At 61.6% G+C, this 57621-nt stretch carries 45 protein-coding genes; 16 read left to right on the top strand and 29 right to left on the bottom strand.

The features are described from left to right. From GJ668_RS11875 to GJ668_RS11855, 5 genes are all read left to right on the top strand, one after another. Window positions 1–531, top strand: a 531-nt coding sequence (locus GJ668_RS11875) for a transposase (protein WP_155450362.1), incomplete at its 5' end; no start/stop codon positions are given. Window positions 532–582: 51 nt separating this feature from the next. Beyond that, entirely contained in the window at window positions 583–1203 is a 621-nt protein-coding gene (locus GJ668_RS11870; RefSeq protein WP_343032211.1) for a cation:proton antiporter domain-containing protein, read from the top strand. A gap of 323 nt (window positions 1204–1526) precedes the next feature. After that, entirely contained in the window at window positions 1527–2123 is a 597-nt protein-coding gene (locus tag GJ668_RS11865) for a MarC family protein (RefSeq protein WP_155450361.1), read from the top strand. 166 nt (window positions 2124–2289) lie between these two features. After that, window positions 2290–3024, top strand: coding sequence for a carbonic anhydrase family protein (locus GJ668_RS11860; RefSeq protein ID WP_343032210.1), 735 nt, complete (start codon window positions 2290–2292; stop codon window positions 3022–3024). A 91-nt stretch (window positions 3025–3115) separates the two neighbouring features. Continuing rightward, a complete protein-coding gene (locus GJ668_RS11855; protein WP_246194818.1) occupies window positions 3116–3970 on the top strand; it encodes a hypothetical protein in 855 nt (284 codons plus the stop codon). Between the two features lie 114 nt (window positions 3971–4084). On the opposite strand, the gene GJ668_RS11850 is transcribed toward GJ668_RS11855, so the two are convergent. The 3 genes from GJ668_RS11850 to GJ668_RS11840 are packed head-to-tail and all read right to left on the bottom strand — an operon-like array spanning window position 4085 to window position 6455. Then, the gene (locus GJ668_RS11850) at window positions 4085–5320 is read right to left on the bottom strand and encodes a vWA domain-containing protein (protein WP_155450360.1); all 1236 of its coding nucleotides are present in this window, start codon (window positions 5318–5320) and stop codon (window positions 4085–4087) included. Between the two features lie 41 nt (window positions 5321–5361). After that, complete coding sequence (locus tag GJ668_RS11845; protein ID WP_155450359.1) at window positions 5362–5913, bottom strand: hypothetical protein; 552 nt, start codon at window positions 5911–5913, stop codon at window positions 5362–5364. Then, on the bottom strand, window positions 5910–6455 hold the full coding sequence (locus GJ668_RS11840; RefSeq protein ID WP_155450358.1) for a PspA/IM30 family protein: 546 nt from the start codon (window positions 6453–6455) through the stop codon (window positions 5910–5912). The genes GJ668_RS11845 and GJ668_RS11840 overlap by 4 nt, the downstream gene beginning before the upstream one ends. A 151-nt stretch (window positions 6456–6606) precedes the next feature. Between GJ668_RS11840 and GJ668_RS11835 the strand changes: the two genes are divergently transcribed. From GJ668_RS11835 to GJ668_RS11825, 3 genes are all read left to right on the top strand, one after another. After that, window positions 6607–7308, top strand: coding sequence for a response regulator transcription factor (locus GJ668_RS11835; protein WP_155450357.1), 702 nt, complete (start codon window positions 6607–6609; stop codon window positions 7306–7308). A 1-nt stretch (window position 7309) separates the two neighbouring features. Next, on the top strand, window positions 7310–9265 hold the full coding sequence (locus GJ668_RS11830; protein ID WP_155450356.1) for a sensor histidine kinase: 1956 nt from the start codon (window positions 7310–7312) through the stop codon (window positions 9263–9265). 531 nt (window positions 9266–9796) lie between these two features. After that, window positions 9797–10246: a hypothetical protein gene (locus GJ668_RS11825; RefSeq protein WP_155450355.1), complete on the top strand. Its 450-nt coding sequence runs from the start codon at window positions 9797–9799 to the stop codon at window positions 10244–10246. On the opposite strand, the gene GJ668_RS11820 is transcribed toward GJ668_RS11825, so the two are convergent. From GJ668_RS11820 to GJ668_RS11805, 4 genes are all read right to left on the bottom strand, one after another. Further along, window positions 10189–12564 carry a nitric oxide reductase activation protein NorD gene (locus tag GJ668_RS11820; RefSeq protein ID WP_155450354.1) on the bottom strand — a complete coding sequence of 792 codons (2376 nt, stop codon included), beginning with the start codon at window positions 12562–12564 and terminating at the stop codon, window positions 10189–10191. The two genes, GJ668_RS11825 and GJ668_RS11820, sit on opposite strands and share 58 nt — an antisense overlap. A 57-nt stretch (window positions 12565–12621) precedes the next feature. Next, complete coding sequence (locus GJ668_RS11815) at window positions 12622–13428, bottom strand: CbbQ/NirQ/NorQ/GpvN family protein (RefSeq protein ID WP_155450353.1); 807 nt, start codon at window positions 13426–13428, stop codon at window positions 12622–12624. Window positions 13429–13603: 175 nt separating this feature from the next. Continuing rightward, window positions 13604–13960 (bottom strand): ribulose bisphosphate carboxylase small subunit, encoded by a 357-nt coding sequence (locus GJ668_RS11810; protein ID WP_155450352.1) that lies wholly within the window; start codon window positions 13958–13960, stop codon window positions 13604–13606. A gap of 105 nt (window positions 13961–14065) precedes the next feature. Then, window positions 14066–15484, bottom strand: coding sequence for a form I ribulose bisphosphate carboxylase large subunit (locus GJ668_RS11805; RefSeq protein ID WP_155450351.1), 1419 nt, complete (start codon window positions 15482–15484; stop codon window positions 14066–14068). Window positions 15485–15708: 224 nt separating this feature from the next. Here GJ668_RS11805 and GJ668_RS11800 point away from each other — a divergent pair, with 224 nt between their 5' ends. Beyond that, on the top strand, window positions 15709–16632 hold the full coding sequence (locus GJ668_RS11800) for a LysR family transcriptional regulator (RefSeq protein ID WP_155450350.1): 924 nt from the start codon (window positions 15709–15711) through the stop codon (window positions 16630–16632). A gap of 115 nt (window positions 16633–16747) precedes the next feature. Beyond that, window positions 16748–17233 carry a peptidylprolyl isomerase gene (locus tag GJ668_RS11795; RefSeq protein ID WP_155450349.1) on the top strand — a complete coding sequence of 162 codons (486 nt, stop codon included), beginning with the start codon at window positions 16748–16750 and terminating at the stop codon, window positions 17231–17233. Between the two features lie 172 nt (window positions 17234–17405). Here the strand turns inward: GJ668_RS11795 and mgtE are convergent, their stop codons facing one another. From mgtE to clpB, 5 genes are all read right to left on the bottom strand, one after another. Next, the gene (mgtE, locus tag GJ668_RS11790) at window positions 17406–18848 is read right to left on the bottom strand and encodes a magnesium transporter (protein WP_155450348.1); all 1443 of its coding nucleotides are present in this window, start codon (window positions 18846–18848) and stop codon (window positions 17406–17408) included. Between the two features lie 63 nt (window positions 18849–18911). Beyond that, window positions 18912–19778 (bottom strand): general secretion pathway protein GspB, encoded by an 867-nt coding sequence (locus tag GJ668_RS11785; protein WP_155450347.1) that lies wholly within the window; start codon window positions 19776–19778, stop codon window positions 18912–18914. Further along, complete coding sequence (locus GJ668_RS11780) at window positions 19775–21640, bottom strand: AAA family ATPase (RefSeq protein ID WP_186343066.1); 1866 nt, start codon at window positions 21638–21640, stop codon at window positions 19775–19777. The genes GJ668_RS11785 and GJ668_RS11780 overlap by 4 nt, the downstream gene beginning before the upstream one ends. Before the next feature lie 179 nt (window positions 21641–21819). Next, entirely contained in the window at window positions 21820–22251 is a 432-nt protein-coding gene (locus tag GJ668_RS11775; RefSeq protein ID WP_155450346.1) for a DUF29 domain-containing protein, read from the bottom strand. Window positions 22252–22267: 16 nt separating this feature from the next. Beyond that, window positions 22268–24865, bottom strand: a complete 2598-nt coding sequence (gene clpB / locus GJ668_RS11770; RefSeq protein ID WP_186343065.1) for an ATP-dependent chaperone ClpB — start codon at window positions 24863–24865, stop codon at window positions 22268–22270. Between the two features lie 94 nt (window positions 24866–24959). On the opposite strand from clpB, the gene GJ668_RS11765 reads away from it, so the two are divergent. Then, on the top strand, window positions 24960–25880 hold the full coding sequence (locus tag GJ668_RS11765; protein ID WP_186343064.1) for a LysR substrate-binding domain-containing protein: 921 nt from the start codon (window positions 24960–24962) through the stop codon (window positions 25878–25880). A 52-nt stretch (window positions 25881–25932) separates the two neighbouring features. Here the strand turns inward: GJ668_RS11765 and GJ668_RS11760 are convergent, their stop codons facing one another. From GJ668_RS11760 to GJ668_RS11750, 3 genes are all read right to left on the bottom strand, one after another. Then, complete coding sequence (locus GJ668_RS11760; RefSeq protein WP_155450345.1) at window positions 25933–26265, bottom strand: type II toxin-antitoxin system PemK/MazF family toxin; 333 nt, start codon at window positions 26263–26265, stop codon at window positions 25933–25935. Next, window positions 26265–26522 (bottom strand): AbrB/MazE/SpoVT family DNA-binding domain-containing protein, encoded by a 258-nt coding sequence (locus GJ668_RS11755; RefSeq protein WP_155450344.1) that lies wholly within the window; start codon window positions 26520–26522, stop codon window positions 26265–26267. The genes GJ668_RS11760 and GJ668_RS11755 overlap by 1 nt, the downstream gene beginning before the upstream one ends. Before the next feature lie 103 nt (window positions 26523–26625). Continuing rightward, window positions 26626–30477, bottom strand: coding sequence for a DUF3683 domain-containing protein (locus GJ668_RS11750; protein ID WP_155450343.1), 3852 nt, complete (start codon window positions 30475–30477; stop codon window positions 26626–26628). Between the two features lie 248 nt (window positions 30478–30725). On the opposite strand from GJ668_RS11750, the gene mnmL reads away from it, so the two are divergent. The 3 genes from mnmL to ubiV are packed head-to-tail and all read left to right on the top strand — an operon-like array spanning window position 30726 to window position 33672. Continuing rightward, entirely contained in the window at window positions 30726–31697 is a 972-nt protein-coding gene (mnmL, locus tag GJ668_RS11745) for a tRNA modification radical SAM protein MnmL/YtqA (protein ID WP_155450342.1), read from the top strand. A 21-nt stretch (window positions 31698–31718) separates the two neighbouring features. Then, window positions 31719–32714: a ubiquinone anaerobic biosynthesis protein UbiU gene (gene ubiU, locus GJ668_RS11740; protein ID WP_155450341.1), complete on the top strand. Its 996-nt coding sequence runs from the start codon at window positions 31719–31721 to the stop codon at window positions 32712–32714. 28 nt (window positions 32715–32742) lie between these two features. Then, window positions 32743–33672 (top strand): ubiquinone anaerobic biosynthesis protein UbiV, encoded by a 930-nt coding sequence (gene ubiV, locus GJ668_RS11735; RefSeq protein ID WP_155450340.1) that lies wholly within the window; start codon window positions 32743–32745, stop codon window positions 33670–33672. A 12-nt stretch (window positions 33673–33684) separates the two neighbouring features. Here ubiV and GJ668_RS11730 read toward each other — a convergent pair whose 3' ends face one another. The 13 genes from GJ668_RS11730 to GJ668_RS11670 all read right to left on the bottom strand — a co-directional run bounded on the left by GJ668_RS11730 (window position 33685) and on the right by GJ668_RS11670 (window position 51962). Next, a complete protein-coding gene (locus GJ668_RS11730; RefSeq protein ID WP_155450339.1) occupies window positions 33685–35571 on the bottom strand; it encodes an XrtA/PEP-CTERM system amidotransferase in 1887 nt (628 codons plus the stop codon). A gap of 23 nt (window positions 35572–35594) precedes the next feature. Then, window positions 35595–36770 carry a TIGR03088 family PEP-CTERM/XrtA system glycosyltransferase gene (locus GJ668_RS11725; RefSeq protein WP_155450338.1) on the bottom strand — a complete coding sequence of 392 codons (1176 nt, stop codon included), beginning with the start codon at window positions 36768–36770 and terminating at the stop codon, window positions 35595–35597. Further along, window positions 36763–38289: an exosortase A gene (gene xrtA / locus GJ668_RS11720; protein WP_155450337.1), complete on the bottom strand. Its 1527-nt coding sequence runs from the start codon at window positions 38287–38289 to the stop codon at window positions 36763–36765. The genes GJ668_RS11725 and xrtA overlap by 8 nt, the downstream gene beginning before the upstream one ends. A gap of 28 nt (window positions 38290–38317) precedes the next feature. Further along, a complete protein-coding gene (locus tag GJ668_RS11715; RefSeq protein WP_155450336.1) occupies window positions 38318–39523 on the bottom strand; it encodes a TIGR03087 family PEP-CTERM/XrtA system glycosyltransferase in 1206 nt (401 codons plus the stop codon). Between the two features lie 12 nt (window positions 39524–39535). Continuing rightward, a complete protein-coding gene (locus tag GJ668_RS11710) occupies window positions 39536–40582 on the bottom strand; it encodes a FemAB family XrtA/PEP-CTERM system-associated protein (RefSeq protein ID WP_155450335.1) in 1047 nt (348 codons plus the stop codon). Beyond that, on the bottom strand, window positions 40579–41427 hold the full coding sequence (locus GJ668_RS11705) for an XrtA system polysaccharide deacetylase (protein WP_186343063.1): 849 nt from the start codon (window positions 41425–41427) through the stop codon (window positions 40579–40581). The genes GJ668_RS11710 and GJ668_RS11705 overlap by 4 nt, the downstream gene beginning before the upstream one ends. Window positions 41428–41460: 33 nt before the next feature. Then, window positions 41461–42918, bottom strand: a complete 1458-nt coding sequence (locus GJ668_RS11700; RefSeq protein ID WP_155450334.1) for a TIGR03016 family PEP-CTERM system-associated outer membrane protein — start codon at window positions 42916–42918, stop codon at window positions 41461–41463. 17 nt (window positions 42919–42935) lie between these two features. Beyond that, on the bottom strand, window positions 42936–43943 hold the full coding sequence (locus tag GJ668_RS11695; protein WP_246194816.1) for an XrtA-associated tyrosine autokinase: 1008 nt from the start codon (window positions 43941–43943) through the stop codon (window positions 42936–42938). Window positions 43944–43980: 37 nt separating this feature from the next. Then, window positions 43981–45522 carry an XrtA system polysaccharide chain length determinant gene (locus GJ668_RS11690; protein ID WP_155450333.1) on the bottom strand — a complete coding sequence of 514 codons (1542 nt, stop codon included), beginning with the start codon at window positions 45520–45522 and terminating at the stop codon, window positions 43981–43983. Between the two features lie 75 nt (window positions 45523–45597). Further along, on the bottom strand, window positions 45598–46182 hold the full coding sequence (locus GJ668_RS11685; protein WP_155450364.1) for an XrtA/PEP-CTERM system exopolysaccharide export protein: 585 nt from the start codon (window positions 46180–46182) through the stop codon (window positions 45598–45600). 99 nt (window positions 46183–46281) lie between these two features. Continuing rightward, window positions 46282–47637 carry a PEP-CTERM-box response regulator transcription factor gene (gene prsR / locus GJ668_RS11680; RefSeq protein ID WP_155450332.1) on the bottom strand — a complete coding sequence of 452 codons (1356 nt, stop codon included), beginning with the start codon at window positions 47635–47637 and terminating at the stop codon, window positions 46282–46284. 27 nt (window positions 47638–47664) lie between these two features. Then, a complete protein-coding gene (gene prsK / locus GJ668_RS11675; protein ID WP_186343061.1) occupies window positions 47665–49761 on the bottom strand; it encodes an XrtA/PEP-CTERM system histidine kinase PrsK in 2097 nt (698 codons plus the stop codon). Between the two features lie 23 nt (window positions 49762–49784). Next, window positions 49785–51962 (bottom strand): AAA family ATPase, encoded by a 2178-nt coding sequence (locus tag GJ668_RS11670; RefSeq protein WP_186343060.1) that lies wholly within the window; start codon window positions 51960–51962, stop codon window positions 49785–49787. A 361-nt stretch (window positions 51963–52323) separates the two neighbouring features. On the opposite strand from GJ668_RS11670, the gene GJ668_RS11665 reads away from it, so the two are divergent. Next, on the top strand, window positions 52324–52515 hold the full coding sequence (locus GJ668_RS11665; RefSeq protein WP_155450330.1) for a hypothetical protein: 192 nt from the start codon (window positions 52324–52326) through the stop codon (window positions 52513–52515). Between the two features lie 68 nt (window positions 52516–52583). On the opposite strand, the gene prsT is transcribed toward GJ668_RS11665, so the two are convergent. Next, on the bottom strand, window positions 52584–56318 hold the full coding sequence (gene prsT / locus GJ668_RS11660; protein WP_155450329.1) for an XrtA/PEP-CTERM system TPR-repeat protein PrsT: 3735 nt from the start codon (window positions 56316–56318) through the stop codon (window positions 52584–52586). A gap of 208 nt (window positions 56319–56526) precedes the next feature. Here prsT and GJ668_RS11655 point away from each other — a divergent pair, with 208 nt between their 5' ends. Beyond that, entirely contained in the window at window positions 56527–57444 is a 918-nt protein-coding gene (locus tag GJ668_RS11655; protein WP_155450328.1) for a patatin-like phospholipase family protein, read from the top strand. Window positions 57445–57621 lie beyond the last annotated feature (177 nt).

Genomic DNA, 57621 nt, shown 5'->3' with positions numbered 1-57621 from the left:
GAGTTCGAGTACGAACGCCACGGCACCCAGGCACTGATCGCCAACTTCGAGGTCGCCACCGGGCGCGTCATCACCCCCTCCATCGGCGACACCCGCACCGAAGCCGATTTTGTGGCACACATCGAGCGCACCCTGGACACCGATCCGCTGGGCGAGTGGATCTTCATCGTTGATCAACTCAACACCCACCAATCGGCCAGTCTGGTCGAATGCATCGCCCAACGCTGTGGGATCGACAGCGACCTTGGTGGCAAGGGAAAAACGGGGATCCTCCAGAGCATGGCCTCCCGCGCCGCCTTTCTCCAGGATCCCGCCCATCGCATCCGCTTTGTTTATACTCCCAAGCACTGTTCCTGGCTCAATCAGGTCGAGATCTGGTTCGGTATCCTCACCCGTCGGTTGCTCAAGCGCGCGCGCTTCGCCTCCACTGATGAACTCAAGCAACGCCTCCTTGAGTTCATCGATTTCTTCAACCAGACCCTCGCCAAGCCGTTTCGCTGGACCTATATCGGCAAGCCGCTGATGGCATGAAATTGTCCAGTCAACTTAAGGTGCGCGGTACTAGGGTATTTCGCCGAGGCGATCGGCATTGGCGTTGCTGTGGGGGTCGGGGCCACCCTGGCCGCGACCTGGCTTTTGCGTCTTTGCACCCGTCGCGGTTGGATCAGCGAGACCTGGCGGCAACTCCCCGTGGTGGCGCTCGCCTTGTCCTGCTTTGCCCTGGCCCAGTTGCTTGGCGGCAGCGGCTTCATCGCAGCCTTCTCCGGCGGCCTTTTGTTCGGCGCCTTGGCGCAGCAGGAGAAGCATACATTTCTGCTCCCCGCCGAGGGCAGCGGCGACACCCTGGCCCTGGTCACCTGGGTGCTCTTCGGTGCCGGATTGGTGGGCCAAACGCTGGGCTACTTCAATTGGTCCGTGCTGCTCTACGCAGTGCTCAGCCTGACCCTAATCCGCATGCTTCCGGTCTACCTGTCCCTGTGGGGGCTGCCATTGCAGCCCAGAACCAAGCTTTTTATCGGCTGGTTTGGGCCGCGCGGTCTGGCCAGCATCGTGTTCGGTATCATGGTATTCAGCGCCGACTTACCCGGTGGAGGCATCCTGACCGGGACCCTAGTCTGCACCATCCTGCTGAGTATCCTGCTGCACGGCCTGAGTGCCAATCCGCTGGTTAAGGCGCTGACTCGAGCCTCGCGACCTTCTTGATCTCACGCAAGCACGCCACGTCGCTCGCGACCCTGCGCAAATACGCCGAAATCCTTAGCTTGCAGGATCGATATCCGACTAGCGCCGCGGTAACTGGGCCGGTGCACGCTCCAGGGGATATATCACCTGTGGATAGTTGCGCGTATGATCCCGGCGGCCTTCTTCATCGAGATTGTCTATGCAGTGCCACCAGACGCAAAATCCGTCTGGTAAGCAGGACATTCCCTGGCATTAGGGAGACGACATAGCCGGAATTTTCCGACTACGATAGGGCATCCACCGCGCTTGCATGACCAATTACTCAGCTTAAGAGGAGAACGCCTTTGGAACAGCAACTCCAGGCCATTGCCACAGTGCTCTCCCTCGTGAATCCCGCGATCTGTGGGGTGTTGTTCGCCCAAGTCGAGGGGGAAAGTTCGCGACGCAAGCATTTTGTCGACGCGACCAAGGCCGCGATGGCCATCCTCGCAATCCTGCTGGGAGCAGCCCTTGCAGGAACAAGGGTGCTGGACCTGTTCGGCGTATCGCTTGATGCCTTCATGGTTGCGGGCGGAGGCGTGCTCGCCTGGATGGGATTCTCGATGCTCAGCGGCAAGGGGTCCATTGCCTCGTCACCGGCAGCAGATTCAACACCTTCACTGACACCCCTGATCCTGTTCGCCGCCAGCCCGGGCACCATTACGGGCGTTATTACGATCGCGGCGGCCCACACGCGGTTGCAACTTCCGACGACAGCCCTTGTTGCCATCGGCGTAGCGGTCGCGACGACCTGGCTGATCATGATATTGACAGCAGTTCTCGCTGGCCGACGAAACGATGCAGGGTTTCTACGGGACACGATAACCCGTTTAATGGGGCTCCTTGTACTCTCGATGGGTGTCCAGTTCGCCTTGACCGGATTCCGCTCCTTTACAGTCTGAGATGCCTGCTTCTCGGACCGACGCTGGCGATTTTGGCCCCGGCGTCGCGGCCCAGCGCGCGGTAATACGCGCCTCCTACGCCGTCGAGAATTCGCCAACGCCTCGATGGCTTTTTGACCGATCACCCACCCCGTTTGTAGGATGATCATGGATGTTTCGCTAACGGATGCCAACTAACCAATGCTTTATGAGGAGCAATATAATGAAATATCAATCACTTTTGTTCGCAAGCGTTCTTCTCGGTCTAACGCAAGTATGCTTGGGACAAGACGCCGACTTACCATTAAGTCAAGCAGGCCAACAAGCCTTTACACCGGATCAAGTTCTTGAAGCGCTATTGGCTGGGAATGAACGCTTTGCTGCGGGCGAGGCGACTCAACGCGATATCACCGCGCGGATCGCTGCTTCAGCGCAAGGCCAATACCCGAAAGCCGTTATTTTGTCATGCCTGGATTCAAGGGTTCCGGTGGAAAAAGTTTTTGATGTCAGCATTGGTGACATCTTTGTTGGCCGTGTTGCAGGGAACATTGTGAATGAGGATCAGTTGGGCTCCATGGAGTTTGCAACGAAACTGGCTGGAGCAAAGCTGGTCATGGTGTTGGGTCATAGCCAATGTGGCGCGGTCAAAGGAGCCATTGACGGCGCCGAGTTGGGCAATTTAACCGCGCTATTGGCCAAGATCCGCCCAGCAGTGGATGGCGTGGAGGGGTTTTCCCCCGACCAGCGAACATCGTCTAACGATGATTTTGTCGAGCAGGTCATCGACCAAAATGTGCATGACATGGTAGCCCAGGTTAGAGAACAGAGTTCGGTCTTGGCGAATCTTGAGCAATCTGGCCAGATCAAGATCGTCGGGGCGTCTTACGACCTCAACACAGGCAAGGTCGAGTTAATCGATTAGCACGCGAATTTGCCCGATGCGAGAGTGAGTTGCGGGACAGTGCGGCCTGACAAGGCTGCGCGCCCCGCCCTGCCTGCCGTGCAACACCAAGGTGGACCGCGCGCCCTGGGATGCCTTCTCCCCAGCCAATCCGGACCCGTTGAACAACCAGGTCTTCCAGCTCTACGACCTGAGCACCAGTTGGAACCAGGCCGAGGACATCGCCGCACAGCATCCGGACAAGGTGAAGGAAATGCGCGCGATGTTCCTGGAAGAAGCGAAGAAGTATCAGGTTCTGCCGCTGGATGCCTCGGTCGGCGCTCGGGTTGCAGCCGCGCGTCCGAGCCTCACCGCCGGTCGCAACGAGTATGTCTACACCTCACCGATGACGGGTCTGCCGCAGGGCGACGCGCCTTATCTGCTCAATACCTCCTACACCATCACCGCAGACATCACCGTTCCCGAGGGTGGAGCCGAGGGCATGATCGTGACCTCGGGCGGGCGTTTCGCCGGATTCGGCTTCTACCTGCTTGAGGGCAAGCCGGTCTTCCTGTGGAACCTGCTTGATCTGGAGCGCATCAAGTGGGAAGGACCGGAGGCCCTCACACCCGGCAAACACAGCATCGAGTTCGCCTTCACCTATGACGGCCTCGGCGCGGAAACCATGGCCTTCAACAACTTCAGCGGCATCGGACGCTCGGGCACTGGCACGCTGAAGGTCGATGGCAAGGACGTCCAGACCATCAAGATGGAGAAGACCATCCCGATCATCCTGCAGTGGGACGAGAGCTTCGACGTCGGCTCTGACACCATCACGGGCGTGAACGACGCGGACTACCTGCCGCCGTTCCCGCTCACAGCGGAGTTGAACAAGCTGACGATCAAGGTTGATCGGCCGGTGCTGTCGCCGGCAGAGATCAAGACGCTGGAGGCAGGTTTGCAGAAGGTGGAAGCCGGTCGCGAATAGACGACTCGCTGATCCGGTCTGCAAACGCGCGGGCCACTTTCGAAAGGAGGTGGCCCGCGTTTGCGTTTAACCTCGCTGATGGAGGCATTTCTCGCAGAAGATTTGAGGCCGATTTCAATACACAGGCGCGGCCTTGTCGTAGCTCAGTCCCTTCTCGGCCGCCTGTTCGCGCACGGCACTGAAGATCTTATAGTCGAGCGAAGATTCCGCCCCACCCTCGGCCTCGACCTGGGACTTGAGATAGTCGGCGCGCTGGGCGGAAAGATCCTTGATCTGTTGTTTCACCTCCTCACGCTTGGTGGCCTGCTCATCGATCAGTACGCGCCGTGCCTCGGGTGTCAAATTGGCCAGTGGTGCGGGCAGTTGCGCGTCCGGTAGCTCGGCCAGATCGACCCGACCGCTCGCCACGTCCTCGATCAGTTCGTTCTCGCCCTTCAGACTCGCCTCGCCGCTCTCGGAGGCCACGAATCCAGCGCGCCGCGCCAGCACCGCCGGTGCGGCGGCGGCCTGAGTCGCCTTGGTAGCGGCAAGCTTCTCTTCCTTCTTCGCCCGCTCTTCGGCGCGACCGTAATAGATCCGCGTTTCGTCGAGTTCGGCCGAGAGCTTGGCCAGCGACTCGTCATAGGGCGTGGCGATGGCTACCGCGCCGCCGCTCTGCTCGACCTGGAAATACCCGCCGTTGCCGAGTTGCGCGATCCGCCGCCATTCCTGGGTCGTGTCGGCGAGCGTGCCGCATTGGATAGCGTTGACCCGAATCCCGCGTGTCTGGGCCTCGGTCAGGGTCTGCGTATAGGGGACGTCGTTGGGATAGTCCAGATGCGCCGGGGCATCGCCGACCAGGAAGATGACGCGATAGACGCCTGGATCCCGACTCCAGCCGATGCGGTGCAGCGCCTCGTGGAGCGCCTGATTGACGCTCTCCGGGCCATCACCGCCGCCCTGGGCCTGGAGCTGCATCAGCTCGGTGTGGAGGCCGTCGAGATCCTTGGTCAAATCCACCACGCGGGTCACATAGTCGTCACCGCGATCGCGATAGGCGACCAGACCGATGCGTATTTCGGGTGCGGGCTGGGCGGCGGCCATGGTCGCGGCGATCGACCAGATCTTGTCCTTTGCCGCCTGGATGAGTCCGCCCATGCTGCCGGTGGTGTCGAGCACGAACACCGCTTCGATGACCGGATGCTGGCGGGTGTCGGGCATAGCGACCGGATCCTGTTCGACCAGCGGAACGACGGGTGTGACGGGCGGCGCCGATTCGGCCGAGCGCAGAGCCGGATAGTAGAGGACGGCGGCTCCCGTGAGACCGAAGAGCGACAGGGCGATGAGCTTGGTTTGCAATGGCGTTTTCATGATATTGGCCTCGTGATGGCTGTATTCGGGGCGGGATGGGTTCAACGCAGCAGCCGGGCGAGCGCCCGCTCGGCCGCGCGTTCGGCGGTCTCGAAGGGATCGGCGGTCGCTGACGCGCGCCGCTCGGCGTCCGGGCCACCAGGGATGAGGACGAACAGCGCCTGGATCAGGAACAGCGTCCAGAGGGCGAGGAACAGGCTGCCGGTGTGTTCCAGCGCCCAGAGACCCGCCAGACCGCCGAGCAGCAGCAGGCCAAGATCCAGGAGTGCCGACAGCGGTCGTCCGTGGTGATAGAGCGCGCGCACCAGCCAGACCAGCCCGAGTTGAACGAGGATCTGCAACCCGAGTCCGCCATGCAGGAGCGCGACCAGCAGACTGACGCCTGCCCACAGGATCGGGACGGCGATCCGTCCAGCCGGCTCCCGAGCGCGTGCGAGCAGATAGAGTCCATAGCCGAGTCCCAGACCAATGCAGAGTCCGTGCGCCAGGGTGTAGGACGGCAGCCAACCGCCGAGCGCGCTCTGGACGATCGAGGCCAGCAGCGCCGCCGTTAGAGCGACCAGGACGCCTTCGCCGAATCCGGGGCGGCTCATGACCGTGCCTCCCGCCGGCGCTTGGCCTGCAACAGGGCGACCTCGACCTCGGCGTCCCAGATCCGCGGATCGGCGCCGGTCCAGACCGGATCGAAGTCAGTCGAATCAGGCTCGGACTCAGCGTCCTGAATGGCGGCACGTGCCCGCAGATCGGCGAGCCGCGACTCGCGCTCGGCCAGGAACGGCACGCGCCGTGCTTGTTCAGTTTCGGCCTCGCGCCGACGGGTGCGGAGCGCTTCGAGCCGGCCTTCGGTCTCCAGACGGCGGCGGATGACAGGACGCGCCAGATCCTCGCGCTCGGCGGCGAGACAGTCGTCGAGCGCCTGCCCGTTCTGTTCGAGGACGCGCTCCTGTTCGGATTCGCGCTCGCGCAGACGCTGGAGTTCGCGCTCCAGGCGGTGCAGTTGGCGTCGTTCCAGGTCCAGCGTCTGCTCCATTTCGCGGATCGCCTGGGCGAGCACCAGCTCCGGCGCTTCCAGCCGGTCGAGCACGGCATGGAGATCGGCGCGCAGCAGGCGCGAGAGTCGTGTGATGAGTGCCATGTCGATTGCCTCCAGAGTCTCGGTGTCGATTCCGTGACTTGAGTCTAGGGAGGCGAGCGGCAGGATTTTAGGCCAGCCGACGTAAAAACCGGCGTCAAAGTTTTACACTGAATTTACCAATCCCAGGTCCGTCCGATACCATCCTGAAGCGATGCGCAAACAACGTCTGCTGATCATCGAGGACGAGGAACCGATCCGGGTCGGTCTGGAGGATCTGTTCGTCTATCACGGCTTCGAAGTCGACTCGGCGGCCGATGGCCCCGGTGGACTGGCCAAGGCGCTCACCGGGCGCTTCGATCTGATCCTGCTCGACATCATGCTGCCCGGACTCAACGGCTTTGCCATCTGCGACCGCGTCCGCGCTGTCGATCGCGCCCAGCCCATCATCATGCTGACCGCGCGCACGGCCGATGCCGACATCATCCAGGGCTTGCGGCTCGGTGCCGACGACTATGTCTCCAAGCCGTTCTCGGTCACCGAGCTGGTGCTGCGGGTGCAGGCGGTGCTGCGCCGCCGTGGCGCGACGAGCGACGCGGCCGAGCGGCTCCAGCTCGGCGACCTGGAGCTCGACACCGTCAATCTGCGCGGTCGGCGCGGCGCCGAGGAGATTCCCTTCACCCGCCGCGAAATCGAGATCCTGTGCTATCTGGCCGCCCACGCCGAGCGTCCGGTCTCGCGCGAGGAACTGCTGAACAAGGTCTGGGGCTATGCACGCGACTGCGGTCTGGAGACCCGCACGGTCGATATCCACATCGCCAAGCTCCGGCGCAAGATCGAACCTGATTCGGCCAAACCGTGCCATCTGCTGACGGTGCGCGGCGCGGGCTATCGCCTGCAGGTCGATCCGGCCTGACATGCGACGCGGCAGCGACCATGATCGCGCCCGCCACCGGCTGCGGCTCGGGATCGGACTCTTTGTGCTGGCGCTGGCCGCGCCGAGCCTGTGGCTGGTCTACACCGCCTATGATCAGATGAAGTGGGAGTCCTTCCGGCAGCAGCAACTGGCCGCCGAGGGACTCGCCGAGCGGATCGACCAGACGCTCGCCGCGCTGGCGCGGGCCGAGGATCGACGTCCGATCGAGGATTATGACTTCCTCGCCCCATCCGCCGATCCGGCCAGCCCCTATCGACGTCGCTCGCCGCTGTCTGAATGGCCGCTCGCGCCCACGATCCCCGGACTGCTCGGCTGGTTCCAGGTCGCCGCCGATGGCACCCTGAGTTCGCCGCTGGTACCGGAGGCGGGATCAGCGCCCGCCGCGTTGGGGATCGATCCGGCCGATCTGGCTCAACGTCAGGCGCGCGTCCAGCAGATCCAGGGCATTCTGGTCGGCAATCGGCTCGTCGAACGCGACGCCCAGGCGCGCGAATCCGAATCCGCCTCGCCGGTCCTGGCACCGGCGACCGCGCCCGCACCGGAGTCCTCGGTGTCGATGCAGGATGAAGCGCCGAACCGTCTCTCACAGTCCGCTTTCGAGGGACTGGCGGCCAACGAGCGGCTTGCGTCCAAGTCGACCACGGACACGGGGCAGGCACTCGGTCGTGTCGATGACCTGAAACTGGATCTGGAGCTCGCCGAGCGTGGGCGACGCAAGGACGCCGCGACCGACGCCAGCGCCCCCCAGCCCGCCGCTGTGAATCTATTCGCCAGCACCGTCGAACCCTGCGAGGTCGGCCGGCTCGACAGCGGACATCTGCTGCTGTTTCGCACCGTCTGGCGCGGGGGCGAGCGTTTGATCCAGGGCGCTCTGATCGAACAAACGCCCTTCCTGGAGCAACTGATCGGCGTCCCGCTGACCGCGACCGCTCTGGCGCGCACCACGCATCTGATCGTCGCCTATCGCGGCGAGGTGCTGGCCAGCTTCCGCGCAGAATCCCCCGATGACTATGCCAGCCGCGCCACGCGCCTGGTCAGCACGAGTCCACCCCCATTGACCGGCGCCCTACTCTACCGCGCGCGCATGGCCGAACCCTTCGGCGGACTGGAACTGATCTTCAGCGTCAGCCGCCTGCCCGCTCCGGCCGGCGCGGCGGTGATCGGCTGGATGGCGGCCACGCTCGCCCTGGTGCTGCTCGCCGGTGGCTGGCTGCTGTACCGGCTGGGGATGCGCCAGCTCGATCTGATCCGCCAGCAACAGGACTTCGTCGCGGCGGTGAGCCACGAACTCAAGACGCCGCTGACCTCGATCCGGATGTACGCCGAGATGCTGCGCGCCGGTTTCGCCAGCGAGGAGCGTAAGTCGACCTACTATCGGTTCATCCACGAGGAGAGCGAGCGGCTGTCACGGCTGATCGCCAATGTGCTGCAACTGGCGCGCATCGGGCGCGAGGCCCTGGTGCTGGAGCCGCGCGTCATGCCGATCGGCGAACTGATGGCGCTGGTGGTCGAGCGGGTCGCGAGCCAGATCGAGCGCGCCGGCTTCCGGCTGGAACTGAGCAGTGACGACAGCGAAGCCGAGCTGCTGGTCGACCCGGACGCCTTCGTGCAGATCCTCATCAATCTGGTCGACAACGCGCTCAAGTTCGCCGCTGAGGCCGAGACGCGCTCGATCCGTCTCGACTGCGAGACACTGAGCAACGGGCGTGTGCGGGTTTGTGTGCGTGATTTTGGGCCGGGGATTCCGCGCGATCAGCGCCGGCGGGTCTTCCAGCTTTTCCAGCGCGGTGACATGGCCAAGAGCCAGGCGATCCCCGGAACGGGCATCGGACTGGCGCTGGTCGAGCGTCTCACGCACGCCATGGGCGGGCGGGTGGAAGTCATGGCGGCTGAGCCGGGGGCCGAGTTTCGGCTGGAGTTTCCGCTTAACCGCTAGCCATCAAGACTGGCTGGGTACTGTCGGCGATGTTGGCTGTTGGCGTGTTGACTCTGACCCCGCTGTCTGAGCCGTGAACCACGGATAACCTGGATGACGGGCGGCCTGTGCCGCCATTCCCAGCATGCATCCATACAGGAAGGCGCACCCATTGACCGCTCCAAACCACTGATAGGCGTATGTCATGTCCCTGCTCCCTTGCTGGCGGATGCGCTTGCCGGGATGGTCCGTCGTCGACCTGGACTGGCGCGGCTTGGGGAGCGGATGTGGTCTCGACCCGGTCGGGGTTCAATCGCCAAGAGGGCCGGGAATCCGTCCCCGTCGTTCGTGATCCTTACGCCTTCAGCTTAGTTCAGTGGGGCACTCTTCAACGCGACGGACATCACAGATTCAACTGAATCGTCACGAACGAGGCAAGATAGACGCCACCCCGGATCGGGGATCGTTACACAGCGTGATGGACTATCGCGGCCGGTACTAATTTGGTACTAATCACTACTAAATTAGTAGTTCGCTCCAAGGTTGTACCCCGTGAAAGTCCCACTGTCTCCGCCCAATCTCGAAGTCCTGTTGCGGTCCATCGTCGAGGTCGGCGGTGTCGAGCGTCTGAACCGGCTGTTGGGCGATCCGGCCGGTCCCGCACCGAACGGACGCTATCTGCACTGGGACGAACTGAGGTATCGCCAACCACCTCCCGGACTCAGTGCCGACGACTGGTGGTTCTCGGTCAAGACCGCCCGGCGTCTACTCTACAAGCCCATCCCAATCACGGACAAGACAGGACGTCCATTCGTCTTTGCGCTCGTCGATCCGGTCCTCGCGCTCCTGCATCGCCTCGATCGTGTCTCAGGGCGCGTCTGGAAGCGGCCGAATCCGGGCGACAGTCCATCAGTCGCTCGGATGAATCGGGCGGCTGACGCTCGTCAGCCCGTCAACGCCGCGAACACCGCCGGCAGCCGCTCGGGTAGCCGCTCGACCTGATCGACGACCGAATAGGCGTTCTCGCCGAAGATGCGCGCCACATAGCGGTCGGCTTCGGGGTCGAGGGTCAGGCAGTAGGTGTGGATGCCCTTCATGCGCAGATCGTCGACGGCCTTCTTGGCATCGTGGCGCAGATACTGCGGGTCGCGCTCGTCGATGTCGGCCGGCTCGCCGTCGGTGATCAGCAGTACCAACCGCTTCTGCGCCGCCTGCTGGGTGAGATGCCAGCCGGCATGACGCAGGGCCGCACCCATGCGGGTGGATAAACCGCCCTTCATGCCGGCAAGCCGCGATTTGGCCTCGTCATCATAGGGCCGGTCGAAGTCCTTGAAGCGATAGTACTGGACATCGTGCCGCCCGTCGGAGGCGAAGCCATGCACAGCAAAGCTGTCCCCAATGGAATCGATGGCCCAGGACAGCAGTCCAGTCGATTCGCGCGTCAGATCCAGGATGCGCGGCGCCTCTTCATAGCCCGGTTCGCCCTCCTTGACCCCGACCTTTTCGTTGGTCGACTCCGAGAGATCCATCAGCACCAGGATCGCCAGATCGCGCACATGGCGGGTGATACGGATGTTGATGCGCGGATCGGGCATCACGCCGCGCCGGATGTCGATCATGGCGCGCACGGCGGCGTTCAGATCCAGTTCCTCGCCTTCCTCGTAGCCGCGTCGGCGCACGATGCCCTGCGGCTGGAGCGCGTCGATCAGATGGCGGATGCGGCTGGCGACCGGTTTGTGCTTGGTCAGGATCGCATCCATGCTCTCGGGATCGCCCCGGCCCTGACGGCGCTCGATCACGGTCGCCCAGTCCGGGCGATGGAGCTGCACCTGATAGTCCCATTCCTGATAGTGATAGGGTTGAGAAACCGGCTCTTTGCCCTCCAGCTCGTTGATGGTGCAGCCCTCCTGATCGAGCCAGAAGGGTGTGGATAGCGTCCAGATCTCCTGGGCGTCGTCGCCGGCCAGCTCGCAGTCGAGCTCGTTGACCATCTCCATGACGCTGACGTTGCGCCGCACCTGCTGCTGGCTGGCGGGCAGATAGTCCACGCCGCGCGTCATGAACAGGTTTTCGTCGAAGTCCCAGACGTAGTCGTTGTCGTCGCGATAGGGGATCGGCCAGTCTTCGAGAATGCGCAGACTGGGGACGGCGCAGATCTGGACCGCACGGTTGTAGAACTCGACCCCGGCGATCCAACTGATCCGGTTGTCCTCGGGCGTGGCAGCGAAGGCGGCGCGGAAAGCCTCGGCGGATTCGTTGACGAGCGCCTCGGAATCGCGATAGTCGGCGTCCAGCAACGCCTGCGCCAGACGCATCATCAGGTCCAGCAGCGGATGGCGCGCGCCCGGTTCATCGGCTCCGGCCGGCGCCGTGAAGAACTGGAGCCAGAGCTTTTTCAGTCCAGGGAAGTCGCGCATCGCCAGCGACTCGATCCGCGCATCCTCGAACAGCCCGATGAGAATGCGCTGGGCCGGATTGAGCTGCTCGGCGCTCATGGGCGCGCTGGTATAGACCATGTGCGCGGCACAGTGCGCGGCCGCCGCACGATAGAGTTCTACACCCGAGATCCCGCGCCAGGCGTCGAAGGCGTCCGGCAGATGAATCTGGAAATCCTCGATGAAGGGCTTGAGTCCGGTGCGCGACTCATAGTCGCCGGAGGTCGGGCGCATGAAAAAGGCCCGCGCCCAGAGCGCGCGCAGATAGAAATTGAGCTTGCGCTGGTTGTCGACGAACAGCGTGCCGCGCCGCTCTTTCTGCAGCACCGAGCGCGAGGACTCGGTCTGGAGTCCGAAATAAGCCAGTTGACCGTCGAGATCGCGTGCATGAGCCTGCGCGCCCCACAGCGCCCAGCGCCGCAGTCCGCCGAGCGTGAGCTTGGAGAGCAGCTCGTCCATGTTCTCCATCATGGGTCTCAAGCCCCGTGGAGACTTGCCGGCGAGCTGATGGAGCAGATTGAGATAGCCGCGCATCACCTCGATGTCGCTGAGTCGGTTGGCCGCCAGCGGCATGGTCGCCATCATCAGCGTGATGACGGTTCCCGAGGTGTGTGAGGCCAGCTTCATCAGGGAGCTGACGACATCCGGGATGATGTCCTCGCCGACCTCCTTGGCCACGCCCGGCATTTCCTGGACATAGGTCATCACCAGATCCGGCCCCTTGTTGAGGCCGCACATGGCGCGGATGCCGGTCAGATAGTGTTCAAGTCCCCGAGGGGACATCACCCGCGCGGCCTCGTGATAGCTCGATTCCAGCGCCTGGGCGTGCTCGTGCGCTGGATCGGCCTTGAGGCAGGCGAGGTATTCGCTGAAATCGATGCTCATGGCTTCATCCCGGATCGAAGATTGACACCCAGTGACGGACGCTTACGGACGAACGGCTCAGAAATAGGTGTTGACCGCCGCGTCCAGGGTGTCGCGCATGTCGGGATCGTCGGTGAGCGGACGCACCAGGGCCATCTGCGCGGCCGCCTGTGGCTCGACGCCCTTGCCGATGAGCTGCGCGGCATAGACCAGCAGACGGGTCGACATGCCTTCGTCGAGTCCGTGACCCTTGAGGTTGCGGCTGCGGTGCGCGATCTGCACCAGCTTCTCGGCGGTTGCCTTGTCGACGCCGCCCTCGTGGGTGACGATCTCAGTCTCGATCTCAGCGGTCGGATAGTCGAAATCGAGCGCGCCGAAACGCTGCTTGGTCGACTGCTTCAGATCCTTCATCAGGCTCTGATAGTTGGGGTTGTAGGAGATGACGATCTGGAAATCGGGATGCGCCGTGACCAGCTCACCCTTCTTTTCGAGCGGCAGGTTGCGCCGATGGTCGGTGAGCGGGTGGATGACGACCGTGGTGTCCTGGCGGGCCTCGACCACCTCATCGAGATAGCAGATGGCGCCGATGCGCGCGGCCACCGTCAGCGGACCGTCCTGCCACTTGGTGCCGTTGATGTCGAGCAGGAAGCGTCCGACCAGATCCGAGGCGGTCATGTCCTCGTTACAGGCCACGGTGATCAGCGGCTTGCCGAGTTTCCAGGCCATGTATTCGACGAAGCGCGTCTTGCCGCAGCCGGTCGGCCCCTTGAGCATGACCGGCATGCGCGCGGCGTAGGCGGCCTCGTACATGGTCACCTCGTTGCTCACGGGGCAGTAGTAAGGCTCGTGGTCGATCAGGAATTGGTTGCTGTCGATGTCTGACATGGAAGCGATCCCCTTGGGTGCGATGGAGGCACCCGTCATACGAATGAGGGCCGATGGCGCTCAAGGCCCGGACAAAACGAAGCCCCTACCCCTTCGATGAAGAAGCAGGGGCTCGTGCGTACAGCCACTGGCGGGGCGCAGGGTACGCCGGAGCGGACCCTACAGGCGCGGTCGTTTAGACCGGCTTGCCGCGGAAGACCACCATCTCGGCGCCCTTGGACTGGGCGTAGTTGTCGAAGCCGATCAGACGCACGTGGTTATTGGGGTGCGCCTTGTGGCAGGCTTCGGCTTCCTTGAGAACGGTGTCGATGTCGGTCTCACCGAACATCGGCAGCTTCCACATGTACCAGTAGTGATCGAAGGCGTTTTCCGGCTCGGTGTGCTCGATAGCCGGGTTCCAGCCCTTGGAGATGATGTACGCGACCTGCTTGCGGATGCGGTCGGCATCCATCGCCGGCAGGTAGGAGAAGGTCTCGAACTTGCGGCTGTTGACGTCTTCGAGGCTGGAAGTGTAATCCTGCATTTCGCTCATGGGTGTGATGCTCCGATTTGGTTAGGGGTCAGGTTCGATGTATTGAGCGTGGCGGTTGGGATGGGCTTGACGTGGTAACGCGACCCATCCCAGCCATCCAGGCGATTACTTGTGCGCAACGTCGAGCTTGTCGACGGTGTCGAACTCGAACTTGATCTCCTTCCAAGTCTCCATGGCGATCTTGAGCTCGGGGCTGGAGGCCGCGGCCTTGGTGAGCACTTCCTTGCCTTCCTTCTCAATGGCCACGCCCTGGTTGCGTGCCTCGACGCAGGCTTCCAGCGCGACACGGTTGGCGCAGGCGCCGGCCGCGTTGCCCCAGGGATGACCCAGGGTGCCGCCACCGAACTGGAGCACCGAGTCGTCACCGAAGATGGTCACGAGCGCCGGCATGTGCCAGACGTGGATACCGCCGGAGGCGACCGCGAAGGCGCCGGGCATCGCGCCCCAATCCTGATCGAAGAAGATACCGCGCGAACGGTCTTCCTTGACGTAGGACTCACGCAGCAGGTCGATCCAGCCCAGGGTGGAAGCGCGGTCGCCTTCCAGCTTGCCGACCACGGTGCCGGTGTGCAGGTGGTCACCGCCGGACAGACGCAGGATCTTGGTCAGGACGCGGAAGTGGATACCGTGGTGCGGGTTGCGGTCGAGCACCGCATGCATGGCGCGGTGGATGTGCAGCAGCACGCCGTTGTCGGCACACCACTGAGCCAGACCGGTGTTGGCACAGAAGCCGCCGGTGATGTAGTCATGCATGATGATCGGCGCACCGATCTCCTTGGCATACTCGGCACGCTTGTACATCTCTTCCGGAGTCGGCGCGGTCACGTTCAGATAGTGACCCTTACGCTCGCCGGTCTCGCGCTCGGCCTTGTCGATGGCGTCCATGACGAAGTCGAACCGCTGACGCCAGCGCATGAAGGGCTGCGAGTTGACGTTCTCGTCGTCTTTGGTGAAGTCCAGACCGCCGCGCAGACACTCGTAGACCGCACGGCCATAGTTCTTGGCCGACAGACCCAGCTTGGGCTTGATGGTGCAGCCGAGCATCGGACGGCCGTACTTGTTCATCATGTCGCGCTCGACCTGGATGCCGTGCGGCGGGCCGTTGCAGGTCATGACATAGGCGATCGGGAAGCGGACGTCTTCCAGACGCAGGGCGCGCACGGCCTTGAAGCCGAACACGTTACCGACGAGCGAGGTGAAGACGTTGACGACCGAGCCTTCTTCGAACAGGTCGATCGGGTACGCGATGAAGGCGTAGAAGCAGGTGTCGTCGCCCGGCACGTCTTCGATGGCGTAGGCGCGGCCCTTGTAGTGATCCAGATCGGTCAGAAGGTCAGTCCAGACGGTGGTCCAGGTGCCGGTTGATGATTCAGCGGCGACGGCGGCGGCGGCCTCTTCGCGCGGTACACCCGCCTGCGGGGTGATCTTGAAGCAGGCCAGGATGTCCGTGTCCTTCGGGGTGTAGTTGGGCATCCAATAGGTCTCGCGGTACTCTTTTACGCCCGCGCTGTAGGTCTTAGCCATTCTGGATCGTCCTCTGGATTAGGTTCTGTGGTGAGGTCCGGATCGACCGGCCTGGCCGGCGCCGTGGCACCCGACTGTCGGCCCTGGTCGAAACCTGGGTGCGATTATTAGCAATAAACCACATAATTACTACTAAATATTGCTTATGCTAGATATAACTCATAGCTTATGATCGATGTATCAATCGATTCTATTGAGTCCACAGCGTCACGAGCGTCCTAACCATGCATGTCTCACTGCGCCAACTGCGGGTCTTCGAGGCCGTTGCACGCCATAACAGCTACACGCGCGCCGCCGAGGAGCTGCATCTGAGCCAGCCGGCTGTTTCGATGCAGGTGCGCCAGCTGGAGGACGAAATCGGGCTGCCGCTGTTCGAGCGTCTGGGTAAGCAGGTCGTCGTCACCGAGGCCGGACGCGAGGTGTTCCATTACAGTCGCGCCATCGGTCAATCGCTGCGCGAGATGGAAGAGCTGCTGGAGTCGCTCAAGGGTGTGAGCCGCGGCAGTCTGCGCATCGCCGTGGCCAGCACGGTCAACTATTTTGCGCCGCGGCTCATGGCCATCTTCCAGCAGCGTCATCCGGGGATCGGGCTACGGCTCGATGTCACCAATCGCGAGAGTCTGGTGCAGATGCTCGACAGCAATTCGGTGGATCTGGTGCTCATGGGCGTACCGCCGCGCAACGTCGAGGTCGAGTCGGAAGCCTTCATGGACAATCCGCTGGTGGTGATCGCCCCGCCCGATCATCCGCTGGCCGGCGAGTCGGCCATTCCGCTGGCGCGTCTGGCCGAGGAGGTCTTCGTGATGCGGGAGGAAGGCTCGGGCACCCGTCAGGCCATGGAGCGCTTTTTCAGTGAGCGCGGGCAGACGATCCGGCACGGGATGCAGATGACGCGCAACGAGGCGGTCAAGCAGGCGGTGCGCTCGGGACTTGGACTGAGCGTGGTCTCGCTGCACACCATCGAGCTGGAGCTGGAGACACGACGGCTGGTGATCCTCGACGTCGAGGGCTTTCCGGATCGGCGTCAATGGTATCTGGTCTATCGGCGCGGCAAGCGGCTCTCGCCGGCGGCCAGCGCCTTTCGCGAGTTCGTGTTGAGCGAGGCGGCGCGGATCGCCCAGCCGAACCGGATGTCTGCGTCGGTTTAGCGTTCACACCTTTCCGCCTCGCGCCAAACTCCTTACCATGCGCGAACAGGCTTTCTAAGACCACGGGCGCGCTCGTACCGAGCCGTCATCAACCCCCACTCGGAGCATAGACCGAATGATCAAACTGACCACCAACCACGGCGACATCCTGATCGAACTCGACGCCGAGAAGGCCCCCAACACCTGCGCCAACTTCGAGCAGTACGTCCGTGACGGTCACTACGACGGTACGCTCTTCCACCGCGTCATCGACGGCTTCATGATCCAGGGCGGCGGCATGAATCCTGACTTCAGCCAGAAACCCACACGCGCCCCGATCGAGAACGAAGCCAAGAACGGACTCAAGAACCAGGCCGGCACCCTCGCCATGGCGCGCACCATGCAGCCGCACTCGGCGACCGCACAGTTCTTCATCAATGTGTCCAACAACGATTTCCTCGACTATCCCGGCCAGGACGGCTGGGGCTACTGCGTCTTCGGGCGCGTGGTCGAGGGCATGGAAACGGTCGAGGCCATCAAGGGCGTCGCCACCGGCAGCCGCGCCGGACATCAGGACGTCCCCACGGAAGACGTGATCATCGAAAAGGCCGAGATCGTCTGACCCAGCGTCACAGCCCTCCCCCCAGCCGCCGCTACGACGCCGGCCAAGCGGGTTGGGTAGCGGCTGACGGGGGTGTCGACCGCATGGATGCGGTCGTCAAGCCTCCAGGGACGGATTCACGGCGCCCCCCGACAGCCGTTACCCGACCCGCTCCCCCACCCACACTCCCGACTCAAAGCAAAAACAACGTCGCCAACCCCAGAAAGATGAAAAACCCGCCCGAATCGGTCAGCGCCGTGATCATCACCGAACCGCCGAGCGCCGGATCACGCCCGAACCGCTGACGCATCAGCGGAATCAACACCCCAGCCGTCGCCGCCAGCAACAGATTGAGCGTCATCGCCCCGACCATCACCACGCCCAACGCCAGATTGCCATAGAGCACCCAGACAACCACTCCGACCACCCCGCCCCAAACCACACCGTTGATCAGCGCCACCCCAACCTCCTTGACGAGCAAACGCCACAGCGCCGAGTGATCGACCTGCCCCATCGCAATGGCGCGCACGATCATGGTGACGGTCTGATTGCCTGCGTTACCACCGATCCCGGCAACGATTGGCATCAGTGCCGCCAGCGCCACTAATTGCGCGATCGAAGCCTCGAACAGATCGATCACCCGCGAGGCCACGAAAGCCGTCACCAGATTGATCGCCAGCCAGGCCCAGCGATTGCGCAACGACCGGGTAATTGGTGCGAAGATGTCCTCCTCTTCGCGCAAACCCGCCTGGCTGAGAATCTCGGCCTCGGACTCCTCGCGGATGCGGTCGACCATATCGGCCACCGTTACCCGCGCGATCACACGCCGCTCACCATCGACCACAGGCACTGAGATCAGATCGTAGCGCTCGAACGCCGCCGCGGCCTCGTCGGCATCGTCTTCCGGCTTGAAGGTCACCAGCGACTTGGATTTCATCACCTCGGAGACGAGTCGCTCCGGCGCGTTGATGAGCAGCGACTCCAGGGTCAGGACACCACGCAGACGCTCCTCGCGATCAACGACGATGAGCTTATCGGTATGATCCGGCAGCTCCTCGAAACGGCGCAGATAGCGCAGTACCACCTCCAGGCTCACGTCCTCGCGTACCCGGACCATGTCGAAGTTCATCAGCGCCCCGACCGTGTCCTCTGGATAGGACATGGCCGCGCGCACATGCTCGCGCTCCTCCTGGTCCAGGGCTTCGAGCACATCTTCCATGACCTCGGGCGGCAGGTCGGGCGCCAGATCGGCCAGCTCGTCGGCATCGAGCGACTCGGCGGCGGCGCGGATCTCGTTGCTGTCCATGGTCTCGATCAGCGACGGGCGCACCGCGTCTGAGACCTCCAGCAGAATCTCGCCATCCTTGTCAGCACGCACCAGATCCCACACCAGATGGCGCTGATCGCGCGGCAGTGCCTCCAGGATGTGCGCGATGTCGGCCGGATGCAGCCGATCGAGCTTGCGCCTGAGCCAACCGATGGTCTGACGATGCGTGATGGAGTCGACCAGATCCTGATGCTGGCCCTGCTGGCGATGCATCAGATCCTCGACCAGACGCTGACGCGCGAGCAGTTCGCGAATGTCGCGCAGATGGCGTTGCAGCACGTCCGAATCGTGGGGCATTGGCTCGGTCATCGAGGGACTCGATTGGTAGTTGGAATAGCCACTGCCACGCAGCCGCTTAGGGGCGCGAAGCGATCAGCGAGACACGTAAAAGGGATTGCCGAGATAACTGAGCACGGCGCCATCCTTGAGAATCCGCTCGACCCGCAACCCCTCGCGCGTCTCTTCGCCCTCGCGATAGCGGAGCGTATTGATGACCACGAAGCGCTTGTCGACGTCTGGATCGTAGACATGCACGGTCATCAAATAACCGGGCACGGCGGCCTGTTGCTGGGGCGTCAGCTTCAAACGGGTCGGATCATCGCCGATCTTGAGCGGCGCTCGCGGGCGCTGAGACGCCGGCGGCGGCAGACCCTGCTCGCGCCGTACCTGCTGCTTGAACGCTTCGATGTCCTGGAGCAGATCGTTCGGCACCGATGTGTCCCGTGGCGGCTCCAGCAGAATTTCGCGCGCGGCATTCATGGCCGCCTGCTCGGCCTCCAACTGACGCAACAGATCGCGCTCCCAGTCGGGATCGACATCGGCGTTAGCGGTTTGATTCGGCGGTGCGGCATCCGCGACCGGGCGTGACAGCGGCGGCTTGGGCGGTGGCGGTTCGACCAGTGGACCGAGTGCCGCACTCACGGCGCTGGAATCGGAGCCGGGCGCCCCAGCTACGGACGACGGCCGCTGGGCCTCTGGCTGGATCATGGGTACCGGATCGACCCTGGGCACGTCCATGACTGACACGGGTGCTGTCGAGCCAAGTCCCGCTCCTCTGAACGCGGCATAGAGCGCAATGACGACCGCGAGTGCGGCCAGGCCGACCGCGAGCAACGCCCAGTGATTGGGCGGTGGCGCCTCCTTGTCTTCGATGAACAATCCACTGGTGTCCAGGGTTGGGACCTGGCCGAGTTCGCGTTCCTGCTGGGACTTCTTGAGTGCTTCCAGGATGTAACTCATGGCCCGGCCTCCTCCATGGATTGCGTGGCCGCCAGGTCTTCATCGAGCTGTGGAATCTCATCCAGGCCGATGGTCTGATAGAGCGCGATGAAGGTGCGCGGACCGGCGATGCCATCGGGCGTCAGTCCCTTGGAGATCTGGAAGGCACGCAGCGCGCTCTCCAGCGTCACATCGAAGCGATCATCCGGGCCGGGCAGCATGGTCAGTCCAGGCACGCGCGAGACCAGCTCGCGCAACCAGCGCACCGGCTCGCCGACCGCGCCCGGTCGAATCAGGGTCGAGCCGTCCGGCGGCAGCAGCCAGACCAGACGATAGTCGCCTGTCCAGGCTGACTCCAACTCACTTACGGGGACGCGCACCGCAGGTCCGTCGGGACGATCGAGCGTCGCCTCCAGCGCCGACAGCTCGCCCAGCACCACATAGCGCGGCGCGCCATCCTGATCGGCCATGCGCAACAGCCCCGGCAGATTGAAGAACCGCACATGGCTCAGACGTCCCTGCTCCGATTCGCAGGCCAAGCCGAATGGACGGATGTGCGCGCAGGGATCTCCGGCATTGATCGTTCTAAGATCCAGACCCCAGCGGCGCAGCAGCACGCGCATGGCTTCAGACTCGGGCAGCGCCAGCGACTCGATCGACACGGTGCTGTCTTCCGGCATGGGTGTGACTGGCGTGGCGGCGGACACCGGCGTCGACAGCTCGGGATCTTCCACGAGGATCGGCTCGGGAACCGGCGCATTCGGATCGACGGCTAATTCAGGCGCCTCTGTCTCTGTCTCTGACTCCGGCGTCGTGATCGGTGCTGGCTCGGCGACTGACTCGGACACGGCGACATCGAGCTGAGGCTGGAGGTCAGGGTCAGGTGCAGACAGGTCGGCGGATTCGATGAGCGCCGTGATCGAAGTCTCGCCGCGCACCCAGTCAGTCAGGAGAGCACGTCGCTCAGGTGTGAACCAGGTCTGTGCCAGCCAGCCGATGAGGGCCGCCATCAGAAACGAGGCCAGCGCGATCAGCGCCAGCCGTCGTGGCGAGCGCGGCGGCGGACCGTCCAGCGCCTCACCCCGTACCTCGCGCGCTGCCGTGGCGACGATGCCCGGATCGACCTGTGAGCCACGGGTCACGCAGGCGCCGAGCAGGGCGCGATCACAGAGAATATTGATCACCCGTGGAATGCCGCCCGAATAGTCCTGGATGCGCCGAATGGCGCGTGCCGTGAACAGCGGACGGTCGACCCCGGCCACGGCCAGACGATGGCGGATGTAGTCGCCGGTCTCTTCCAGATCGAACGGCGTCAGATGAAAGCGCGCCGTGATGCGCTGATCGAGCTGACGCAGCGCCTGGGTCTCCAGCAAGCGGCGCAGCTCGGGTTGTCCGATCAGAAAAATCTGGAGCAGCTTGTGCTTGGTGGTCTCCAGATTGGTCAGCAGCCGCACCTGTTCGAGTGCCTGACGCGGCAGATTCTGTGCTTCATCGATGATGAGCAGCGGTCGGCGTCCATTGGCATAGGCGTGCAGCAGAAAGCCGTTGAGCGCGTCGATCAGCACCTTGTTCGAGCGCTTGCCGCGCGGCAGCTCGATACGGAACTCCTCGCAGATATTGGTCAGAAGCTCGTTGGGCGACTGTACTGGATTGAGGACGAGTGCTACGTCGACGCCCTCGGGCAACTGTTCCAGAAAGGCACGGCAGACGGTGGTCTTGCCGGTGCCGACCTCGCCGGTCAGAAGCACGAAGCCGCCGCTCTCGCTGGCGCCATAGAGCAGATGGGCGAGCGCCTCCCGATGCTGGTCGCTCAGGAACAGATAATGCGGGTCCGGGGCGATCGAGAAACTGGACTCCTTGAGTCCAAAATATTTCGGGTACACGCTGGCTGCTCGATAGGGTGTACGCCCGCACCGGAAGCGGTTTGGCTGGTCGGCTTGGATCTCTGGTGCGGGGCGTGGATGGCTGGAACCGGGCGCCCGTCGCGGCGCGCCCGGTGAATTGGCGAGAGGTTAGTCAGGGTGCCTGGAGGCGTCAAGCGAACCAAGGCGCGACATGGCGCCTAATCCGGCCAAAATCCCTCGTCCATCATCTGCGCGAAGCTGAATGGACAACGGCTATCGAAGGTGGATTCGGCAAGACCGGTCTCGCGCTCGGCCTCCAGGCGCGCGAGGTGGTAGGCACGCTCGATGGCTTGATCCAGTTTGGACTTCAGGCTGGGATTGTCCTCCAGATGCCCGGCCAGACGCAGACGCTGTTCCTTGATCGAGAGGCGCCAGGAGTTACCGCGTAAGGCGGGCTGGAAGCGCCATTTGAGCAGGTGCAACAGCAGGATCACCAAGCGATTGACGAGTTCGCGCTGTTCACTGCGCCCCATGCTTTCGATCTCCTCGATCATGTTGGCCGTATCGATTTCCTCGAGTCGTCCCGCCCGCAACAGATCAGCCTGTCGATAGGCCCAGGCGTGAAAATCGGTTTCATACAGTGTCGCCATCCGATTACCCTCGTCGTTAATCGACCACCTCACCCTGTAATACCCGCTCAAAGGCAAGCTGGCCGTCTTCCAGCCCGACCTCGATCAGATCGCCCGGACCAAACTTGCCCGAGAGGATCTCCTGCGCCAGCGGATTTTCGAGCTGGGCGCGGATGGCGCGCTTGAGCGGACGGGCGCCATAGACCGGATCGAAGCCGGCCGCACCGAGATGATCGAGCGCCGCGTCGCTGACGTCGAGCCGCATGTCGCGCTCGGCCAGACGCTGCTGTAGATAGCCGAGCTGAATCCGCGCGATGGCCCGGATCTGCGCTTGTTGCAGCGGATGGAAAACCACGATTTCGTCGAGCCTGTTAATGAACTCGGGGCGGAAGGCATGACGCACCACCTCCATCACGGCGTCCTTCATTTCGGCATAGTGCGCTTCGCCGGCGCGCTGCTGGATGATGTCCGAGCCGAGATTGGAGGTCATGACGATCACTGAGTTACGAAAATCGACCGTGCGCCCCTGGCCGTCGGTGAGCCGACCGTCGTCGAGCACCTGGAGCAGCACGTTGAAGACGTCCGGATGCGCCTTCTCGACCTCGTCGAGCAGGATCAGGCTGTAGGGCCGGCGGCGGATGGCCTCGGTCAGATAGCCGCCTTCCTCATAGCCGACATAGCCGGGCGGCGCGCCGATGAGCCGGGCGACCGAGTGCTTCTCCATGAACTCAGACATATCGATGCGGACCATGGCCTCCTCGGTGTCGAACAGGAAGCTGGCCAGCGCCTTACAGAGTTCGGTCTTGCCGACACCGGTCGGTCCCAGGAACAGGAAGGAACCGATCGGTCGCCCCGGATCGGACAGTCCGGCACGCGAGCGGCGGATGGCATCGCTCACCGCGCGCACCGCCTCGCCCTGCCCCACCACGCGCTGTTCGAGTTCGGATTCCATGCGCAGCAGCTTCTCGCGCTCGCCCTCCAACATCCGGGAGACCGGGATGCCGGTCCATTTGGACACGACCTCGGCGACCTCCTCGTCCGTGACCTTGTTGCGCAACAACCGGTTCTCGCCGTGCTCGATCTCGGCGGCGGCCGTCAGTTGTTTCTCCAGCTCGGGGACGCGGCCGTATTGCAGCTCGGACATGCGCGTCCAGTCGCCGGCACGGCGCGCGGTCTCCATTTCCAAGCGCACCCGGTCGAGTGCTTCTTTGATATGCGCGGTGCCCTGCACAGCGGCCTTCTCGGCTTTCCAGATCTCGTCGAGATCGGCGAACTCGCGCTCCAGACGCTGAATCTGGCCTTCCAAGTCGGCCAGACGCTTTCTGGACGCGTCGTCGGATTCTTTTTTGAGCGCCTCACGCTCGATCTTGAACTGGATCAACCGCCGGTCGAGCCGGTCCATCTCCTCGGGCATGGAATCGATCTCCATGCGGATGCGCGAGGCGGCCTCGTCGATCAGGTCGATGGCCTTGTCGGGCAACTGCCGGTCGGCAATGTAGCGATGCGAGAGTGTGGCGGCGGCGACGATCGCCGTGTCGGTGATCTCGACGGCGTGATGGACCTCGTAGCGTTCTTTCAAACCGCGCAGAATGGCGATGGTGTCCTCGACGTTCGGCTCGTCGACCAGTACCTTCTGGAAGCGGCGTTCGAGCGCGGCGTCCTTCTCGACATACTTGCGATATTCATCGAGCGTGGTCGCGCCGACACAGTGCAGCTCGCCACGCGCCAGGGCCGGTTTGAGCATGTTGCCGGCGTCCATCGAACCTTCAGCCTTGCCGGCACCGACCATGGTGTGCAGCTCGTCGATGAATAGGATGACATTGCCCTCTTGCTTGGCAATGTCGTTGAGCACCGCCTTGAGCCGTTCCTCGAACTCGCCGCGGAACTTGGAGCCTGCAATCAACGCCGCCATGTCGAGCGCCAGCAGCCGCTTGGACTTCAGCCCTTCCGGCACCTCGCCATTGATGATGCGCTGGGCCAGACCCTCGACGATCGCGGTCTTACCCACGCCGGGCGCTCCGATCAGCACCGGATTGTTCTTGGTGCGCCGCTGCAAGACCTGGATGGTGCGGCGGATCTCGTCGTCGCGTCCGATCACGGGGTCGAGCTTGCCCTGCTCGGCGCGCTCGGTCAGGTCGATGGTGTATTTTTCGAGCGCCTGGCGCTGTTCCTCGGCATTGGGATCGTTGACGGCCTGCCCGCCGCGCACAGTCTGGATTGCCTGCTCAATCGCGCTCTTGCTGGCGCCGGCCTCACGCAGGGCCGTGCCGAGTGCGCCCTTGTCCTCCAGCGCCGCGAGCACGAAGAGTTCGGATGAGATGTATTGATCATTGCGCTGCTGGGCGAGCTTGTCGGTCAGGTTGAGCAGGCGCGAGAGATCATTGCTCACATGCACGTCGCTACCGACGCCCTGCACGGTCGGCAGCCGTTCGAGCGCCTCGCCGAGCGCCGAGCGCAGTTTGTTGGCGTTGACGTCGGCCTTGTTGAGCAGATGGCGGATGGTGCCGCCTTCCTGATCGAGCAGGGCCGCCATCAGATGGACGGGTTCGATGAACTGATGATCGCGACCCAGGGCCAGACTCTGAGCGTCGGCCAGGGCCAGTTGGAATTTAGCGGTCAGTTTATCCTGTCTCACGGTCGTTGACTCCTGCGAAAATTTCCGGTCGATTGATCGGGAAATTGGGGCGCGGCGGCACGCGAATCAAGCGAATTTCCGCTATCATGCGCGCGTGAACCTACGTGACCTCAAATACATCCTCGCCGTCGCCGAGACGCGCCATTTCGGGCGCGCCGCCGATCGCTGTTTCGTCAGTCAGCCGACCCTGAGCGGTCAGATCAAAAAGCTGGAGGACGAACTCGACGTGGTCATCTTCGAGCGCACCAACCGTTCGGTCGAGATCACCCCGGTCGGCGCGGCTATCCTCGCCCATGCGCGCCTGGCGCTCGAACAGGCCGAGGCCATCGAGCAGGTTGCGCGCGCCTATCAGGATCCCATGGCCGGGCCACTGCGTATCGGTGCCATCCCGACGCTCAGTCCTTATCTGATGCCGCTGATCCTGATGCCGCTCAAGCAGACCTATCCGCAGCTCAGGCTGGTGCTCTCCGAGGAGATTACCGACCTGCTGCTCGGTCGGCTCGCCCGCCATGAGATCGATGCTGCACTCCTGGCCACTGCCGTCGACGAGAACGACTTCGACAGTCTGCCGCTGTTCGAGGAACCCTTCTGGCTGGCCCATCCGGTCAAGCATCCGCTGCAAACCCATCCCGAGATCACCGCCCGCGATCTCGAAGACATCGAACTGCTGCTGCTGGCCGACGGCCACTGTCTGACCCATCAGGTAATGGACGTTTGCCATCTGAGCGAGCGCCCGCACCGGGGCGAAATGGCCGATCTGCGCGCCTCAAGCCTGGAGACGCTGCTGCAACTGGTGCGCGCCGGATTCGGCTGCACGCTCATTCCGGCGCTGGCGGTGCGTAGCGGAGCGATGGGCGACAACGGGCTCGTCACCCGCTCGCTGGCGACCCTGCCCGACGCCTATCGACGCATCTCGCTGGTGTTCCGCAAGAGCTTCCCGCGCCGTCAGGCGCTGGAAGCCTTTGCTCAGGTGGTGCGCGATCAACTGCCCGAGACCGTCAGACGCCTGAAGTAACGGTTCAAAGACAGATTCGACATCGCGGTTCCTTCCCTCTCTCCCCGACTCCTCACGCGAAGATCGGGGCTACTTTGGCGAGCACCTCGTTAAGCACTGACTGCGGCACACTTTCAAGCTTGCGGCCGCGACGTGATCCAATATCCAGAGCGCGGGGCTGGTCGCAGCGCACAACGCCTGTCGTTTGCGTACCAACACCCATCAGCGACACAGCAAAGCCAGCCGTGCGCGCAAAATTGCCACCGCTGGTGATGGATAGCACAATGGGGGTTCGTGTCAGCCGGTTGAACGCCACAGGCGACACCACCAGCACCGGCCGTGTCCCCTGTTGCTCATGACCTGAGGTCGGGTCAAGCGAAACGAGATAGATGTCGCCACGCTCCATTACAACAGCTCGCCACCGACTGCGGGGGCATCGAGCCATTCTCTATCTTCGGCTGAGAGCTCAGCGTTGGCGTCGCATTGAGCGAGTAACTCATCGAGTGTGTAGTGCGGCGGTGGATTGGGATTGACGACCAGACAACCATGATCGACTGCAAGGCCGACTGTCACACCGGCGCGCAGGTGCAGTTGGTCAAGAAAAGCGGGGGGAACGGCCAACATGACCGATCCACCAACCTTGCGCAAACTGGTTGTATGCATCACTCACCCCTCAAACAGATTGAATTATACATAAATATAACAAGCATCTCGTCTTGCATCCAAATATCTTCAGCTCATGGCGCGTAGGTCCAGAGAACGTGACTCAAAGCAACACCCGCTCGATGCCGTCGACCTGGACCCGCTCGATGAAACGCGCGCGCCAGTCGGCGCCCAACAGCCGCTCGGCCAGCTCGACCACGATATAGTCGGTCATTAGTCCGGTGTCGTCCTGATAGCGGCCCAGGCCCTGCTGACAGGCCGGACAGGCGGTGAGCAGCTTGACCGCGCCGTTTTCGACCCGATCGCGGCCGGTCAGGGCCTGGATGCCGGCGGTCAGTTCCTCCTGCTTACGGAAGCGCACCTGATTGGCAATGTCGGGCCGTGAAGCACCGAGCGTCCCGGCCTCGCCGCAACAGCGATCCGAGAGCCGTACCGGCTGACCCATGAGACTCGCGGCGACCTTGAGCGGCGCATGGGTCTTCATCGGGGTATGGCAGGGATCGTGATAGAGGTACTGCACGCCCGCTCCCGCGTCCAATGCGACGCCCCGCTCCATCAGCCATTCATGGATGTCGAGCAGCCGGCAGCCGGGGAAGATGCGCTCGAACTCGTATTTGAGCAACTGATCCATGCAGGTGCCGCAGGAGACGACCACGGTGTTGATATCCAGATAGTTCAGGGTGTTGGCCACACGATGGAACAGCACCCGGTTCTCCATGGTGATCCGGCGTCCACGTTCCTCCAGACCCGCCGCGCTCTGCGGATAACCGCAGCAGAGATACCCCGGCGGCAGCACGGTCTGCACGCCCTGCTCCCACAGCATGGCCAGTGTCGCCAGCCCCACATCCGAATACAGTCGCTCCGAGCCGCAGCCGGGGAAGTAGAAGACGGCCTCGGCTTCATCGGCCACGCGCGGGTCGCGCAGAATGGGCACCTGGGTGCGGTCTTCCAGTTCCAGCACATCGCGGAAAGTGCGCTTGGGCAGGGGCACGCGCACCGAGCGTCCGACCAGCTCGACCATCTGGCCGGCCAGTGCCGGGCGACCCGTGGTCGAACCGGGCTGGGTGATGCGCCGCCGGGTCAGGCCCAGGGTCTTGGCCAGCCGATGGGCCTGATTCATGGCCGCGAAGCCCCATTCGGCCAACCCCAGGCGCATCAAGCGAATCGCACGCGGATCAGTGCGATTGAGGAACTGCATCGCCGCCCAGGCGCCGGGGCTGAAACGCTTCTGGCCGCGCTCGACCAGGATGCGGCGCAGGCGCGTGGTCACTTCACCGAAGTCGATGTTGACCGGGCACGGGGTCAGACACTTGTGGCAGACGGTGCAGTGGTCTGCAATGTCGTTCATCTCCTCGAAGTGACGCCGCGACAGCCCGCGCCGGGTCTGTTCCTCATAGAGAAACGCTTCGATGATGAGTCCGGTGCCGAGGATCTTGTTGCGCGGTGAATAGAGCAGATTGGCGCGCGGGACATGGGTCATGCACTTGGGCTTGCACTTGCCGCAGCGCAGACAGTGCTTCACATCGTCGTTGAGTGCGCCGAGTTCGGTCTCTTCCAGGATGATGGCTTCCTGCTGCAACAACCGCAGCGAGGGCGTGTAGGCGCCGTCCAGACCCGAGCCGGGCATCAGCTTGCCGCGATTGAATACCGCCTTGGGATCGATCCGCCGCTTGTAGGCGACGAAGGCATCGAGCTTTTCACGCTCCAGGAATCGGAGCTTGGTCAGACCGATCCCATGCTCACCCGAGATCACGCCGCCAAGTCCGGTCGCCAGTTCCATGATGCGCTCGACGATACGGTCGGCCTCGTGCAGCATGGCGTAATCAGACGAATGCACCGGGATGTTGGTATGGACGTTGCCGTCGCCGGCGTGCATGTGCAGCGCGACGAACAGACGTGAGTCACGCACCTGACGGTGGATCTCGCGCAGACGCTCGCGTACCCGCGCCAGTTCCTGGCCGGAGAAGATCTCATCCAAACGGTCGGCGACCTCAGCGCGGATCGACTGGCGCAGATCGCGGCGCAGCATCATGGCGCCGAGCGTGTCGCCCTCGCGGATCTGTGAGCGGGCCGAGGCATCTATCAGCTCCAGATGATCAGCGGTTGGGGCGTCGAGTTGCTCCAGAATCCTCTGCCAGCGCGCACGCACCCGCCGAACAGCGTCTCGCGCCGCTTCGCGCTTGGCCTCCAGGATGGCGCGCGCCTCGTCTGAACCCTCATAGTCACCCGCCACCCGTGCTTCGGGCAGCTCGGAATCCAGATACTCGAGGACGGCCGCCAGGATGGCGTCCTTGTTGCGAATAGACTGCTCAATGTTGATGCGCTCGATGCCGCGGCTGTAGTCGGCGAGCCGGTCGAGCGGGATGACCACGTCCTCGTTGATCTTGAAGGCGTTGGTGTGCCGCGAGATGGCGGCTGTGCGTGCGCGGTCGAGCCAGAAGCGTTTGCGGGCCTCGGGACTGATGGCGATGAAGCCCTCGCCGTCGCGTCCCCGGGCGATGGCGACCATCCGCTCGGCGGCCGCACTGACGGCCGACTCGTCGTCGCTGACCAGATCAGCGATCAGCACCATCTTCGGCAGCTCATGACGCGCGGCCTTGGTCGCATAGCCGACAGCCCGCACATAGCGCTCATCGAGATGCTCAAGACCCGCCATCTGCACCGCCGGCAAGGATTCGATCAGTTCCTTGATCTGGACGATCGCCGGCACCGCGAGATCCAGATCCGTGCCGAAGAACTCCAGACAGACGGTGCGCACCTGCTCCGGCATCCGGTGCAGGACGAAGCGCGCCGAGGTGATGATCCCGTCGCAACCCTCTTTCTGCACGCCGGGCAGACCGGAAAGGAACTTGTCGGTCACGTCCTTGCCGAGTCCGACCTTGCGGAAGCTCGACCCCGGCATCTCCAGGATCTCGGGTTCACCGCGCGGCGTTGTGCCATCCGGGGCGAAGCGCGACAGCCGGAAACGCACCAGTTCCTGATCGTGGATACGGCCCAGGTTGTGATCGAGTCGCTCGACCTCCAGCCAGTCGGCTTCGGGCGTGACCAGGCGCCAGGAGGCCAGGTTGTCGAGCGCCGTGCCCCAGAGCACTGCCTTCTTGCCGCCGGCATTCATGGCGATATTGCCGCCGATGCAGGAGGCATCCTGCGAGGTCGGATCGACCGCGAACGCCAGACCGTTGGTCTCGGCCAGATCCGAAACCCGGCGCGTGACCACGCCCGCCCCGCAGTGCGCCGTCGGCACCAGCCCGTCGACACCCGGCAGCGCGACCCGCTCGACGCCCGAGAGCCGGTCGAGCTTCTCGGTATTGATGACGGCGGTCAGCGGATGCAGCGGCACGGCCGAGCCGGTGTAGCCGGTGCCGCCGCCGCGCGGGATGAGCGTTAGACCGCAGTCGATACAGGCGCGCACGATGGGTGCGACCTCGGCTTCGGTATCGGGCGAGATAACCACGAACGGCAGCTCGACGCGCCAGTCGGTGGCATCGGTCGCGTGCGAGACGCGCGCCAGCCCGCCGAAGTCGAGATTGTCGGCGCGCGTGATCCCGGCCAGCGCCAGACGCAAGCGGGCGCGCTGACGCTGTTCCTGCTCGAACCAGTCGCCGAAACGCTTCACCGCTGCGCGCGCGGCAGCCAGCAGCTCGGCGGCGCGCCGGTTGTCGTTCAGACGCCGCTCGAACTGATCGAGTCGATGATCGAGCGCCTGGAGCAGCAGACGCCGCCGCTTGAGGTTGTCGAGCAGGTCGTCCTGCAAGTAGGGATTGCGGGTCACGACCCACATGTCGCCCAGCACCTCGAACAGCATCCGCGCCGAGCGTCCGGTGCGGCGCGTGCCGCGCAGTTCCTCGATCAAGCGCCACATCGGCTCGCCCAGGAAGCGGATGACGATCTCGCGATCGGAGAAGGAGGTGTAGTTGTAGGGGATCTCGCGGAGACGGGCGGCGGAATCGGGCATATCGGCTGAACCAGGGCTGGAATTTTTGCAGTGCACAAATTTTACTGCAAATCCGCCGGGTATCGGCCATGGCATTTGGCAAGCCGGGTCAAACAACCGCCTGATCAGGCGCAAACCGGGCCGCCATCTGAAGCGAGCCGATTCGAGTGCGATGATTAGACGCGCGTTTTGCAGCAGACTCGATTGATCACTATACTGACCGGTCCAGATCGAACGCCGATCGCCGCCGCTCGGTTGATGCCAGACTCATGCCTTCCCCGTCCGCTCCACATCGCGCGCTCAGTGATCGCGTCAACACCTTCGGTCAGTACCTGCTGAAGCGCTATGGCCAGCGGGTGCACAAGCTCGCACTCAATGCCGGCTTCACCTGCCCGAACCGCGACGGCACCAAGGGACATGGCGGCTGCACCTTCTGTAACAACGTCTCCTTTGGCCCCAACGCCCGGCGTGCGCCCGAGATCGATCCGCAGCTCGACGCCGGACGCGGCGTGCTCGCCAAGCGCACCGGCGCACGGCGGTTTATGGCCTACTTCCAAACCTACACCAACACATACGACGAAATCGCCGTGCTGCGCGAACGCTATGACAGCGCACTCCTGCACGCCGATGTCGTCGGGTTGTCGGTGGGCACGCGCCCGGACTGCGTGCCGGAGGCCGTTCTCGATCTGCTGGCCAGTTATCGCGCACGCGGCAAGGAAGTCTGGCTCGAACTCGGCTTGCAATCGGCCAACGATGCCACGCTGGCGCGCGTCAATCGCGGGCACGGTTTCGCCGAATACCGCACAGCGGTGACGGCGGCGCACCGACGCGGCATCCCCGTCTGCGCCCATCTCATCATCGGGCTGCCGGGCGAAGGGCACGCTGAAGCACTCACCACGCTCGACCGGGTGCTGGAGCTGGGCGTCGAGGGGCTGAAAGTCCATCCGCTGCATATCGTGCGTCACACCCGGCTGGCCATCGACTGGCGCCGGGGCGACTATACCCCGCTCGAATTGGACGATTATGTGGCCATCTGCGCCGATCTGGTCGAGCGCACGCCAGCGAGCGTGGTCTATCATCGCCTGACCGGGACGGCCTCGCGCGACATCCTGCTCGCGCCCGACTGGTGCAGCCGCAAATGGGCGGTGCTCAACGCCATCGAGGCCGAATTGTTCCGTCGCGGCACGCGCCAGGGCGAGCGTGCCGACACACCCACTCATCGACTCGTCAACACTGCCTGACCCTCGGGGGATCCCAACACCATGGAGCTCGTCTGTCCCGCCGGCAATCTGCCGATGCTCAAGGCGGCCGTCGACAATGGCGCCGATGCCGTCTATATCGGTTTTCGCGACGATACCAACGCGCGCCACTTCGCCGGCCTCAACTTCAACGACAAGCAGATCGCCGAGGGCGTCAAATACGCCCATGACCGTCGGGTCAAGGTGTTCGTCGCCATCAACACCTATGCCCAGCCCAACGGCTGGGAGCGCTGGACGGCGGCCGTCGACCGCGCTGCCGGCTTCGGAGTCGATGCGATTATCCTTGCCGACATGGGCGTGCTCGACTATGCCGCCGAACGCCATCCGAACGTCAATCTGCATCTGTCGGTGCAGGGTTCGGCGACCAACCCGGCCGCGATCGGCTTCATGCAGCGTCATTTCGGCATCAAGCGGGTCGTCGTGCCGCGCGTGCTCTCGCTGACCCAGGTCGCGCATCTGATCCAGGAAACCTCGGTTCCGGTTGAGATCTTCGGCTTCGGCAGTCTGTGCGTGATGGTCGAGGGACGCTGTCTGCTGTCGTCCTATGCTAGTGGTCAGTCACCCAATACCTTTGGCGCCTGCTCGCCAGCCTCGCATGTCGAATGGCGCGACACGCCTCAGGGCCAGGAGACGCGCCTCGGCGGGGTGCTGCTCGAACGTCGCTCGCACGGCGAGGCCGCCGGCTATCCGACCATCTGTAAAGGCCGTTATCAGATCGGCGGCGAGCTGCGTCATGCCATCGAGGAGCCGACCAGTCTCAACACGCTCGACATCCTGCCCGATATCCTGGCCGCCGGTGTGAGCGCCATCAAGATCGAAGGCCGTCAGCGCAGTACGCGCTATGTAACCCAGGTCGCCAAGGTCTGGCGCGAGGCGATCGACGCCTGCAAGCGCAATCCGCAGGCGTTCCGGCCCAAGGAGAGCTGGAACCAGATCCTGGCGCAGGTCTCCGAGGGCGCACAAACCACCATCGGTCCTTACGAGCGTACCTGGCACTGATCCGATAGCGAACGATTCGAACCAACCCATGTCAGCCTTGAATACCCCAGCCCATCGCCCGCGTCTCTCGCTCGGCCCCATCCTGTATCTGTGGCCGCGCGAGCAGGTGCTCGATTTCTATGCCGAGCTGCTCGAAACCCCGGTGGACGTCGTCTATCTGGGCGAGACCATCTGCTCCAAACGCCGTCAGCTCAAGCCCGAGGATTATTGGGAACTGGCCGAGCGTGTCACCGCCGCCGGCAAGCAGGCCGTCATCTCGACCCTGGCCCTGATCGAGTCCGATGGCGAATTGAAGACCCTCAAGCGGATCTGTGCCGATGAGCGCTTCATGATCGAAGCCGGTGACCTGGCCGCGCTCGATTTCCTGGAAGGCCGGCCTTTCGTCGCCGGGCACTCGATCAACCTCTACAACCATCGCACGCTCGCTTTCCTGGCCGAGCGCGGACTCAAGCGCTGGGTGATGCCGGTGGAACTGGGGCGCGACACCGCCGCCGATCTGCTCAAACATCGCCCCGAGGGTGTCGAGTGCGAGCTATTCGCCTTCGGCCGGCTACCGCTGGCCTATTCGGCGCGCTGCTTCACGGCCTACAACCGGGGTCTGGGTAAGGACAACTGCGAGTTCTGCTGCGGCGACTATCCGGATGGCGTACTGGTCACGACCCAGGAGGGCCAGGAGTTCCTGAGCCTCAACGGCATCCAGACCCAGTCGGCCGGCACCCACAACCTGCTGGCGTCCCTCGATGAGGTGCGCGCCCTGGGCGTGGATCTGCTGCGCATCAGTCCGCAGTCCAAGCACACCGCCGATGTTGTCCGGACCTTCGCCGACTGTCTGACCGGCGATCTCGATCCGGCTGAGGGTACGGCGCGTCTGAGCGGCTGGGCGCCCTCGGGTCTGTGCGATGGCTACTGGACCGGGCAGTCCGGTTATCAGGTCGGAATGCCGGCGGCCATCGGATAAGCCCGAGCGGGCCTAGAGTCGTGCGTTGAACGCGGCGAACATCATCAGACTCCAGATCGCGGGACTGAAGTCCCGCATCCCGGATTGATGCTGATCGACGATCCAACGCACTTGCTGCGCATCGAAGAATCCGGAGTCCAACAGCGGCTCGCCGAGCAGAAGCTGGCGGACGCGCTCGCGCAACGGCCCCCTGAACCAGGAGGTGAGCGGTACCGCGAAACCCATCTTGGGTCGGTAAAGCGTCTCGGAGCCGAGATAGGGCTCTAGCGCCTTCTTGAGGATCCATTTCCCCTCGCCGCCCGCGTACTTGAGATCGGGCGACAATCCCGAGGCCCAGTCCAGGAACACATGGTCGAGAATGGGCACCCGGACCTCCAGCGCATGCGCCATGCTGGCGCGATCGACCTTGGTCAGGATATCGCCGGGCAGATAGGTCTTCATGTCGAGATACTGCACGCGCGAGAGCGGATGCTCGGGGGCGCGCACGGCATGGCGTCTCAGCACCTCGACCGCGCTATAACCCTGTAGCTCGCGCTTGAGCCGCGCTGAGAACAGATTGCGGCGCACGCCATCGGTCAGAATGGAGACGCTCTCGAAATAGCCCTCGACCGAATCGAGCGCCAGAGCTTGCAGGGTCGATTTGGCCCGCAGTACCTTCGGCGCCCAATCGGCCTTGGGATAGAGCGCGCCGAGCAACCCGAATACCGGTCCTCGAAACCATTGCGGAATCCGGCCGCGTACCCGTTCTTCGTGCAGATGCCAGCGATAGCGCCGATAGCCGGCGAAGCTCTCGTCGCCGCCGTCGCCGGAGAGACACACGGTGACACGTTTACGCGCCAGTTCGCAGACGCGATAGGTCGGCATCGCCGAGCTGTCGGCATAGGGTTCATCGTAGATCCCGGCGAGACGCTCGATCAGTTCAAAATCGTCCGGCTCGACCGACTCGACATGATGATTGGTCTCATAGCGACGCGCGACCTGCTCGGCATAGGCGCTCTCGTTGAAGGCCGGATCGCCAAAGGAAATCGAACAGGTGTTGACCGGCTGGTCGGACAGACCGGCCATCATCGCGACCACGGCGCTCGAATCGACGCCGCCCGAGAGGAAGGCGCCGAGCGGAACTTCGGCGACCAGACGAATGTTCACCGCCTCGCGCAGACGCTCGATGACCTCGACCGTTGCCTCGCCCACGTCCTGCACCCCATTCGACCGGAACGCGACGTCCCAATACTCGCGTGATTCGGGCCGCTGGTTTGCACCGCGCCGGATGCTCAGGGTATGACCGGGCGGCAGCTTGTGAATGGACTTGAAGATGCTGCGCGGATCGGGCACATAGCCATAGGCGAAGTATTCCTCGACGGCCAGCGGATCGATCTCGCGCGAGAGCGAGGCGTCTTCCAGCAGGGCCTTGATCTCGGAGCCAAACAGGAGCTGACCGTCGGGTCGCCAGGCATAGTGCAGCGGCTTGATGCCGAGTCGGTCGCGCGCCAGAAACAGCGTCTCGCGGTTGCGATCCCAGAGTGCAAAGGCGAACATGCCGCGAAACCGCTCGACACAGCGCTCGCCCCATTCCTCCCAGGCATGGACGATGACCTCGGTGTCACAGTGGGTGCGAAAGCGGTGCCCGGCAGCGGTCAGTTCGCGCGCCAGTTCCTGGAAGTTGTAGATCTCGCCGTTGTAGACCACGACCACCGTCTGGTCTTCGTTGAAGAGCGGCTGCTGCCCCGAGGCCAGATCGATGATCGAGAGCCGTCGATGGGCCAGACCCACGCCCGGCTCGATGTGCTGCCCGCCCTCATCCGGGCCACGATGGAAGAGCGACTGGTTCATCCGGGCGAGTAAGGCGGCGTCGACGTCCCGGCGCTCGCGTGTATCGAAAAGACCTGAGATACCACACATGCGGTTGAATATCCTATGGCTGCCTATTCATCGAGCAGATCTGCGTAGACCTGCGCATAGCGTTCGACCATCCCGGTGAGACTGAAGTCACGCTCGGCCCGCTGGCGTCCGTTATGCGCGTGTTCGGCACGCACGGCGGGATGATGACCATAGTGGCGTAGACGCTCAGCGATGGCCGAGGGGTCGGCACGCGGCACCAGATAGCCGGTCGCCTCGGGTTCGACCAGTTCACCATTGCCGCCGACGGCCGTGGCGATGACCGGCAGTCCCGTCCCCATGGCTTCCAGGATGGTGTTGGAGATGCCCTCGCCCAGCGAGGGCAACACGAAGAGATCGAAGGCGCGCAGACACTCGGGTACGTCGTTGCGCGTGCCTGCCATCCAGACGATTGTGTCCAAACCGGACTGACGCACGAAGGCCGCGATGGCGTCACGCTGCGAGCCGTCGCCGACCATCACGAGCCGCAAACGCCGGGCGCCATCCGGCTCGCTCGCCACCAGCTCAGCGAAGGCGCGGGCGAGCGTCATTTGATCCTTGACCTGCTCCAGGCGTCCGATAGTGCCGATCACGAGCTGTTCCGGGCCCGCGAATCCAGCAGGCAGCACAGCGCGACAGGCGCGCTCGTCCGCGCAGGGATGAAAGCGTTCGAGATCGACCCCGTTGCAAATGGTCGCAATCCGCGCAGGCGACACCCCGATGTCCTCGATCAAATAGGAGGCCAGATCGCGCGAGAGCGGAATATAACGCCGTACCAGTGGCCGGAACGCCTGGCGCAACCAGCGATATTTGCGGCTCGTATTGTCGAGATCATGCACGTCGCGCCCATGCTCGCCATGCACGCGACCGCGCACACCGGCCAGCCAGGCCGGAAGCTGTGACTCCAGCGCCGAGAGATTGCGCGTATGCACGATCGCCGGACGCAGACGGCGTAACAGTCTCCAGAGTCGGACATAAAGCCCGAAATCCTGTCCCGCACGTTTGTGCAACGCATAGACCTCGACCGGAACCTGGAGACGCTGTCTGAAGACCGCGTCGTAGTCATCGAGACAGATGATGGCATGACGAAAACGCGCCGGCGGCAAACGGTTGATGAGGTTGACCAGACCGTTCTCCAGTCCGCCGACATCGAGACGGTAGATGATGTGAACGACCAGCGCGGGGGCCGCGTTGACCTCTGGCTGGCGGGACGGCTCAATCATCGCGGTTCTCGGTCAAGGCGCGTAAATGGATCTCCAGACGCGGTAACAGTGCTCGCGCGAAGGTCTCCAGACGTGCGCGCGCCGGTTCCGCCTTCAGCTCGATGGGGGTGTAGAGCGCGATGCGGGCCTGGTTGAGACGCTGACCGCTGAGCAAAATCCAGGCTTCCTGGAGCTTGGCCAACTGTGGGCTGGAGGTCTGATATCCATTGGTCCAGTACCAGTCCCAGACCAGCAGCGACTGAGTCGTGGACTTCAGCCGTGTCTCGGTTACACGCTGCATTCCGTCACCGAGATCGACCGAGCGGCGGGCCTGTTCAATCGAGCGCCAAACTGGATCCTTTTGGATAACCAAAACATGTTCCGAATTGACCATCTCACCCGAACCCTGACCATAGAGAGCCAGATAGACACCAGCCCGTTCATTTCCGTGTGCAAAATCCTGCCGCCAGGTCGCGGAGGACTCCAGAAATCTTGGGGTCCAGGCACTGAAATCCGTGTCCATGGGCGACCAGTTCACCAGTTCCGAGGCAATCTGGTGTCCAGGCCATTCGCGCTCGGCGGCCGCGCGCGACTCGATCCAAATCCCGAGCAGCGGCCAGACGACGAGCAGCAGCAGACCCAGGACCAGACCCAGTGTCTCATGTGTCAGGGAAGCCGGCTGGATCTTGCGGACCTCGAACGCTGGTGGCGCGGCCTCGGTCAAACTCGGACGTTCCGCGTCGGACCACAGATTGCCCAGCGCGAACAGCAGGAACATCACCAGTCCGAAGAACACCCAGCCATAGATCAGATGATCGACCCCCACGGCCAGACGCATGTCGCTCAGATGACCGATCATCACGATCAGATAGGCACGCAACCCATTGGCGAGGATGGGCGTGAGCGCTGCCAGCGCGATGAAGAGCAGACGCCGCCACAGGGCGTGATAGTTCAGATAGGCATAGAGCACCCCGAGAAAGACCGAGGCGATGAGATAGCGGATGCCGCTACAGGCCGCGACCACCGACCAGTCGCCGCTCGGGATGCTGAAGAAGGTGCCTTCCCAGTAGACCGGGAGACCCGAAAGACGCAGCAGGAAAACCGTGAAGGACGCGGTGAAGTCCATCAGGGGCGGGACGAGCCATTCCCCCATGGGCACCGCAAAGAACAGGAAGGCCAGCGGAAACCCCAGATAGCGCACCGCCGCCAGACCGAAGATCAGCCAAACGAGGATCGGAACCATGAGCACGGCGGCCAGTTGCTCGATCACCGCCACATCGATCAGCCGTGCCAGCAGCCAGACGAATCCAGTACCGGCCAGAATGGGCAGGGCACGCCAGTCGGTCCCATAGTCAAGCAGGCTCAGTCCATGACGCTTGCGCCAGATCAGAAAGAGCACGATCGGCACCACAAGGAAGCCATGGGCAAAGGTTTCCGAGCGCTCCCAGATCGCGACAATGCTCGCGAAGCTCGGCCACAGGAAGACTGACAGCAGCACGAACGCTCCAAACCACCACAACAGCCGTGTTTGCATCCGCATGGTTTCAAGTCCTCGGCGATCGTTGAGTTCAGGCACCGTTCAGCAAGCCATCGAGTTGGCGCAAACTGGCCTCCCAGACGAAATCACGCTCGATAAGCGCACGCGCCGAGTCTCCCAGACGTGCGCCGTCCTCGCTGCTGGTCAGGATCTCGATCACGCTGCGCGCAAAGGCGTTGGCTTCATCGGCCTGCCGGACGTCACAACCATCTGCGGCCGGAATGCCCTCCAGAGCCTGCGAAGTAGCTACCACCGGACGCGCCATGGACATGGCCTCCAGCACCTTGTTTTGAATGCCGCGGGCGATGCGCAACGGAACCACGACGACCGAAGCATGCTGCACATAGGGCCGGATGTCGGGTACGCCACCCGTGACGCGCACGCCGTCCGTTCGTGTGAGTCCCTGGACGCGCGGGGTCGGATTCATACCGACGATATGGAACTCAACACTCGGCAGAGTTTGCCGAATCACAGGCAGGATCGATGCGACGAACCATTCGACGCCCTCGACATTGGCCCAATAGTCCATGGCACCGGTGAAGACAAGATGCGGTCCAGGCGTCGCGAAGGGCGATGGGCGCTCTGGATCCGCTGAAAAATAGGCCGTATCTACCCCATTGCGCAGCACCACGAGCGAAGCTGGATCCACTCCGGAGGCTCGCGCGAACAGCGCCGCTTCCTGCTGCGAGACGAAGAGACTAGCGGCGAAGCGCGTCGCCACCTCGCGTTCGAACGCCAGGAGCCGTCTGGACTCACGCCGATAGACCCAGGACAGTGGAAAGCGCTGGCTGAGGCTGTATTGGCGCCATTTGTCCGAATCCATGTCGACAAAATCGATCACCCGTCGCATGGACTCAAACTCCGGCCCGAGGACGAACTGGGCCATGGCCGACGAATAGACGAGCACGCGCCGGATGTCGTGCTCGCGCCTGACGTCACGGATCCAGGCCGGCAAGGTCGAGCCGCGATAATACGGCAGGGTCAGCGCCTCGCCGGTCAGCAGACCGGTCAGGCTTCTCAGCTTGGCTTGCCGAGGCGCAAGGCGGCCCAACCAGGCGCTGGCGCAATAGCCGCGCACGACATCGCAATGAACCAGATCGGCGTCGAAATCGACGAAAGCCCCAAGGTGCACCCGGTAGCGCGTGCTGAGATAGTCAAGCAGATGGAAGGAGCGGATCTTGTCGCCCTTATTGGGCGGATAGGGAATACGATGAACCAGAAAGAGCAGATCGTCCATGTATGGCTCCCGTCAACCCAGGCTTCTGGAGAGCCAGGGGCCCATCAGGCGGCTGAGCGGCAAGGGAAGACGCTTCCAACCCTCGATGAAAAGTCGATACTTGGGGTTCAGCGGATTGATGTCCGGAACCTGACTGGATCGGACCAGATGATATTCATAGCGCATGGATTCCGGCTCGAACCCCCAGTTGCGCTTGAAATCGAATGAACCCGTGCCACGCTTACTGCGACCAAAGTCAAATAGTCGCACACCGCGCTCACAGGCACGCCGCATGACTTCCCAGTACATGAAATCATTGGCCTTCAGTGCGCGCGCCTCTAGCGTGCCGCCTCCGTAATAGGGCAACACCTCGTCGCGAAAAAAGAAATTGAGCACAGCCGCCACCGGTGTTCCATGATGATGCACGGTCAGGGTTTGACAATCCTCGCCGAAGACGTCCTTGAGGACACGAAAATAGGTGCGCGAAAATACCGGCGTTCCAAGATTACGCACACTTTCGGAATAGATTCGATGCAGGGTCTCGATATCGGTATCGACCCGGCTCTCCAAACCAGCCTGTATTCCCTTGCGTACCATCGCCCGCTGCTTGCGCGGGATCGCCAGCAGATTATGCTCAGGATCCGGGTCGATCGGCTTGCGAAAGGTCACATAGAGATCTTTGCTCGGCCAGTCCGTATGGCGCGCCGAGCGGTAGCGCAGTTCCAGGTGATCGACCTTCAATGCTTCAGCCAGACGACAGGCTTCGGCATCCAACTGATTGGCAATTTCGGGCGATTCGCTCAGACTGCCGCCATAGACGCAGAACGGTGTCGAGACCAGCGCATTTCCAAACAACCGACTCCGGACATGGCCGAGTGGCAGCACGCCCAGAATGTCACCTGTCTCGGATTCGGCGTAGAGAAAATGGGCCGAGTGACCAAAGGCCTCTTCGAGAACCCGTTTCCAACCGGCACGATGAAAAAAAGTGCCGCCTGGCACCCGCTCGACGAAGGCATCCCAGCGCGGCGCATCCGCTGGCTCAAGACGCCGAATCTGAATCGAGGAGGCGGCGGACATCATGCGCTATTCCCCTGAGTACCGGCCGGCATGGACAAAAAAATACGGTCCATGCGATCCCAGTGAAAATCGCTTAGCAACTTCCGCCAACGCGATTCCATGCGAGCGAGATTGAGATAATGCCGAAAGCGTGTCTTGGGTGACAATCCTGGAATCCGGGGCTGTTCAGGGTCGATCTCCCAGGGATGAAAATAAAAGATCCCCGCTTGATTTTCGATGTGATTCAGCTGCCCGAAGGCCCAGCGCGAGAGACTGTAGGGATAGAGTCGAAAATAACCACCACCTCCACAGGGAAAACGGCGCGAACGAATTTCGACGGTCGAAATGGGGACTTCGATAAAAACGTCATCCCCTGGAATAGGATGAAAAACGAATCGCGGTGCATCAGGTACGCCATAGTGATCATGACGGATGGGATAGACACTGGAGCTATAGCGATAGCCTGTTTCACGCAAGACTTCATGTGCCCAGGGTGTCGAATCATCGATTGAATAGCTCGCGGCCCGATACCCATTGACCTCGATACCTGCTATGTCCTCGAGAAGACACTTCGTGCGGCGAGCGTCTTCCAGAAACGTGCCGCGATCCTGCCGATTGACGCGAACATGCGCATAACCATGGCTCGCCAGCTCATGGCCACGCTGAACCAGCTCGCGAATCAATCCTGAATGACGTTCGGCGACCCAACCGAGAGTAAAGAACGTCGCGGATACACCCCGCTCATCCAGGATATCGAGTATGCGGTGTAGATTGCGCTCGATACGCGCGGGTAAGGCGTCCCAGTCGTCACGCGAGACATGGGGCTCGAAGGCGGAGACCTGATAATAGTCTTCCACATCGATGGTCATGGCATTACGAATCATCCCCAAGCGTTGATCCCCCTACTGCCAATTGAGACGCAAGCCAAGCGTTACACGATTCTCTGTAGAATCCCCACCATCATCCCGAAAGCCATATTGAACGTTGACATAGGCTTGCTCAGACAGACGGCGCGTTAACCCAGCATCAAAGCCATACTCTTGACGATCAAGATCCGATTCATCATCGACACTGGAGTTGCGTTCCCTCTGGCTCCACTTCAGACCGAGATTGCTCGTCGTGTGAGTGCTCAAACGTCGCGACCAATAAAGGCGGGCCTGCACAGTTCCTTCATCTTTGGAGACATCGTCGTATTGACGTAAAACGTAACCCAAGGAAATTCCAAGCGAACTGCGCCGCGTCTGAAGCGTCCAGGCCGAGTCGAATCTGTTGCTGGTGTAAACGGAGGAATCCGGAGTAGCGGTATCGACTGGAACGTTCAACTCAGCTCCAGTGTCAGGGGTCACCGTTTCCCCGAAGGCATCCTGGAATTCATAGACTTGGTTTCCTAGACTGTCAGTGCGTGCATTCGAGATATCACGCTTATAGCTAGCGGTCCACACCGAACGCTTGCGTCGATAATCGATTTCGAGGCGTGGTGTCCAGCCAAAATAACGATGCCCGGATCCAAGTGTTACATCGGTGCGATTATTGGGGGTCCAAGTAACTAAACCCTCCCAAAGAGCTCCACTGGTTTCACTGGTTGACGCATAACTGTTGTCCTCATAACCGCCCAGGACATCGATTCGCCAGCGGTTATCAAATTGATAACCAACGCCTCCAGCAACTGTGGAAAAGCGATTTCGCGGACCATCCTGATAATCGATATACTCGTTTTCAGAAATAAAAGCCCACTGAAAATTACCCAAGGCCGGACCGCTCAGCAGATCTAGATTGGCTTGATAGCCCAGACTATCATTGCCTTCTTCACTGTAAAAAACACCATCATTTTCGAGGCGAATCGTAAGTTCAGCCTGTCGGCCAAAACGATTTTTGAAGTAAGGGGCAACAAGATATGTATAGGTATTTTGTAAATCATTAGAAGGATTGGTGGCATCCCATCCAGATGGATCAAGCGCGTTCTTTAGTTCTTGGCGGGTTGTCACGTTCGCATCGAGAAACAGGTGATCTTGATAGATTTCAGATTCAGCATTGAGCTGGAGTCGATTGTTGATCTTGTCGTCCGAATTCATGTTTAGGTAATGCAGAGCCTGCAACGAATAGGCTAGATTCAGATTCAATCGGCGTCCTTTACCTTGCAATACAAAGCCCGGCGTCAATTCAAAGAAAAAATCGCTGACTTTCCCTGTATCAGTCATATCGATGTTATCGCTATAGGTTCCCTTGAGAGCCAGCTGTTTGGATAACTTCCAGTCAGCTGAGAATAGAGGCGACGACAGTGAAAAGCCCAATATAAACAAAAAACACTTTGAGCGCTTTGTCGATAAGAGACGCGATGAGCTATTCACGATGAAAAACATTGAAGCCGATATCCAATTTATGGCGACTGTGTGGCCGACTTGGGATCGCTTTCGGCATCAGTGGCGTGATGACCATAGCCATAACCGTAGCCATAGCCATAACCTGCACCAAATCGATTGCCAAGCGTTGGGCGATATTTATTCAACAATAATCCAATGATTTTGTCTTGATTAAGTCGACTCAGGGCATCATTGACAGCATAACGTGGCGTTTGATCGGCCGCGACCACCATGAGAATCTGGCCCATCATCTCAGCAAGCACTGCGCTCTCGCTCGCTAACAACAGCGGCGGCGAATCAAAAATCACCACACGATCCTTATAACGTGCAGAAAACTGTTCCATGAGCTTTCCCATCTGCTCGCTCGCCAATAATTCTGTCGCTCGTTCGTGACGCTTACCAGCCGGTAGTACGCGCAGATTCGGAATATCGGTTCGAACAAGGGCCTCGGAGACAGTCATACCCGAGCCGTCGAGAATATCCAGCAAGCCGGTTTCGTACTTGATCCCCAACCGCTTAGCCGCTGAGGGTTTGGCAACATCACCGTCGACGAGTAAAACCGTTCGGTCGCGCTCCATGGCGATACTGATTGCCAGATTGATCGCCGAAAAGGTTTTGCCCTCACCCGGCAGGGCGCTCGTGACCATGATCAAGTTGGCATTATCGACGATATCCGCGCCCTTCTTGTCGATATTCATGAGAATCGGACGCTTGATCAATCGATATTCTTCGGCAAGCTGAGAGCGCTTTGCATCAGGAGTCAACCCACCTTTGAGGCGCAGTTGATCGAGCGCGAGCCGATGAAAGCGCCCCTCCTGAGTCGAGATCGACTCCTCGATATCTGATCCTGGAGGCGCGACCGGGCTGAGATCTTCCTGTACGGACGGAGACGACGATTCTTTGAGTTCCAGGGCACCTTCCTCCTGTCCTCCAGTCATTCCTGTCGTTCGCTGAGCGTCGTGGCCGCCCCCCAAGGTGCTGAGCCCATCGGCGTGCTTTGCGAGACTTTGCTGAATGGTGTTCATCGATCTGTCTAGTACTCACCGTGCCTGGATGACCAATCTAGCCTAGGAGAATGGGTAATCCCTTAGCCACAAAAATGAATCCAACGACCAAGCTCGCAACCGCCGCCACGAAGGGAATCAGCATCAAACGCTCCCTTCGACGCTCAGCGCCGGATAAAACGAGACCAACACTTCCAAAAACCGGAAGGCCGGTTTCTTGATAGAGGATTTGGCGATCATCATAGATCGGTCGCACCAGATCTACAGCGAGCGCAGCTGCCATACCTGCACCCAAAGCCAACAACAGCACAGCAGCGGTCAAGGCGAGGCGGTTCGGGGCCGATGGCTTGGATGGCACGAACGGTGGATCGACGACACGGAACTTGGCGCCTTCCACGGTTTTCTCGACCTCAGTGGAAAGCCTGGCCGACTCGCGCCGCTTCATCAATTCATTATGCTGTGCAACAACCGTTGAATAATTCCGGGTCAATTGTTTGAGCTTGGCCTCAATCGTCGGAATGCTGTCAATTTTTTCGCTGAGTTGCTGGGTTCGCTTGGAATAATCTTCGACGCGAGCGGTCAAGGCGGCGACCTGAGCATCGGCCTCGCTGAGTGCGACTCGCAGATTGCCATAGACAGTATCAGCACGCACATTCGAGGCTAACTGTGATCCGCTACTGCTCGCGGTCAACTGCTTACGACTTTGCTCCCGCAATTCATCGATTTGGCGTCGTAACTCAATCACGATTGGGTGACGCTCCGTATAGCGCAACAGGAGCTCATCGAGCTTCGACTGCATGGCCGCAACACGTGGATCCTCGATTTGTTGTTGCAGCGGCATCAAATCGAAGTTGTGCTGGATCATCTGATCCTCATTTTCGATTTGATAACTAAGCTCGTCGCGCCGCCAAATCGCTTCGCGCAAGGCGAGCTCGGCATCTTTGAGTCCAGCTTTCGCCTCCTCGAGCGTGGTGTAGTAATTGACCTGCTCTCCGGGCAACACACCGGCGTTCTCACGCTTGAAATCCGCGAGTTCCTTTTCCGATTGCCTCAAACGTGACTCATAGTCAGCGATTTCCTGGTCAAGAAAGCTATGCGCCGTTGATGTCGCCGCCTGGTCTCCAGTGAGCGCTTGCTCGATGAAAATGGAAACGACGGCCTGAACGACCTGTTTGGCCAGCGCGGGATCACGATGCTCGAAAGCGACGTTGTACAGTGAAGGATTTGCACGGTCACCACTAATCTGAACTTTGCTGCGCAAGTCGTCGAGCAGCACTTCCTTGTCACGCTCGGTGCGGACGTTCAGATCGAGGTCGCTCATCCGCGCAATCCGTTCCAGATTCGGACGACTAAGCAACATTCGGCTCATCAGCGCCACGCGCTGTACGAGGTCCGGTTGGATCGCCAGCCCTTGCAGCAATGGCCTCAAGACACTGTTTGTATCCACAAACACCCGTGCCGAGGCCTTGTACTCGTCGGGTAACTTGGCAACATAGACCCAGCCCGAGATGGCGATCAGCCAAGCCACCGCAATAGCCAGCCAGCGATACCGCCAGATCCCCCGGACATAGGAAAAGACTTGTAATAAAAGTTCATGCATGGCGACTGCTCGCTCGTGGGCCTATCATCCAGCCGCTGGAGTCTAAAATGTCGATGACGCCCACCGCCAACCCGATCAGAACCAGGACTCCGGGATGATCAGGATGTCGCCCGGCAACAGACCGACGTTCTCCTTGATGCGCCCGTCGCGAATCAGATCGTCCAGACGGACGGCGTATTGGTGCTGTTTTCCATCGGTATAGCGCACCAGCACGGATTTGTTGCCGGCCGCGAACTCTGTCAGCCCACCGACCTCGATCATCAGATCAAGCAGGGTCATATGCTTGCGGAACGGTACGGCGGCGGGTTTCATCGCCTCGCCAATCACCCGGACCTGCTGACTCGGCAAGCCCACGAAGCCATTGACGATCACGGTGACGACCGGGGAGCGCACATACACAGCAAACTGCTGCTCGAGATCGCGGGCCAGTTGCGTCGGCGTCTTGCCACTAGCCTGGACATCCTCGATCAGTGGCGTGGTCAGCATCCCGTCAGGTCGGACGGGTACGCTGCCTGAGAGTTCCTCGAACCCCAAAACAAAGATATTGACCTGATCGCCCGGAGCAATCTCGTAGAAATACCCCTCTTGAACCGTCAAATCGCGTTGATCGGCTGGAACGGGCGGATATTTATCCTTTTTGGTCGCGCACCCCGTGGTCATCACCAATATGATGGACGCCAAAATCAGCGCGGCCCGCCAAGTCAAGGATCCAAATCGAGCGTTCAAGGCCTTGTCTCCTTAAAAATACTGGAGTCGAATTCAGTTCGGCTTCAGGTCGAACTTTTCGAGTAGGCGGTACAGGGTTGGGCGCGTGATGCCCAACAACTGAGCCGCTTGCGTCATGTTTCCGTCAGCCTTGGCAAGTGCCTGACGCACGGCACACAACTCAGCCTGGTCACGCACATCCTGCAAACTCAAGGCGGATCGGTCGGCTTGCGTCGGTAATTCGAGATCCTCGACCGATAACTGGCGCTCTTCGGCCATGATCACGGCGCGCTTGATGCGACTTTCGATCTCTCGCACATTGCCCGGCCAGTCATACGACTCGATGGCGCTCAGTGCGTCCTGCGTGAAACCACGGATCGAACGCTTGAATTCGTCATTATACTGGTCGAGAAATGCCCGGGCCAGAACGAGCGCGTCACCTTCACGTTCACGTAGCGGCGGCAGGCGAATGGTCACTTCGCTGATGCGATAGTATAGATCCTCTCGAAAGACCCCATTCGCGATTTGTGACCTGAGATCGCGGTGTGTTGCACAGACGATACGCAGATCGACCGGAATCTCCTGCCGTCCGCCCACGCGCTCGATCACGCGCTCTTGCAAGAATCGTAACAGTTTGGCTTGCAGCCCCTGCGGTAAATCGCCGATCTCATCCAGGAACAGCGTCCCACCATTGGCGTGCTCGATCTTGCCCAGAGTCTGCTTGACCGCGCCGGTAAAGGCCCCTTTTTCGTAGCCGAACAGCTCGCTCTCCAGCAAAGTTTCAGGGATCGCTGCACAATTGATGGCAACTAACCGACCCGAGCTGCGTGAACTCTTTTCGTGGAGCGCGCGCGCGAAAAGTTCTTTGCCCGTACCGCTCTCCCCCAGGATAAGCACAGTCACATCTGTGTCTGCAACCTTGTCCACGGCCTTGCAGGCGTGCAGCATCTGTGGACTCGTGGCGATGACACCCCGCAGCGGCGTATCCACTTGCGACTGCTGTAGACGGCGATTCTCGGACTCCAGCTCATAGAGACGCTGCGCCCGCTCGACGACAAGCGTCAGTGTACCCGCATCGATCGGTTTGGCATAAAAATCATAGGCACCCAGCTCGATGGCTTTGAGGGCATGTAGACGATCATCGTTACCCGTGACCACGATCACCTTGGTCTGGGGCGCCAGCTCGATGATCTCAGCCAGCGTCGCCAGACCCTCGCTCACCCCGCCCGGATCCGGCGGCAACCCCAGATCCAGGGTGACGACACCGGGTCTTTGGCGCCGCACCTGGGCCAGGGCCTCGCGACGATCCGAGGCCAGACTCACGTCGAAGCCATCGAAACACCAGCGCAACTGACTTTGCAGTCCAGGATCGTCTTCAACGACCAACAATGGCTTGACCGGCGCTTTCATCAGTTCCTCCGCGAGAAACCCCGTCCTTCAGGGCGGGGTAGTTGACCAGGCAACCTCGGGCGCCTGGGCGGACAATGACTGCGCGCCGGCGGCTTGCGGATCTGCGGCGGGAAGCCGGATACGGAACAGTGACCCAACCCCGGGTTGACTCTCAACCGTCAGATCACCGCCCAGCAAGCGTACCATTTCGCGAGCTTCGAAGGCGCCGATGCCCATACCTGTCAGGCCCTTGGTCGAATCAAACGGACGAAACAGCCGATCCCGTATGAATTCAGCCGTCATCCCCACACCATCGTCCTGGATCTCGACGCGATGGATGCGCTCCTCGCGCCGCACGCGAATGACCACTGAACCATCCGGACCCGTGGCCTCGCAAGCGTTCTGGATGAGATGCCCGAAGATCGTGCGTAAACGCTCCCTGTCACCCATCACGGCAGCCGCTCCGTCGATGTCGGTCTCCAAGCGCGGCAGCGGCGGACGATCAGAGTGTCGCGTGATCGATTCATGGAGGACTTCGAGCAGATCGACACGCACCGCCTCCCCACCGCGCACACCATTGCGCAGTTGCTCCATTAAGCGCCCCATGCGCTCGACCGAACTCTTGATCGTACTCAATACGTCATCCATAAAGGCCGGATTGTGCCGATGCCGCTCAGCATTCGAGAGGATCAGTGCTTGCTGAGCCAGCAGGTTCTTCAAATCGTGCGCAACATAGGCCGCCAGTTGGTTGAATGCCTCGAACTGCCGCGCGTGCATCAAGGCCTGGTCGGAGAGATATTGTGCGATAGAGCTCGCGGCCTGACGACCCGCTGTCTTGAGCAAGGCGCGATCCTCCCAGTTGAAGGCGCGCTTGGTACGCGAATGCAGCAAAACGACGAACCCACACAGAACCCCACGATTGATCAGCGGAACAACGAGCCAGGCGGTTGGGGATCCACTCAGCCAATCCGGTATCTCCAGATCCTGATACACCGTTGGATCGCGACGCCACTCATCCAGATCGATGATCCAGCTGGAGTTCAGGAGACCACGCACCATGGAATCATCCTCACCAATCATGGAGACGGACGGCTCAGGGTGATTGATCCGCTCCAACAGCTCGAAGCCGCCCGTGTCGTTGCGCACCCACAATAGACCCCCTGGACTGTCGATGATCTCACCGAGCGCCCTGACGACCGCCTCGGGCAAACGCCGGCTGCCGACTGACAGCGCCTCGGTGAACTTCAGCCATTCCTCGCGATAATCATATTTGAAGCTGAAAAAGTGTTCACTGACCAGGATGCGCAGACGCGACCGCCATTGTCCGGAGAACAGCAACAGCACCAGCAGCATAGCGGCTGAGAACAGGAAGGCGATCTGCAGCACCGCGCTCCAGGCCCCGCCGAAGAGCCGGATGTAATAGCCGGCCGCCGCCATCGCCATCAGATAGAGTCCGGCACCCGAGAGCGTCGCAGAATGGAACACGACATGGCGCGATACATGCAGCTCGACCGACCAGCTCGGATTGCGCGCCGCGGACACCGCAATGAGCGGCACGATCAAGGCGTTGACCAGTCCGCGCGCCTCCCAGACCGGTTCTGACAGTTGGCGCATCAGTAACCCATCGGAATAGAAGAAGAGATCATAGGCAAAGACAGCGCCCAGTCCCAAACACAGATGCTTGATCCCCCAGCGGCGCGCCGGCAGCCGGTTGCGAAAGACCTGTTCGACGAGCAACAACCCGAAGACGGCCTGTAGAATCCAGCCGAGCAGCCTGGCATCCAGGGCAAAGGAGGTTACAAGCCAGGGCACCAGCAGCGTTAGAGCACCCGCGACCAGCAGGACGAGTCCGGTCACCCAATTCCACACGCGCCGACCCGCCTGATCCGCCTCATCGGTCAGAATCACGGTGAGAAATATGAACCATCCAGCATTGTGCGCCAATTCAGCGCTACTGATCGCCAGCGATGGCACCGCCCAACCCAGACTGACCGCCAGGCCAACCAGAACCCAGCAGAGCGTCGACACCACAGCCAGGAGCGCAAACAACCCCATCAAGCGTCCCCGCCAGGCCGTGATCAGCAGCACAGCGAGTAACAGATAGGCCAGGGCGGCAATCAGGTAACTGAGGGTTCCAATGCTCACAGATCAAGCGCTCGGTCAATCCATCAGTCGGGAGTGGCGCGCGTGCGCATCTCGGGGCGCAGAACACGCACACGCACCAGACGACTCGCCCGCTCTGAAGTCATGCCTTGCACGACACCATCCCGTGTCGGATCGAGCGGTCCCAGTCCTTCCACCGACAAGCGCTCGCGCGAGATGCCTCGCTTGACCAGGTAGGCCGCCACGCTTTCGGCGCGTCGTCGAGAGAGGGCAAGATTGTAGCGCTCGTCACCAATTTGATCGGAAAAACCATGGACCTCGGCGACCGTGCGGGGCGTCTCGTCCAGGATCGCGATGATCCGGTCGAGATCCTTGTTGAAAGCTGCCGTGATTCTGATGCTATTGAAATCAAACAGGACGTCCACGGTCACCGGATCGAACGGCGGCTCGATTACTTGAATCGGCGCTTCCGGCACTGGCACTGTATCGACCTCTGGCGGCACATCGGCCTCTAACGACGCGTTACCGAGCGTGTTTGCCGCCGTTTCTGAGACCTCAAGTGCTTCTGTCACAACCGGCAGCGTAGATTCGGGCACGGGCACGGAGTCTGGGTCTGGCATGGAATCGAGGTCGAGGACGATCTCAGCGTCTGGCAACTCAGTGGGCTGGCGTGGCTCAGCCTCGACAAAGGGGCCTGATACCAAGGCTTCGGATGTCTCCGCCATCTGGCCGGGCCTGGATGGCTCGGTATCGAGATCACTGCCTGGCGCCGGATCACTGGAGTCAGAGTCAATGGGACTAGAAGCGGCTACCTCGGTCGTCGAACCATGCGTCTCGTCGGCGTCCAGGCCTGTTGTGATACCGGCTTCGCGGCCTTCAAGTATCGGCAAGACGCGACTTTCGACCCAGGCACGCGCTGATCCGACGAGTCGATGGGCCGTCTCGGGATACAACCAATACCACCCTCCCCCGCCAGCGGCCAACCCGAACAACAGGAGTCCAAAGAGGATGAGGCCGACTCTGGAGGATCGACGTGGCCTGGAGTCCGCAGATGGCCAGGTCTCGACTACGGACTCATCGACCGGATCCTCCACCCTGTCTGGCTCATCGGATGTGTCCCGATGCCACAGGGGGGCATCTAACTCGGCTGGAGTCGCGCTCGATTCGGGCCCTGAATCACCCATTGGCTGGGAGAGGACAGGCGTGGGTGGCGGCGCGATCGGCTCATGGAGGCTTGGCTGATCGATGGGCGTGGCGGCTTTTGCACTCGCCGGCGGCTCACTTGGCCGTGGTCGACTCAGCCCTTGGTCGATCAGCGACCAGTCATCACTAGCGCCGGATGGCGAATCCGCGCCATCGACGACGCCACTCGCCAACCCAGCACTCAAGGTCGCGGTCTTGATCGGCCGATGTTCAGGTGGTGCCAAGCCCTCCTCGTGCAGTTCAGCGATGACGCTTCGGACGTCGTCTATACCCAGCCGGTGCAATTCAAGGCTGAAGCCACGCAGCAGCAAGCGATTGCACACAAGGTTGATCAGGCGTGGAATGCCGCGACTAAAGGTATATACCTGCTGTAAAACACCTGGGTCGAAGGCTGGATCACCAAGCCAACCCGCGCGCTCAAGGCGATGACTGACATACCCAACCGTCTCTGCCGGTGTGAGCGGCACAAGCGCCCAGGATGCCACGATCCGCTGTCGCAGCTGATCCAGGCTCTCGGTTTGAATCAGATCGTGCAATGGTCGTTGGCCAACGAGCAGGATCTGCAACAGTGGTTTACCGGCCTGCTCAAAATTGGTCAGAAGGCGCAGTTCCTCCAGGCCAGACACTAACAGGTCTTGCGCCTCGTCGATGATCAAGAGTACGCGTCGACCCGCGCGGTGTTGGGTAAGGAGAAACGCGTTCAGCTGGATCAACAGACTCGATTTGGTCCCGACCGGAACCCCCAGACCGAAAGCGTGTGCCGTCATCCGCAGCAGATCCTCAGCCTCCAGGCGACTGTTTGCAACCAGCCCGATCTGCATGTTGGCGCCTGTCGCCATGAGCCTGGCCTGTAGATCCCGGATCAGCGTCGTCTTGCCCATCCCAGGATGGCCTGTGATCACGACGAATCCCTCGCCACGCAACAGGGCGTATTCGACATAGGCCCTGGCCTTGGAGAAATTCGCATGGTCGAAACAAAAAGCGCGATCCGGCGTCAGCCGAAAAGGATCGGCGCTGAATCCGTAGAAGGCCTCGAACATTAAGCACTCCATATCGCTGACAACACTGGCACCTCGATCCTACGAGCTGTCATGACTGACATCGAAACTGCCAAAATCCGCCACCTAGTCAGAGCGCTCAATCCGTTCCGCTCGCGATAGACATCAGTGAAACCCTCGATATCCAGGACTCACTTGACGTGAAAGCCCGCTAAAAAATAAAAATTAATATTAAAAATCAAGGCTTTAATCTTCGCACCAAGCCGACTTGGTGAAATGACACCATGGAAGACTCAAAAGTTGGAATGCGCTATGCACAACTCATCGTGATCACCCATGAAGGGCCTGCCAACCCAGGGTTTCGGGTTAACCACCATCTTTGTACACATGGATTGATATCGATATGAGCAACAACAACGCGCCTATGATGCAAGAACCCGATGTCAGCCAGCGTATCAGCTACTACGAGCAGGCACTGCAAAACATCAGTTCTCCATCTTCGTTTCGTGAGCAGGTACTGCAGAATGTCTACCAGTGTCTGCTGACCAATTGTCGGCAGCAATACCAAGCCCCAAGTGTCGCCCTCAGGCACTGAAACGATTTGCAAGACGGCGCCACACCCTCATGTGTGTAGCGCCGTCTCGGCTTCAGCACATCAGCCGGTCACCCCCCCTTCAACTCTCGTAGCAGGGTCTCGGCCTCCGCGCGTTCAGGGAAGGTCCGACCGCTCTTCAAAACCGCTTCCAGGGTCTGTTCGGCCTGGACTCGCTCACCGGCTTGTTTCAGGATTTGTGCCTTGTGGAACAAGAGGCTGGCATTGTCGGCATTCAGATCCAGGGCTAGATCGATCATGCGCCGTGCTTCAAGCGTTTCACCTAAGCGCGCCAGGATTACGGCGAGGGTATCAGCAATGTCCGCCGACTTCGGTGCGGTCGCGTGCGCCTGTCGCGCATACTCGAGTGCTCGCTTGAGATCCCGCTCCTGGAGCAGCCAGGCCAGATTGTTGAGTACGACCGGATTGCCTGGACTCTTCTCCAGAACCATCTCATAGCTTTGGATGGCTTCGTCATTACGTCCCGTGTTTAAATAGAACTGAGCCAGCTCGAAACGAACAGCGACATCCTCGGGATGCAAACCAAGCCAGTCGGCCAAGAGGGTGCGTGCACCTTCCGGGTCATCGGATTTGATTCGTGCTCGCGCCAGCAGAACAGCGCTCTGCACGCTCGGTGCTTGATCGAAAAATCGCTGATAGTGATTCAGCGCCGCTGGCAGATCTCCGCGGGCCTCGGCCAGATTACCCTGAAGCAGCAAGACGCTTGCGTTGTCCGCTCCCATGACGGCTTCGAGCGCGGCGATTCTCTCGGCAGCCTCGCTGAAGGTCTTGCGCGCGATCGCCAGTCTGGCCAGTGCGTTCAGCGCGGCGACGGACTGAGCATCGACCGTCAGTACGCGTTGCAACAGTCGCTCGGCCGCATCGAGATGCCCGAGTCCAGCCTCGGCGCTGGCAAGAGCCAGCAACACGCGCGGCTGATCCGGCTTGAGACGATTGAGTGTGTTCAGCGTGTCAAGTGCGGCCTCATAACGCTTCAACGCCAGCTCAGCCTCAGCCTTCAACCCTAGCAGGTTGAGATTTTCGGGGGCCAGAGTGCTTGTCTCGCGGAGCGTTTCCAGCGCGTTTTCCGGGTATCCCTGACGCAGTTGGAACGCAGCCAGCAAGAGTTTGGGCTGAATCGCGAGTGGATTGGCCGACACGGCCAGCGTCAGGTGACGCTCGGCGGCTTTCGGATCCTTGTCGAGCAATTCCAGGCGCGCTAAACCGACCAGAAGTGCGATGGCGCTTGGATGCTGTGCCAGGCTCGCCTCATAGAGGGTCCGCGCCTGCGCGAAGTCCTTATTCTGGATCGCGATCGAGGCCAATCCAGTGGTGGCCGAGATGTTCCCTGGCTCCAGTTCCAAGGCACGCTGGAATGACTGAGCGGCTTGCTCGGGCTGCTGCCCCCGCAGATAGAGGGTTGCCAACAATAGATTCGCGCGAACCGAATCGGGTTGGCGTTCGCGCAATTCCAAGGCCGCCTTGAGGGCGCCATCCGGATCGCCGTTGCGGACATAGCCGAGAATCATCTGTTCAGCTGCGCCGCGCAAATTTGGATCGGCATCGAAATCGACCGCTCCATCGCCCGCTGTGAGCAACTGTTGGAAGACCTCGTTCGCTGCCGATGGATTGCCCTGGAGTTGTGCCAACTGTCCCTCGATGAGCAGCACATCGGGGTGAGTGTCGCCCAACAAACGCTTCAGATTGCGCAACCCGCGTTCAGCTCCCGCTGTATCCTTGTTGGCGAGGGCAAGACGCGCCAGCAGGTTGGCGGCCGGCACTGAATCAGGCTCCAACTCAAGCGCCTTGTCGAGCTGCGTCTGGGCTAGCGCGACTTCGCCCAGATTCGCCAAGGCATTCGCCAGAGCGACACGAACCTGTGCGTTATCAGGCGCCTGGGTGACGAGTTCTTCGAGCACCGTTCGTGCCGCAGCGAATTCACGCAGCGACAGATTGGCGTCGGCCATCAAACCAAGCACCATCGCGTTATCCGGAAAATCGCGACGCAGCGCCGCGAGCAGTTCCAATGACTGACCCGGATCGCCGATGCGCTGATAGTAGGCGGCCAGATAGAGTTTGGGCAGCAAGGCCGTCGGATTGCGCTCGACTGCCTCGTCCAGATAGGCCTTGGCCGCGTCGGTATCGTTCTGCGCCATGGCCAGCCGCGCCAACAGCAGGCGCAGGCGATCGTCCTCAGGATGGTACTTGAGGCTGTCGGCGAACTGAGCGCGTGCGGTCGTTATATCGTCCTCTTGCAGGGCCAACGTGGCCAGGCCGGTAGCGGCAGCTAAATGACCAGGTTCCAGCTCCAGCGCCTGACGAAAGGCCTGTTTGGCCTCAGGAATCTGTTTGCGCTGGAGATAGACGGCGCCCAGCAACGCCTGCGCCCGCGCTGATGAGGGATCGCGATCACGATACTCGGTCGCCGCGCTCAACGCCTGATCCAGATCGCCGCTGGCGACATAGCCCAGAACCAACTGCTCGGCAGCCCCTTGCAGGGTCGGATCGCGTTCGAGCGCCTCGCGCAGGGCTTTCAATCCCTCCTCGGCGTCCCCCTGTCCCAGCAAGGCCGACCCAAGTCGCGCGCTGGCAGCGGCCGAATCAGGGAGTACCAGGCTGACGCGTTGCAGATAGCTCACGCTCTCAGCACGCTTGCCCTGCATCATGAGCGCGCTTGCCAGCAGATCCATCGCGCCCGTGTCCTGGGGGGCCTGCTCGACCAGGTTGCGCGCCAGACGCTCGGCCTCTGAGGCTTCACCCAATTGCAGCAGGGCCATGATCAGCATCCGCTGTGTCTCGATGTCCTCGGGTAAAGCTGAGGCCGCGCGCTGCAAGTGCACACGCGCGCGTGCCGGTTCCTCCAGGGCCAAGCGGGTCGCGCCGGCAAGTCGCACCGCTGGAATGTAATCAGGACTCGTACCCAGGACGGTATCCAGACGTTCGATTGCTTTGGCGTAATCCTGGCGCGTATAGAGCAACAGGGCCTCGGCATAGTCGATGAGCACATTGCCTTTGATGCGCGCCTGCAAGGCCTTGATGTCTTTTTCAGCTTCGTCGAGTTGGTTGGCCTGAATCCGCACATAGGCGCGGTTCAACTGGCTTTCAGCGGCCTGCCGCGCATCCGTCATCGCGCGCGTGAAGGCGGCCTCTGCCTCACTCAGACGTCCAGCGGCCCGTTCGATTTCGCCGAGCAGATTCTCGGCCACGGCGTTGGAAGACTCGCGCTTCAGCACCTGCTCGACCAGACGGCGTGCCTCATCGAACGAGGACTCCCGTGCTTTCACGCGCGCCATGATCAATGTGGCCGGGGTTGACTCCGGCTGGGCCTGCAAAGCGGCTGTGGCCGCGGCCTCGGCCTCGGCCACCTGCCCCTGAGCCAGACGTGCCTCGGCTTGAACGGCCAGGAGCGCGGCCTGCTGTTCGCCGGTCAGATCCGACGGTACCGTCAACGCGTTCACGCGATCGTATTTACCCTGCCCCAGCCAGGATTCGGCCAGCCAGGGTTGGACACGCGACGCATCGGCACCCAGTTGCAGCGCGCGCTCGAGATCCTGCTCGCCAGCCACTGGATTGCCGAGTTCGACGAGTGATCGACCCAGACCGATCCGGGCGTCCAGGTTGTCCGGCTGGGCCAGCAACACGTTCTTATATTCGATGACCGCCTCGCGGAACTCACCACGGGCCAAGGCCGACTCGGCACGCGTTAAATGCTCCTCGGGTGAAAGCTTCTGACCGCAACCTCCGATCAAGGCCGCGGCCAGGATGGCCGCACCAATTCCAAAGCGACTCGCGTTCGATGATTGCATACGAATGTCCTCAAAATTCCTGGATCTTCCTCGTCACGGCGGACTCCACGGGTTCGGATTAAAACACAGTCATCCAGCGAATGCATGAGCCGTCGGATCTCGGGTCAGCGGACACTGTAAAGAATTCGAACACCCTCCAGCGGACGTCTTGCGTCGAACGCGACAGGGTTAGAATACGTGACCAATTTCTCTCCTTGGCGGCCAGCCCATGTCAGATCAACAGGCACAAACGGCTCCCTTGAGCTCGTCCACCCAGACGGACGCGACCACGGATCTCGGCACGGTCGTCCCCATTTTGGCTGGTGGCGGAACACGCCTGCCCGCCCATGTCGGGGTCATCCAGGCGCTCGATGAGCTGGGCGTGATCGACGAACACATCGTGGGGGTCTCGGGTGGTAGCATCGTCGCCGGTCTGCGCGCCGCCGGCTGGTCAGCGGACGCGATGAAAGAACTGGCACTCGGGGTCGATTTCAGACAGTTCCGGGATTTCAGCCTCTATCAGCTCATCTTCCACGGTGGTCTGTCGTCGGGCGACGGATTCGAGCGCTGGATGGACGCGCAGTTGCAAGGTGCGCGCTTTAAGGATCTGGCTATGGATCTGCATGTCATCGCCACCGACGTGCGCAATGGCGCTCCGGTCATTTTCGACCGCAAGAGCCAACCCGAGATGCCTGTCTCGCGGGCCATTCGCTATTCAATGGGCATTCCGCTGCTCTTTGCCTACAAGGAGCACAATCAGCATCTGATGGTCGATGGCAGCATCCTCTCAGAAGATGCGCTCAGGCGCGACTGGTCGGGTCAGGGCACGCCGACCTGTTGTTTTCGACTGCGCGCCAGCGAGACCGTTGCGCCACCGAAACGGCGGTGGCTGCCACTGGCGGATTATCTGCAAATGCTGATGCGGGCGTTCATGACCAGCCTGTCGCGCGAATTCATCCAGGATGCGTTTTGGAACTCGACCGTCGTTATCGATACGGATGGCATCTCGCCGCTGGAATTTCGCCTTACGGTCGATACCAAGCTGGCGCTGTATCGTGCCGGCTATGACACAACACACCGTATTTTTCCCGACAAGATGCGGCGCTTCGCGGCCGAGCGTCGTCGTCACATGTCTAATCCAAGTTAAGGAGCACTTGCCGGATAAACCAGACTGGACTAAGGAAACGCTGAACAATTCCGTTTTGGCGAAGGGGTCTGAGTGATACCCTTGTGCCCTGTGTTCTCCACCGCCCTCAGCCTGACGACGATGCCCAAGAAACGCGCCCCGAAGCCGAAGTACCAGACCCGCCGTGAACGGTTCCTG

Origin of the sequence: Allochromatium palmeri (genome assembly GCF_009720725.1) — a bacterium.
GTDB classification, from domain to species: Bacteria; Pseudomonadota; Gammaproteobacteria; order Chromatiales; family Chromatiaceae; genus Thermochromatium; species Thermochromatium palmeri.
This window is presented reverse-complemented; position numbering and strand designations above follow the sequence as displayed.

Coding starts and splice junctions, on each gene's coding strand:
- GJ668_RS11860 (WP_343032210.1), top strand. CDS start 2,290: ATGCCAACTAACCAATGCTTTATGAGGAGCAATATAATGAAATATCAA.
- GJ668_RS11850 (WP_155450360.1), bottom strand. CDS start 5,320: ATGAAAACGCCATTGCAAACCAAGCTCATCGCCCTGTCGCTCTTCGGT.
- GJ668_RS11845 (WP_155450359.1), bottom strand. CDS start 5,913: ATGAGCCGCCCCGGATTCGGCGAAGGCGTCCTGGTCGCTCTAACGGCG.
- GJ668_RS11840 (WP_155450358.1), bottom strand. CDS start 6,455: ATGGCACTCATCACACGACTCTCGCGCCTGCTGCGCGCCGATCTCCAT.
- GJ668_RS11835 (WP_155450357.1), top strand. CDS start 6,607: ATGCGCAAACAACGTCTGCTGATCATCGAGGACGAGGAACCGATCCGG.
- GJ668_RS11830 (WP_155450356.1), top strand. CDS start 7,310: ATGCGACGCGGCAGCGACCATGATCGCGCCCGCCACCGGCTGCGGCTC.
- GJ668_RS11820 (WP_155450354.1), bottom strand. CDS start 12,564: ATGAGCATCGATTTCAGCGAATACCTCGCCTGCCTCAAGGCCGATCCA.
- GJ668_RS11815 (WP_155450353.1), bottom strand. CDS start 13,428: ATGTCAGACATCGACAGCAACCAATTCCTGATCGACCACGAGCCTTAC.
- GJ668_RS11810 (WP_155450352.1), bottom strand. CDS start 13,960: ATGAGCGAAATGCAGGATTACACTTCCAGCCTCGAAGACGTCAACAGC.
- GJ668_RS11805 (WP_155450351.1), bottom strand. CDS start 15,484: ATGGCTAAGACCTACAGCGCGGGCGTAAAAGAGTACCGCGAGACCTAT.
- GJ668_RS11800 (WP_155450350.1), top strand. CDS start 15,709: ATGCATGTCTCACTGCGCCAACTGCGGGTCTTCGAGGCCGTTGCACGC.
- GJ668_RS11795 (WP_155450349.1), top strand. CDS start 16,748: ATGATCAAACTGACCACCAACCACGGCGACATCCTGATCGAACTCGAC.
- mgtE (WP_155450348.1), bottom strand. CDS start 18,848: ATGACCGAGCCAATGCCCCACGATTCGGACGTGCTGCAACGCCATCTG.
- GJ668_RS11785 (WP_155450347.1), bottom strand. CDS start 19,778: ATGAGTTACATCCTGGAAGCACTCAAGAAGTCCCAGCAGGAACGCGAA.
- GJ668_RS11775 (WP_155450346.1), bottom strand. CDS start 22,251: ATGGCGACACTGTATGAAACCGATTTTCACGCCTGGGCCTATCGACAG.
- GJ668_RS11760 (WP_155450345.1), bottom strand. CDS start 26,265: ATGGAGCGTGGCGACATCTATCTCGTTTCGCTTGACCCGACCTCAGGT.
- GJ668_RS11755 (WP_155450344.1), bottom strand. CDS start 26,522: ATGCATACAACCAGTTTGCGCAAGGTTGGTGGATCGGTCATGTTGGCC.
- GJ668_RS11750 (WP_155450343.1), bottom strand. CDS start 30,477: ATGCCCGATTCCGCCGCCCGTCTCCGCGAGATCCCCTACAACTACACC.
- mnmL (WP_155450342.1), top strand. CDS start 30,726: ATGCCTTCCCCGTCCGCTCCACATCGCGCGCTCAGTGATCGCGTCAAC.
- ubiU (WP_155450341.1), top strand. CDS start 31,719: ATGGAGCTCGTCTGTCCCGCCGGCAATCTGCCGATGCTCAAGGCGGCC.
- ubiV (WP_155450340.1), top strand. CDS start 32,743: ATGTCAGCCTTGAATACCCCAGCCCATCGCCCGCGTCTCTCGCTCGGC.
- GJ668_RS11730 (WP_155450339.1), bottom strand. CDS start 35,571: ATGTGTGGTATCTCAGGTCTTTTCGATACACGCGAGCGCCGGGACGTC.
- GJ668_RS11725 (WP_155450338.1), bottom strand. CDS start 36,770: ATGATTGAGCCGTCCCGCCAGCCAGAGGTCAACGCGGCCCCCGCGCTG.
- xrtA (WP_155450337.1), bottom strand. CDS start 38,289: ATGCGGATGCAAACACGGCTGTTGTGGTGGTTTGGAGCGTTCGTGCTG.
- GJ668_RS11715 (WP_155450336.1), bottom strand. CDS start 39,523: ATGGACGATCTGCTCTTTCTGGTTCATCGTATTCCCTATCCGCCCAAT.
- GJ668_RS11710 (WP_155450335.1), bottom strand. CDS start 40,582: ATGATGTCCGCCGCCTCCTCGATTCAGATTCGGCGTCTTGAGCCAGCG.
- GJ668_RS11705 (WP_186343063.1), bottom strand. CDS start 41,427: ATGACCATCGATGTGGAAGACTATTATCAGGTCTCCGCCTTCGAGCCC.
- GJ668_RS11700 (WP_155450334.1), bottom strand. CDS start 42,918: ATGTTTTTCATCGTGAATAGCTCATCGCGTCTCTTATCGACAAAGCGC.
- GJ668_RS11695 (WP_246194816.1), bottom strand. CDS start 43,943: ATGAACACCATTCAGCAAAGTCTCGCAAAGCACGCCGATGGGCTCAGC.
- GJ668_RS11690 (WP_155450333.1), bottom strand. CDS start 45,522: ATGCATGAACTTTTATTACAAGTCTTTTCCTATGTCCGGGGGATCTGG.
- GJ668_RS11685 (WP_155450364.1), bottom strand. CDS start 46,182: ATGACCACGGGGTGCGCGACCAAAAAGGATAAATATCCGCCCGTTCCA.
- prsR (WP_155450332.1), bottom strand. CDS start 47,637: ATGAAAGCGCCGGTCAAGCCATTGTTGGTCGTTGAAGACGATCCTGGA.
- GJ668_RS11670 (WP_186343060.1), bottom strand. CDS start 51,962: ATGTTCGAGGCCTTCTACGGATTCAGCGCCGATCCTTTTCGGCTGACG.
- GJ668_RS11665 (WP_155450330.1), top strand. CDS start 52,324: ATGAGCAACAACAACGCGCCTATGATGCAAGAACCCGATGTCAGCCAG.
- prsT (WP_155450329.1), bottom strand. CDS start 56,318: ATGCAATCATCGAACGCGAGTCGCTTTGGAATTGGTGCGGCCATCCTG.
- GJ668_RS11655 (WP_155450328.1), top strand. CDS start 56,527: ATGTCAGATCAACAGGCACAAACGGCTCCCTTGAGCTCGTCCACCCAG.